At 62.4% G+C, this 46,943-nt stretch carries 47 protein-coding genes, 2 tRNA genes and 1 pseudogene (1 of these 50 only partly in view); 21 read left to right on the forward strand and 29 right to left on the reverse strand.

What is annotated here, in order from left to right:
• Positions 1-115: the final stretch of an argininosuccinate synthase gene (locus tag ACP691_RS09905; protein WP_426149309.1), read on the forward strand. It extends 1,103 nt beyond the left edge of the window; 115 of the gene's 1,218 nt are visible here — the last part of the coding sequence; its start codon lies beyond the left edge, outside the window; its stop codon occupies positions 113-115.
• Positions 116-253: 138 nt separating this feature from the next.
• Here the strand turns inward: ACP691_RS09905 and ACP691_RS09910 are convergent, their stop codons facing one another.
• Positions 254-763, reverse strand: coding sequence for a hypothetical protein (locus tag ACP691_RS09910; protein WP_426149310.1), 510 nt, complete (start codon positions 761-763; stop codon positions 254-256).
• A 382-nt stretch (positions 764-1,145) separates the two neighbouring features.
• Between ACP691_RS09910 and ACP691_RS09915 the strand changes: the two genes are divergently transcribed.
• Complete coding sequence (locus ACP691_RS09915; protein WP_426149311.1) at positions 1,146-1,775, forward strand: response regulator; 630 nt, start codon at positions 1,146-1,148, stop codon at positions 1,773-1,775.
• 75 nt (positions 1,776-1,850) lie between these two features.
• Here the strand turns inward: ACP691_RS09915 and ACP691_RS09920 are convergent, their stop codons facing one another.
• From ACP691_RS09920 to metG, 3 genes are all read right to left on the reverse strand, one after another.
• Positions 1,851-2,030: a PA3496 family putative envelope integrity protein gene (locus ACP691_RS09920; protein ID WP_040261025.1), complete on the reverse strand. Its 180-nt coding sequence runs from the start codon at positions 2,028-2,030 to the stop codon at positions 1,851-1,853.
• A 117-nt stretch (positions 2,031-2,147) separates the two neighbouring features.
• Positions 2,148-2,786 carry an endonuclease III gene (gene nth, locus ACP691_RS09925; RefSeq protein ID WP_426149312.1) on the reverse strand — a complete coding sequence of 213 codons (639 nt, stop codon included), beginning with the start codon at positions 2,784-2,786 and terminating at the stop codon, positions 2,148-2,150.
• Positions 2,787-2,911: 125 nt separating this feature from the next.
• Positions 2,912-4,951 carry a methionine--tRNA ligase gene (gene metG / locus ACP691_RS09930; RefSeq protein WP_426149313.1) on the reverse strand — a complete coding sequence of 680 codons (2,040 nt, stop codon included), beginning with the start codon at positions 4,949-4,951 and terminating at the stop codon, positions 2,912-2,914.
• 127 nt (positions 4,952-5,078) lie between these two features.
• On the opposite strand from metG, the gene apbC reads away from it, so the two are divergent.
• Positions 5,079-6,173 carry an iron-sulfur cluster carrier protein ApbC gene (gene apbC, locus ACP691_RS09935; protein WP_426149314.1) on the forward strand — a complete coding sequence of 365 codons (1,095 nt, stop codon included), beginning with the start codon at positions 5,079-5,081 and terminating at the stop codon, positions 6,171-6,173.
• A gap of 302 nt (positions 6,174-6,475) precedes the next feature.
• On the opposite strand, the gene ACP691_RS09940 is transcribed toward apbC, so the two are convergent.
• Positions 6,476-6,685 (reverse strand): cold-shock protein, encoded by a 210-nt coding sequence (locus ACP691_RS09940; protein ID WP_040261021.1) that lies wholly within the window; start codon positions 6,683-6,685, stop codon positions 6,476-6,478.
• Positions 6,686-6,986: 301 nt separating this feature from the next.
• On the opposite strand from ACP691_RS09940, the gene dcd reads away from it, so the two are divergent.
• From dcd to ACP691_RS09955, 3 genes are all read left to right on the forward strand, one after another.
• Positions 6,987-7,553, forward strand: a complete 567-nt coding sequence (gene dcd, locus ACP691_RS09945; protein WP_040261020.1) for a dCTP deaminase — start codon at positions 6,987-6,989, stop codon at positions 7,551-7,553.
• A gap of 108 nt (positions 7,554-7,661) precedes the next feature.
• A complete protein-coding gene (locus ACP691_RS09950) occupies positions 7,662-7,868 on the forward strand; it encodes a hypothetical protein (RefSeq protein WP_040261018.1) in 207 nt (68 codons plus the stop codon).
• A gap of 143 nt (positions 7,869-8,011) precedes the next feature.
• A complete protein-coding gene (locus ACP691_RS09955) occupies positions 8,012-8,824 on the forward strand; it encodes a transporter substrate-binding domain-containing protein (RefSeq protein WP_426149315.1) in 813 nt (270 codons plus the stop codon).
• A gap of 29 nt (positions 8,825-8,853) precedes the next feature.
• On the opposite strand, the gene pdeM is transcribed toward ACP691_RS09955, so the two are convergent.
• The 10 genes from pdeM to ACP691_RS10005 form a co-directional block, all read right to left on the reverse strand.
• Entirely contained in the window at positions 8,854-9,522 is a 669-nt protein-coding gene (gene pdeM / locus ACP691_RS09960) for a ligase-associated DNA damage response endonuclease PdeM (protein ID WP_426149700.1), read from the reverse strand.
• The gene (locus ACP691_RS09965) at positions 9,519-11,999 is read right to left on the reverse strand and encodes a ligase-associated DNA damage response DEXH box helicase (protein ID WP_426149316.1); all 2,481 of its coding nucleotides are present in this window, start codon (positions 11,997-11,999) and stop codon (positions 9,519-9,521) included. The genes pdeM and ACP691_RS09965 overlap by 4 nt, the downstream gene beginning before the upstream one ends.
• A gap of 64 nt (positions 12,000-12,063) precedes the next feature.
• Positions 12,064-12,828, reverse strand: coding sequence for an ABC transporter ATP-binding protein (locus ACP691_RS09970; protein ID WP_426149701.1), 765 nt, complete (start codon positions 12,826-12,828; stop codon positions 12,064-12,066).
• A 12-nt stretch (positions 12,829-12,840) separates the two neighbouring features.
• Positions 12,841-13,956 (reverse strand): succinylglutamate desuccinylase/aspartoacylase family protein, encoded by a 1,116-nt coding sequence (locus tag ACP691_RS09975; RefSeq protein WP_426149317.1) that lies wholly within the window; start codon positions 13,954-13,956, stop codon positions 12,841-12,843.
• A 9-nt stretch (positions 13,957-13,965) separates the two neighbouring features.
• Entirely contained in the window at positions 13,966-14,676 is a 711-nt protein-coding gene (locus tag ACP691_RS09980) for an ABC transporter permease (protein ID WP_040261438.1), read from the reverse strand.
• 29 nt (positions 14,677-14,705) lie between these two features.
• Positions 14,706-15,434: an ABC transporter permease gene (locus tag ACP691_RS09985; protein WP_426149318.1), complete on the reverse strand. Its 729-nt coding sequence runs from the start codon at positions 15,432-15,434 to the stop codon at positions 14,706-14,708.
• Between the two features lie 95 nt (positions 15,435-15,529).
• Entirely contained in the window at positions 15,530-16,306 is a 777-nt protein-coding gene (locus ACP691_RS09990) for a transporter substrate-binding domain-containing protein (protein WP_426149319.1), read from the reverse strand.
• Between the two features lie 305 nt (positions 16,307-16,611).
• Positions 16,612-18,270 carry an ATP-dependent DNA ligase gene (locus ACP691_RS09995; RefSeq protein WP_426149320.1) on the reverse strand — a complete coding sequence of 553 codons (1,659 nt, stop codon included), beginning with the start codon at positions 18,268-18,270 and terminating at the stop codon, positions 16,612-16,614.
• Positions 18,267-19,283, reverse strand: a complete 1,017-nt coding sequence (locus ACP691_RS10000; protein WP_426149321.1) for a ligase-associated DNA damage response exonuclease — start codon at positions 19,281-19,283, stop codon at positions 18,267-18,269. The genes ACP691_RS09995 and ACP691_RS10000 overlap by 4 nt, the downstream gene beginning before the upstream one ends.
• A 100-nt stretch (positions 19,284-19,383) precedes the next feature.
• A complete protein-coding gene (locus tag ACP691_RS10005; protein ID WP_426149322.1) occupies positions 19,384-21,915 on the reverse strand; it encodes a penicillin acylase family protein in 2,532 nt (843 codons plus the stop codon).
• Between the two features lie 208 nt (positions 21,916-22,123).
• Here ACP691_RS10005 and ACP691_RS10010 point away from each other — a divergent pair, with 208 nt between their 5' ends.
• The 3 genes from ACP691_RS10010 to ACP691_RS10020 all read left to right on the forward strand — a co-directional run bounded on the left by ACP691_RS10010 (position 22,124) and on the right by ACP691_RS10020 (position 24,232).
• Entirely contained in the window at positions 22,124-22,360 is a 237-nt protein-coding gene (locus tag ACP691_RS10010; RefSeq protein ID WP_040261007.1) for a hypothetical protein, read from the forward strand.
• 113 nt (positions 22,361-22,473) lie between these two features.
• The gene (locus ACP691_RS10015) at positions 22,474-22,815 is read left to right on the forward strand and encodes a ribonuclease E inhibitor RraB (RefSeq protein ID WP_040261006.1); all 342 of its coding nucleotides are present in this window, start codon (positions 22,474-22,476) and stop codon (positions 22,813-22,815) included.
• Between the two features lie 700 nt (positions 22,816-23,515).
• Positions 23,516-24,232, forward strand: coding sequence for an amidotransferase (locus tag ACP691_RS10020; protein WP_426149323.1), 717 nt, complete (start codon positions 23,516-23,518; stop codon positions 24,230-24,232).
• A gap of 127 nt (positions 24,233-24,359) precedes the next feature.
• Here the strand turns inward: ACP691_RS10020 and ACP691_RS10025 are convergent, their stop codons facing one another.
• The 3 genes from ACP691_RS10025 to ACP691_RS10035 all read right to left on the reverse strand — a co-directional run bounded on the left by ACP691_RS10025 (position 24,360) and on the right by ACP691_RS10035 (position 26,881).
• Positions 24,360-25,331 (reverse strand): magnesium and cobalt transport protein CorA, encoded by a 972-nt coding sequence (locus ACP691_RS10025; protein WP_426149324.1) that lies wholly within the window; start codon positions 25,329-25,331, stop codon positions 24,360-24,362.
• Positions 25,332-25,361: 30 nt separating this feature from the next.
• Positions 25,362-26,099: a lysophospholipid acyltransferase family protein gene (locus ACP691_RS10030; protein ID WP_426149325.1), complete on the reverse strand. Its 738-nt coding sequence runs from the start codon at positions 26,097-26,099 to the stop codon at positions 25,362-25,364.
• Between the two features lie 86 nt (positions 26,100-26,185).
• Complete coding sequence (locus tag ACP691_RS10035) at positions 26,186-26,881, reverse strand: crotonase/enoyl-CoA hydratase family protein (protein ID WP_426149326.1); 696 nt, start codon at positions 26,879-26,881, stop codon at positions 26,186-26,188.
• Positions 26,882-27,133: 252 nt separating this feature from the next.
• Between ACP691_RS10035 and ACP691_RS10040 the strand changes: the two genes are divergently transcribed.
• Positions 27,134-27,223: transfer RNA gene (locus tag ACP691_RS10040), tRNA-Ser, on the forward strand.
• Positions 27,224-27,326: 103 nt separating this feature from the next.
• Here the strand turns inward: ACP691_RS10040 and ACP691_RS10045 are convergent.
• The gene (locus ACP691_RS10045; protein ID WP_426149327.1) at positions 27,327-27,809 is read right to left on the reverse strand and encodes a transcription elongation factor GreAB; all 483 of its coding nucleotides are present in this window, start codon (positions 27,807-27,809) and stop codon (positions 27,327-27,329) included.
• Complete coding sequence (locus ACP691_RS10050) at positions 27,806-28,252, reverse strand: hypothetical protein (RefSeq protein WP_426149328.1); 447 nt, start codon at positions 28,250-28,252, stop codon at positions 27,806-27,808. The genes ACP691_RS10045 and ACP691_RS10050 overlap by 4 nt, the downstream gene beginning before the upstream one ends.
• Before the next feature lie 109 nt (positions 28,253-28,361).
• Here ACP691_RS10050 and earP point away from each other — a divergent pair, with 109 nt between their 5' ends.
• Together earP and efp are read left to right on the forward strand one after the other, a co-directional pair.
• Positions 28,362-29,492 (forward strand): elongation factor P maturation arginine rhamnosyltransferase EarP, encoded by a 1,131-nt coding sequence (gene earP, locus ACP691_RS10055; RefSeq protein ID WP_426149329.1) that lies wholly within the window; start codon positions 28,362-28,364, stop codon positions 29,490-29,492.
• Between the two features lie 42 nt (positions 29,493-29,534).
• The gene (gene efp, locus ACP691_RS10060; RefSeq protein WP_040260998.1) at positions 29,535-30,104 is read left to right on the forward strand and encodes an elongation factor P; all 570 of its coding nucleotides are present in this window, start codon (positions 29,535-29,537) and stop codon (positions 30,102-30,104) included.
• A gap of 57 nt (positions 30,105-30,161) precedes the next feature.
• Here the strand turns inward: efp and ACP691_RS10065 are convergent, their stop codons facing one another.
• Complete coding sequence (locus ACP691_RS10065) at positions 30,162-30,581, reverse strand: organic hydroperoxide resistance protein (RefSeq protein ID WP_426149330.1); 420 nt, start codon at positions 30,579-30,581, stop codon at positions 30,162-30,164.
• A 143-nt stretch (positions 30,582-30,724) separates the two neighbouring features.
• Positions 30,725-31,195, reverse strand: coding sequence for a MarR family winged helix-turn-helix transcriptional regulator (locus ACP691_RS10070; protein ID WP_040260996.1), 471 nt, complete (start codon positions 31,193-31,195; stop codon positions 30,725-30,727).
• Between the two features lie 179 nt (positions 31,196-31,374).
• On the opposite strand from ACP691_RS10070, the gene ACP691_RS10075 reads away from it, so the two are divergent.
• Positions 31,375-32,124, forward strand: coding sequence for a sulfite exporter TauE/SafE family protein (locus ACP691_RS10075; RefSeq protein WP_426149331.1), 750 nt, complete (start codon positions 31,375-31,377; stop codon positions 32,122-32,124).
• Here the strand turns inward: ACP691_RS10075 and ACP691_RS10080 are convergent, their stop codons facing one another.
• Positions 32,125-32,979 carry a LysR substrate-binding domain-containing protein gene (locus ACP691_RS10080; RefSeq protein ID WP_426149332.1) on the reverse strand — a complete coding sequence of 285 codons (855 nt, stop codon included), beginning with the start codon at positions 32,977-32,979 and terminating at the stop codon, positions 32,125-32,127.
• 96 nt (positions 32,980-33,075) lie between these two features.
• On the opposite strand from ACP691_RS10080, the gene ACP691_RS10085 reads away from it, so the two are divergent.
• Complete coding sequence (locus ACP691_RS10085) at positions 33,076-33,315, forward strand: DUF1127 domain-containing protein (RefSeq protein ID WP_426149333.1); 240 nt, start codon at positions 33,076-33,078, stop codon at positions 33,313-33,315.
• Positions 33,316-33,386: 71 nt separating this feature from the next.
• Here ACP691_RS10085 and ACP691_RS10090 read toward each other — a convergent pair whose 3' ends face one another.
• Positions 33,387-34,745, reverse strand: coding sequence for a class II 3-deoxy-7-phosphoheptulonate synthase (locus ACP691_RS10090; RefSeq protein WP_426149334.1), 1,359 nt, complete (start codon positions 34,743-34,745; stop codon positions 33,387-33,389).
• 33 nt (positions 34,746-34,778) lie between these two features.
• Here ACP691_RS10090 and ACP691_RS10095 point away from each other — a divergent pair, with 33 nt between their 5' ends.
• Positions 34,779-35,636 (forward strand): spermidine synthase, encoded by an 858-nt coding sequence (locus ACP691_RS10095; protein ID WP_426149335.1) that lies wholly within the window; start codon positions 34,779-34,781, stop codon positions 35,634-35,636.
• A 258-nt stretch (positions 35,637-35,894) separates the two neighbouring features.
• A pseudogene (locus ACP691_RS10100) lies at positions 35,895-37,578 on the forward strand (DEAD/DEAH box helicase).
• A gap of 73 nt (positions 37,579-37,651) precedes the next feature.
• Here the strand turns inward: ACP691_RS10100 and ACP691_RS10105 are convergent.
• From ACP691_RS10105 to ACP691_RS10115, 3 genes are all read right to left on the reverse strand, one after another.
• Entirely contained in the window at positions 37,652-38,419 is a 768-nt protein-coding gene (locus tag ACP691_RS10105) for a DODA-type extradiol aromatic ring-opening family dioxygenase (protein ID WP_426149336.1), read from the reverse strand.
• Positions 38,420-38,590: 171 nt separating this feature from the next.
• Positions 38,591-39,478 carry a protease HtpX gene (gene htpX / locus ACP691_RS10110; protein WP_426149337.1) on the reverse strand — a complete coding sequence of 296 codons (888 nt, stop codon included), beginning with the start codon at positions 39,476-39,478 and terminating at the stop codon, positions 38,591-38,593.
• A 205-nt stretch (positions 39,479-39,683) separates the two neighbouring features.
• Positions 39,684-40,895 (reverse strand): pyridoxal phosphate-dependent aminotransferase, encoded by a 1,212-nt coding sequence (locus tag ACP691_RS10115; RefSeq protein ID WP_426149338.1) that lies wholly within the window; start codon positions 40,893-40,895, stop codon positions 39,684-39,686.
• Between the two features lie 157 nt (positions 40,896-41,052).
• Here ACP691_RS10115 and msrB point away from each other — a divergent pair, with 157 nt between their 5' ends.
• Together msrB and ACP691_RS10125 are read left to right on the forward strand one after the other, a co-directional pair.
• Positions 41,053-41,460 (forward strand): peptide-methionine (R)-S-oxide reductase MsrB, encoded by a 408-nt coding sequence (gene msrB / locus ACP691_RS10120; protein WP_426149339.1) that lies wholly within the window; start codon positions 41,053-41,055, stop codon positions 41,458-41,460.
• Complete coding sequence (locus ACP691_RS10125) at positions 41,460-41,945, forward strand: glutathione peroxidase (RefSeq protein ID WP_426149340.1); 486 nt, start codon at positions 41,460-41,462, stop codon at positions 41,943-41,945. The genes msrB and ACP691_RS10125 overlap by 1 nt, the downstream gene beginning before the upstream one ends.
• A 13-nt stretch (positions 41,946-41,958) precedes the next feature.
• Here the strand turns inward: ACP691_RS10125 and ACP691_RS10130 are convergent, their stop codons facing one another.
• A complete protein-coding gene (locus ACP691_RS10130) occupies positions 41,959-44,292 on the reverse strand; it encodes a response regulator (RefSeq protein WP_426149341.1) in 2,334 nt (777 codons plus the stop codon).
• A gap of 124 nt (positions 44,293-44,416) precedes the next feature.
• Here ACP691_RS10130 and ACP691_RS10135 point away from each other — a divergent pair, with 124 nt between their 5' ends.
• Together ACP691_RS10135 and ACP691_RS10140 are read left to right on the forward strand one after the other, a co-directional pair.
• The gene (locus tag ACP691_RS10135; protein WP_426149342.1) at positions 44,417-45,307 is read left to right on the forward strand and encodes an ATP-binding protein; all 891 of its coding nucleotides are present in this window, start codon (positions 44,417-44,419) and stop codon (positions 45,305-45,307) included.
• On the forward strand, positions 45,304-45,786 hold the full coding sequence (locus tag ACP691_RS10140) for a GAF domain-containing protein (protein WP_426149343.1): 483 nt from the start codon (positions 45,304-45,306) through the stop codon (positions 45,784-45,786). The genes ACP691_RS10135 and ACP691_RS10140 overlap by 4 nt, the downstream gene beginning before the upstream one ends.
• Before the next feature lie 15 nt (positions 45,787-45,801).
• Here ACP691_RS10140 and ACP691_RS10145 read toward each other — a convergent pair whose 3' ends face one another.
• A complete protein-coding gene (locus ACP691_RS10145) occupies positions 45,802-46,569 on the reverse strand; it encodes a hypothetical protein (protein ID WP_426149344.1) in 768 nt (255 codons plus the stop codon).
• Between the two features lie 298 nt (positions 46,570-46,867).
• On the opposite strand from ACP691_RS10145, the gene ACP691_RS10150 reads away from it, so the two are divergent.
• Positions 46,868-46,943 (forward strand) — tRNA-Glu (locus ACP691_RS10150).

Below are 46,943 nucleotides of genomic sequence, written 5' to 3' on the forward strand. Positions count from 1 at the left end.
CGCCACCTTCGAGGAAGACGGCGGCGCCTATAACCAGGCCGATGCCGCGGGCTTCATCAAGCTCAATGCATTGCGGATGCGTATTGCCGCCAACAAGGGGCGGCAGCTGGGCTGATCCCATCCTGGTAAGGCGACAGTCCTGTCGAACTGAACCGCGGCGAACGCCGCGGTTTTTTTGCGTCCGAGAAGCCTGCGGAGATAGCAGGGCAGCATCGGCTGCGGCCTGCATCGCCTTTAGGCGCACTCCCCGGGCTCAAGTCTTGCGTCGTACCAGCAGCACATGGGTCGCGGGCCCGCCCTCGCTATGACATAGCGTCCGGGTGTGCTCGGCCCAGGCCTGGATCTGATCCTCGAAGCGGCCTGCTCCCTGGACCGGCGGATAATCCAGCACATGGTAGTGAGCGCCGAGTGCCGTTGCCCTTGATAACATGGCACATGGATCCGGCGAGGCGGCCAGTTGCTCTTCGGACTTCGGGGCAGGCGTTCCAGCGTCGACGCGCGTGGCTTGCGACAGCGTCTGGCGAGCCGGGCGGTGGCGCCGCTCTCGACCTTTCTGGACACAGAGGGCTTGCCGGTTGAAGTTCAAGGTAATGAAGAACAGTGCCGTCAGGAAAGGCGGGAAGCCCACCAAAAACCAGACAAACACTGATTGGTTTTTAGTGTCCAGCAGGGGCAGGCTGGCCAGGGCTGAAGCTTCCGTGGTCGCCGCCAGGACGGCGATCAGGGCCAGCGGATTATTGATTGAGCGGTGACTAATGCTCATGTTCACTCCTCGTCGCACGCACGACTTGAACGATGTCCGTCCAGAGCCTAGGAGGGTGGCCTCCGACCACGGCACTAGATAACGCTGGCGCGCGCCTGAACGAAGTTAAACACCTGTTTCCGAAGGAAGAATCTGTAACAGGTTGACGAGCCAAGGAGGGTTACTTGTATTTGATGTTAGAGTCTTAGGCGTGTAACGTTCGTTCGATCTGTTGCATTAAGGCAATGCTTGCTCAGCTGCCCGAGGAGGTTTGTAGGATATTTCACTCAGATATGTAAGGAGAATCTTAGTCTGCACTTACCTGGAACTCCGGTAACACCTGCCGCCGGAAACTGGGCTATGTTCCTCGCTCTACAATAAATAGCAACAATCGGATTAGCTCATGAACAAAGTGCTCATCGTGGATGATCATCCCGTGATACGCCTGGCGGTACGTATGCTGATGGAGCGCCATGGTTATGATGTGGTCGGCGAAACCGACAACGGCGCGGATGCGCTGCAGCTGGCCCGCGAATCCACGCCCGATATTGTCATCCTTGACATCGGCATCCCCAAGCTGGACGGTCTCGAGGTCATCACCCGGCTGACCGCGGGGTCCATTGCCCAGATGCGCGTGCTGGTCTTGACGTCCCAGGCGCCCGGCCACTTTTCCATGCGCTGCATGCAGGCAGGTGCGGCGGGATATGTATGCAAGCAGCAGGATCTGACGGAGTTGCTCAGTGCCATCAAGGCGGTACTTTCCGGCTACAGTTACTTTCCCAACCAGGCACTGCATCCTGTTCGCTCCCATATGGGCAATGTCAGCGAAAGGGAGCTGGTGGAACGGTTATCCAGCCGCGAGATGATGGTATTACAGCAGCTTGCGCTGGGTCGGACGAACAAGCAGATCGCCGAGGAGATGCTTCTCAGCAACAAGACGGTGAGTACGTACAAGACCCGCTTGTTGGCCAAGCTCAATGCCAAGTCGCTGGTAGACCTGGTCGAGGTTGCCCAGCGTAACGGCATCATCTGAGAGGGATACCCGGTATCCGCAAGTCAGGCGGCTGGCGCTTTGTGCTATGGCCGGCTTCTTTGGACCTACCGGGACCTACAAATCAAAGTCGTAGTCGGCCAACTGCTTTTGCAATCGACGCTCCTCCAAGAGATTGTCGATGGTGCGTCGCTTGCTCAGGTTGCTTTTGGTCACCTCGATCACGGGCTCGACCTCATCACCCTCGATCGGGGCAAAATCCTCGTCCACTTCCAGTTCTTCTTTCTCGGTCGTCATTCATCCACTCCGGCTACCAGGGCCTCCACGGGGTGCTCTTCGCGCACCTTATATCGGCAAATCCCGGAGTGGTAAAAGAGATTTTTTCAATCAAGCAAATAAAGCCGTTACGCTTCTTCAATCGTCCGAGGTCTTGGCCCCGTACTCGCAAAGGTCTTCGATACGGCAACTGCCACAGCGAGGTTTGCGAGCCTGGCATACGTAGCGACCATGAAGGATAAGCCAATGGTGAGCGTCGAGCAGATAGGGCTTGGGGACATGTCTGAGCAATCCCTTTTCAACTTCGACAACATTCTTGCCTGGAGCGATGCGGGTACGGTTGCTAACCCGGAAGATGTGGGTGTCCACAGCCATGGTGAGCTGTCGAAACGCGGTGTTGAGAACCACGTTGGCGGTTTTGCGTCCCACCCCTGGCAAGGCCTCGAGTGCTTCACGGGTTTGCGGGACCACCCCGCCGTGCTGCTCTACGAGACGACGACAGGTCTCAATGACGTTCTTGGCCTTGCTGTTGTAGAGTCCAATGGTCTTGATGTATTCCGATAGGCCTTCCACCCCGAGCGCAAGGATAGCTTGCGGAGTGTTCGCCACCGGAAAAAGCCGGGCCGTGGCCTTGTTGACACCTACATCCGTGGACTGTGCCGAAAGGATTACCGCGATGAGCAATTCGAAGGCATTGCTGTAGGCCAGCTCTGTCTTCGGCTCCGGATTGTCTTCATGGAAGCGGCGGAAGATCTCGAGACGTTTGGCGGCGTTCATGGTGGTGCTCCTGGTGAAAGGCCGACGAACCGTGCCGCATCGGGTCAGCGGCTCGCAGGCCACGCCTGGGCTTCTTTCGCCCGGGAAGCCTGGCCGCCTGACCGTATTGCGAGGTAGCAGCCGCCTTACTTGATACGCTGGCCCGGGCGGGCACCCGCGTCCGGGCTGAGGAGGAAGATCTCCGAGCCGCCAGGCCCCGCGGCCAGGACCATACCCTCGGATACGCCGAAACGCATCTTTCGTGGCTTGAGGTTGGCGATCATCATGGTCAGCCGACCTTCCAGCGCGGCGGGCTCGGGATAGGCGCTCTTGATGCCGGAGAAAACATTGCGTTGTTCGTCGCCCAGGTCCAGGGTCAGGCGCAGCAACTTGTCAGCGCCTTCCACGGCCTCGGCCCTGATGATTCGGGCCACCCGCAGGTCCACCGCGGCGAAGGCGTCAAAATCGATCTCCGCGGCCAGCGGATCGGCCACCAGCTCGCCATTGCCGGCAGGCGCGGCGGACGTGGCAGGAGCGAGACTCTCCCGTGAGGCTTGCACCATGGCCTCGACATGGGCCGGATCGATCCGGGTCATCAATGGCTTGAAGGGGTTGAGCGCATGGTCCGCCAGGAGGGCCTTGTGATGGTCCCATTCCAGTGGAGGGACATTCAGGAAGGCTTCGGCATCGGCGGCCAGGTTCGGTAGTACCGGCTTGAGGAAAATGACCAGCAGGCGGAACAGGTTGACGCCCATCGCGCATACCGCCTGTACTTCCTCCTGCTTGCCGTCCTGCTTGGCCAGGGACCAGGGCGCCTTGTCCGCGATCCAGGCGTTGGCGCGATCGGCCAGGGCCATGATCTCCCGCATCGCCTTGGCGAAATCGCGTTGTTCATACGCCTCGGCGATGCCTGGGGCGGCGGCCAGGAAGGCATCGGTCAGCTCCGGCGCGGCGTTGCCAGTCACCAGTCGACCGCCGTTGCCCTTGTGGATGAACCCGGCGCAGCGGCTGGCAATGTTGACGACCTTGCCGATCAAGTCCGAATTGACCTTTTGCACGAAGTCTTCGAGGTTCATGTCCAGATCATCGACGCCACGCCCGAGCTTGGATGCATAGTAGTAGCGCAGGTATTCCGGCGACAGGTGCTCCAGGTAAGTCCGTGCCTTGATGAAGGTGCCGCGCGATTTGGACATCTTCTGGCCGTTGACCGTGAGGTAGCCGTGGACGTTAATGGCGGTAGGCTTGCGCAGCCCGGCGCCTTCGAGCATGGCCGGCCAGAACAGCGCATGGAAGTTGACGATGTCCTTGCCGATGAAGTGGTACAGCTCGGTGGTGGAATCCTTGGCCCAGAACGCGTCGAAGTCCAACTCCGGCCGACGGGCGCACAGGTTCTTGAAGCTGGCCATGTAGCCGATGGGGGCGTCCAGCCAGACATAGAAGTACTTGCCTGGCTCGTCCGGGATCTCGAAGCCGAAATAGGGCGCGTCGCGGGAAATGTCCCACTCCTGCAAGCCCGAGTCCAGCCATTCGGCCAGCTTGTTGGCCACCGGCTCCTGCAGGGTGCCGCTGCGGGTCCAACCCTTCAGCATGGTCTGGAAGTCGGGTAGCTTGAAGAAGAAGTGCTTGGAGTCGCGCAGTACCGGAGTGGCCCCGGAAATCGCCGATTTCGGGTCCTTCAGGTCGGTAGGGTCATAGGTGGCGCCGCACTTTTCGCAGTTGTCGCCGTACTGATCCGGCGTGCCGCACTTGGGGCAGGTGCCCTTGATGAAGCGGTCAGCCAGGAACATCTGCTTTTCGGGGTCGAAGTACTGGGTCACCGAGCGCGTGGCGATATGGCCCGCCTCGCGCAGGCGCAGGTAGATCTCCCGGGACAGTTCGCGGTTCTCTTGCGAATGGGTGGAGTGGAAGTTGTCGAACGCCACGAGAAAATCGGCGAAGTCGGTGCTGTGCTCGGCCTTGACCGCGTCGATCAGCTGTTCGTTGGTGACCCCTTCCTTTTCTGCGCGCAACATGATCGCCGAGCCGTGGGCGTCGTCCGCGCACACATAGATGCATTGGTTGCCGCGCAGCTTCTGGAAACGCACCCAGATGTCGGTCTGGATGTACTCGACCATGTGGCCCAGGTGGATGGAACCGTTGGCATAGGGCAGGGCGCTGGTGACGAGAATCTTGCGGGGCTCGGACATGGGGCTCGGCTACTTGGTGTGGAACGAAGACCGACCACTATAAAGCGCCACGGTTTTTTTTTCATCAGCCTCGCCGAACGGGTAGCATAGCGGGCCAACCACCGAAGCCCTGGTCCCTGGAGTTCTCATGAGCCTTGTCACCCGCGCAGCCATTGAACACGTGCTGCGCCAGTACACCGACCCCTATCTCGAGCAGGATCCGGTCAGTGCCGGCTGCGTGGAAGCGATACATATCGACAGCGGGAAGGTCCAAGTGGACCTGCGCCTGGGGTATGCCGCCGACCTGTTCCGTGGTGGCTGGGCGCAGACCCTGCAGATGGGCCTGCAGGGCCTGGCCGGTGTCGAGACGGCCAGCGTCCGGGTGCGCTCCGAAGTGTGGCCATACAAGGCCCAGGCCCAGGTGCCAGCCATGGCCAACGTGAAGAACATCATCGCGGTGGCTTCGGGCAAGGGTGGCGTGGGCAAGTCCACCACGGCTGCCAACCTGGCCCTGGCGCTGGCTCGGGAAGGTGCCCGGGTAGGGATGCTCGACGCTGACATCTATGGTCCAAGCCAGGGGGTGATGTTCGGAATCGCCGAAGGCACCCGGCCCCAGGTACGCGAGCAGAAGTGGTTCGTGCCCTTGCAGGCCCACGGCGTCGAAGTCATGTCCATGGCTTTCCTGACCGACGACAATACCCCGGTTGTGTGGCGCGGGCCCATGGTGTCCGGAGCGCTGATGCAACTGATCAACCAGACCGCCTGGAATGACCTGGACTACCTGGTCATCGACATGCCGCCCGGCACGGGTGACATTCAGCTGACCCTGGCGCAGAAGGTGCCGGTGGCCGGTTCGGTGATCGTCACCACTCCGCAGGACCTGGCGTTGCTGGATGCGAAGAAAGGCGTGGAGATGTTCCGCAAGGTACAGATTCCGGTGCTCGGCGTGGTGGAGAACATGGCCGTGCACCTTTGTTCCAATTGCGGCCACGCCGAACATCTATTCGGAGAAGGCGGCGGCGCACGCCTGGCCGCGCAGTATGGCGTGGAATTGCTCGCCTCGCTGCCCTTGGCCATGGCAATCCGCGAGCAGGCCGACAGCGGTCGCCCAACCGCCATCGCCGAGCCGGATAGCCCGATCGCGCTGATGTACCAAGAGCTGGCGCGCCGGGTGGGTGCGCGTATTGCCCTGGAAGCCGCCAGGGCCCAGCCGCTTCCCAGCATCACGGTCTCTGACGACTGAAGCCGGGTCTCAGGGCCGGAAGTAGGCGGCAAAGCCGCCGAATGGCCCTGGATGGGTTAGGGATTCGCCAGCTTCGCTGGCTCCCACCGCAAATCCGGCAGCTGTTTACAGCTTGCGAACGGCCGATCCTTGGGGCTCGGGCTGGTGGGAGGCAGCGAAGCTGCCGAATAGCCCGGCGTGGGTTGTGAGGTGCACCGCCAATCCTGACAGCGCTTTACCGCGCTATAGACGAAAAAACCCCGCCGAGGCGGGGTTCTCTCCAAGCAGGCCTCACCGAGGCGAGGGCCGGCTCAAGGCGTCATTCAGGCGATCTGAACTTCTTCAGCCTGCATGCCTTTCTGGCCGCGGGTAGCGACGAAAGTCACAGCCTGGCCTTCTTTCAGCGACTTGAAGCCGTCAGCCTGGATGGCCTTGAAGTGTACGAACAGGTCGTCACCCGACTGAGGGGTGATGAAGCCGTAACCTTTCTCGTCGTTGAACCACTTGACGGTACCGCTTTGACGATTGGACATGGAATGTCTCCTTGGACAAAGTTAACTGCGGCGCGGGAACAGCCCCGGCCGGAACTGAGTGCAAAGAGCATGAAAATTCTTCTTGATGTTGGACATCGTGCAGTAATTCTCGGTGACAAAAGCAGCACAGTGGCGCCACCTTAAACCTTTTTCATCAAGCTGCCAATGGCCTTTTCATCGCCGCTGTCAGGCGAGGCCCCCGGTGACCCATCGCGGCGCAGACCGCCGCCCCGCTTTGAACCTAGGCCGCTGGCCCGGTAAGATGCGCGCCATCTGTATCTTTCACCTCCAGGACGTCCCCATGAGCATCAAATCAGACAAGTGGATCCGCCGCATGGCGCAGGACCACGGCATGATCGAACCTTTCGTAGAGCGCCAGGTGCGCGGCGAAGGCGCCGACCGGGTGATTTCCTTCGGGGTATCGAGCTACGGCTACGATGTGCGCTGCGCGGACGAATTCAAGGTATTCACCAATATCAACTCGGCCACGGTGGACCCTAAGAACTTCGATGCCAAGAGCTTTGTGGATATCAAGAGCGACGTCTGCATCATTCCACCGAATTCCTTCGCCCTGGCGCGCACGGTCGAGTATTTCCGCATCCCGCGCAACGTGCTGACCATCTGCCTGGGCAAGAGCACCTACGCCCGCTGCGGGATCATCGTCAACGTCACCCCGCTGGAGCCTGAGTGGGAAGGTCATGTGACCCTCGAGTTTTCCAATACCACCACGCTGCCCGCGAAGATCTACGCCAACGAAGGGGTGGCGCAGATGCTGTTCCTGGAATCCGATGAAGAGTGCGAAGTGTCCTACAAGGACCGTGGTGGCAAGTACCAGGGCCAGCGTGGCGTGACCTTGCCGCGTACATGAAACCTGCTTCGGGCCGACGAACCGAGGGAATTTGCCTCGGTTCTGCCACTCTACCGTGAGAACTCCCCGATTCTGTATTTCGAAACGGGCCAACGCTCAGGAGTGCCTATGAAGATCGACCCGACCATCAGCGCAAAGCTGGCCTCGCTGCGACCGAATCACATCGGTATGCTTGCCTGGTCACTGCTCGCCAACCCGGCCGCCTTTCAGGCCGGTGGCGTGCCGGGGCAGCCGGACCCTGACACACCCAATCAACCGACCGAGCCCGGTGAGCCGACGATCCCCGATCAGCCACCGCCCACGCCCATGGCCTAGCCAAGCGGCATAAGCCCGACGCACGCGGCCAGGCAGGCCGCCATTTGTGAAACAAAGGCTGCGCCAGTCAGTTAATCTGCAAGGGCTTCCCATCGTTCCTCCGGTGGGAAGCCCTTTCAACATTCTGACAATAAAGGCCTGCCATGCGTGCTCAGCTTTCGCCCAAGCGGTTACTCGCCACCTGTGTCTTCGCCCTTGCGCTTTCCCCTTCTGTCTACGCCGAAGCCCCGGTGCCCAACCATCTTCAGGCTGTGCTCGACCGCGGCGTGTTGCGGGTGGGCACCACGGGCGACTACAAGCCTTTCAGTTACAAGACCAGGGACGATGGCCAGTACATTGGCCTGGACCTGGAAATTGCCAAGGGCTTGGCCGATGCCCTGGGTGTGAAGCTGGAAGTGGTGCCCACCAGTTGGCCCAGCTTGATGGCTGACCTGGCTGCGGACAAGTACGATCTGGCGCTCTCCGGCGTTTCGGTGAACCTGGAACGGCAGAAGAAGGCGTTCTTCTCGGTGCCCTATCAGCGCGATGGCAAGACGCCTATCACCTTGTGCAAGAACCAGGAGCGCTTCCAGACGCTCGCGCAGATCGATCAGCCGCAGGTCAAGGCCATCGTCAACCCAGGCGGGACCAACGAGAAATTCGCCCGCGCCAACCTCAAACAGGCTCAGATCGTCATGCATCAGGATAACGTGACGATCTTCGATCAGATCGTACAAGGCAAGGCTGACCTGATGATGACCGATGCCGTGGAAACGCGCCTGCAGCAGAAGCTCCACCCCGAGCTGTGCGCGGTGCATCCGGACGCGCCTTTCGACTTCTCCGAGAAAGCCGCGCTACTGCCTCAGGATGTTGCTCTGAAGGCCTATGTGGACCAATGGCTGCACCTGGACATGGCCAGCGGTCGCTTCGAGCAACGGATGCAGCACTGGTTGGACTATCCGTGGCAGCCTCGCTAGGGCTTGCTCAGGCTCAACAGCAGCGTCACCTAGCCTTCACTGGCCCCTACAGGCCATACCTGGTTGTCACCGACGATGAACAGCCGTACTCCAGGTTTGCGTTTGACGGCGAAGCCGCCAGTGAAAGCGCCGAAAGCCGGTAGCACGGTAACTTGTCGACCCACGTGGAAACAGGGCAGGCGCAGCCGCTGGTGACCGCGGCCCTTGAGCAGGAATACTGGATGTAGATGGCCAGCCAGCACGTGCCGTTCGGGGTGCGGATGCGGCTCGTGCTGGAGCGAGAAGGGGCCAAGCAGCCAGGGTTCGGGCACGACCTCGAAGCCCAGGTCCGCCGGCGGGTCCCCGGCGCGGTGATCGTGGTTCCCTCGAATCAGCAGGATACGCAGGTGCGGACGCGTGCGCCGCCAGCTTCGCAGTTGATCCAGGGTTCCGCTGGCATGGGAGCCGGGACCATGAAGGAAGTCGCCTAGAAAGATCAACTGCTCGGCAGGATGGCGTTCCAATAGCTGCTCGAGGCCCTCCAGGTTGGCCTGGGTCGTGCCATGGGGCACTGGCTGTCCCAGGCTTCGATAGGCCGCAGCCTTGCCAAAGTGTGCATCGGCGATCAACAGGGCTGCCTGAGCGGGCCACCAGATGGCTTTCTCGGCCAGCAGCCAGAGGCGTTCGCCGGCCAGCTCCAGTTCATGCGCGCCCATCAGACCGTCGCCTCGGGCCCGGCGGCTTTTTCCAAGTCGTTGACCATGCGGGCGATGCGGTCGGCCAGTTTCTCCGAACTCATGCTTTCGCGCATACGCTCCACCAACAAGGGAAAGCTCAGTGGGGTGGGGCGCTTTACTTTGTGCATGTCCAGCTCACGCTCGCCTATCTGGATAAGCGTCTGTTCCAGGCGGGTAACGTCCAGCTCCTGGCGAAGCACTTCTTCCTGGGCCTGGGTCAACAGCAGGTTGCCGGCGTCATACTGTTTGAAAACTTCGAAAAACAGACCGCTGGAAGCCTGCACCTGGCGCGTGCTCTTTTGTGCCCCAGGATAACCGCCGAAGACCAGCCCCGAAATGCGGGCGATTTCCCGAAAGCGCCGCAAGGCCAGTTCGCCCGCGTTGAGGCTGGCCAGGATGTCTTCAAGCAGGCCGGTAGGAGACAGGGCGCCGTTGTTCAGGGCTTGAGGCCAATCGACTTCGGTCGGGCTCAGCAATTCCAGACCATAGTCGTTGACCGCGATGGAAAAGCTGGTAGGGCGCTGCTGGCCCAACCGCCATGCCAGCAGGCTGGCCAGCCCCAGATGCACCAGCCGTCCAGCGAAGGGGAAAAGAAACAGGTGCCAGCCTTCCCGGGACTTGAGGCACTCGGCAAGCACCGTATGCCGGGTCGGCAGGGCGGACCACTGCTCCTGTACCTCCAGCAACGGCTTCACTGCCCGCATGGGCGCACTGATGTAAAGGCCGCGGCTCGCTTCGTCCAGCTTGGCAACCAAGGCATCGGCCAGTTCGCTGGAAAGCGGCATGCGCCCGCCGTTCCAGCGAGGCACCGAGGGCTTCTTGCCGCTGCCTCGCTTGACATAGGCAGTCATGTTTTCCACGCGCACCAGTTCCAGCACCTTGCCAGCGAACAGGAAAGCTTCGCCAGGGCGCAGGCGGGCGATGAACCCTTCTTCCACGCTGCCCAGTGAGCGCCCCCCGCCGCCCTTGCTCCAGTATTTGAGGTGCAGGCTGGCGTCGCTGACAATCGTGCCGATGCTCATGCGGTGGCGTCGACCCAGGCGAGGGTCCGGCACCCGCCATACGCCCTCGACGTCGGGCTCGACCCGACGGTAATCCGGGTAGGCGGTAAGGCTGGCGCCGCCATGGCGGACGAATGCCAGGGCCCAGGCCCATTCATCTTCCGTCAGGCACCTATAGGCCCAGGCGCTGCGTACCTCATGTAGCAGCGCGTCCGGAACAAAGCCACCGCCCAGGGCGATGGTCACCAGATGCTGCACCAGCACATCCAGCGGTTTCTCGGGGGACTGACGAGGCTCGACTCGCCGCGCCGCCAGGGCTTCCTGGGCCGCGGCCGCCTCCACCAGCTCCAGGCTATGGGTAGGCACTAGCGTCACTCTGGAGGGCCGCCCTGGCGCATGGCCGGAGCGCCCCGCGCGCTGGATCAACCGGGCAATGCCCTTGGCCGAACCGATCTGCAGAACTCGCTCCACCGGCAGGAAATCCACGCCCAGGTCAAGACTGGACGTGCAGACCACAGCCTTGAGATGGCCTTCCTTCAGGGCCAGCTCAACCCACTCACGCACCTCCCTGGACAAGGAACCGTGGTGCAGGGCGATAAGCCCGGCCCATTCCGGTCGTGCGTCCAGTATCGCCTGATACCAGACCTCAGACTGCGCCCGGGTATTGGTAAACACCAGGCTGCTCTGGCTGCTGGCCAGTTGCGCGACTACCTGATCCAGCATGCGCAAGCCCATATGGCCGGCCCAGGGAAAGCGTTCGATGGCTTCAGGCAGCAGGGTGTCCACGGCGATCACCTTTTCACCGCCGCCTTCGATGCGCACACCGTCACCGTCAGGCAGCAGCACCCGCTGGGCATGCTCCAGGTTGCCCAGGGTGGCAGAGATGCCCCATACGCGCAGCCCAGGATGCCATTGGCGCAGCCTGGCCAGGGCCAGTTGCAGTTGCACGCCACGCTTGTTGCCCAACAGCTCGTGCCACTCGTCCACTACCACCATGCCCAGGTGACCAAGTTCTTCCCTGGACTGTTCCCGGGCCAGCATCAGGGTGAGGCTTTCCGGGGTGGTCACTAGCGCGCTAGGCAAGCGACGGCCCTGGCGCGCACGCTCCGCGCTGCTGGTATCACCGGTGCGCAAGCCGACCGTCCAATTGATATCCAAAGCCTCGACGGGGGCCAGCAAAGCTCGCTGCGTATCCGCCGCCAGAGCCCGCATGGGTGTGATCCACAGCACTGTCAGCGGCGCGGCGGCCTTGCGTCTGGCACCCTTGGGTGGAGCTTCGGCGGCAAAGGCCTGGAGGGCGGCGAACCAGACAGCATAGGTTTTGCCAGCCCCTGTGCTGGCGTGAAGCAGGCCGGATTCACCTCTCGCGCTGGCAGTCCACAAGGCTTTCTGAAAGGGAAAGGGCTTCCAGCCGCGAGCGGTGAACCAGGCTTTGGCGTAGTCGGGAGGATGTGGCATGGGCGACGGCGGGGTTCCTGTGGCTTTCTTCAGTGACCACGCCGATTGCCGATTCGTTTAACCCTTACTTGAGGTTGCCGCTCAAAAACTGCTTGAGCCGTTCGCTTTTGGGCGAGCCCAGCACCTCGGCCGGCGCTCCGGCTTCCTCCACCAAGCCCTGGTGAAGGAACATTACCTGGCTCGACACTTGGCGAGCGAAGGCCATTTCGTGGGTCACCATGATCATGGTGCGACCTTCCTCGGCCAAGCCCTGGATCACTTTCAATACCTCGCCCACCAGTTCCGGGTCCAGTGCCGAGGTAGGCTCGTCGAACAGCATGACCTCCGGTTCCATGGCCAGGGCACGGGCAATGGCCACGCGTTGTTGCTGGCCGCCGGAGAGGAACGCCGGGTATTGGTCCGCGACCCTGGCCGGCAGGCCGACCTTGTCGAGATAGACCCGGGCGCGTGTTTCGGCATCCTGCTTGCTGACACCCAGCACCCGGCGCGGCGCCAGGGTGATGTTTTCCAGCACGGTCATGTGACTCCACAGGTTGAAATGCTGGAATACCATGGCCAGCCGGGTGCGCAGGCGCTGCAGTTCGGCGGCGTCGGCTACTTGCAGACCCTGGCTGGTTTCATGCAGGCGCACGTCCTGGCCGTCCAGGGTCATGGTCCCGGCGTTCGGGGTTTCAAGGAAATTGATGCAGCGCAGGAAGGTGCTCTTGCCCGAGCCGCTGGCGCCGATCAGGCAAATCACATCGCCCGTCTTGGCCCTGAGCGAAACGCCTTTGAGCACTTCGTTGTCGCCGTAGCGCTTGTGCAGGCCGTCGATGGTCAGTTTGTACATGCGCATGGCGCCTCAAGGAGAAAGAAGATAGCCGCTGCGGTAGGCTTCGGCACCGGCGACCCTGGCGACCACCATGCCGGCGGTCGCCATGCGCCGCAGCGAGCGGGCATACACCAGGCCCGGCTTTTCGTTATGGATGGGGGTGACCTGGTCGGTCAGCGGATCGATCACTTCGGCCACCAGTTGCCCCGCCTCCAGGTACTCGCCCGGCATGCAGCAGAACACCAGGATACCGCCCACCGGCGTGCTCACCGGCTCTACCCCAGCCAATGGAGTGGCAGGATAAAGCAGCTCTGGCTGGTCAGGCGGCGTGCTGTCGATAGCGCCGTACTGTTCCAAGTAGCTGATGATCGCCTGGGCGTCGCGGCTGGCCAGGGCATGGTTGACGTCCCCCTGACCACGCAGCTCGATGGTTACCGAGAAGCTGCCCATGGGAATCGGATAGCGCTCAGCGAAGCGCAGGCCCAGCTTGTGCCAGACCAGGCTGAAGCACTCGTCGAAGGATTGGCCGCCCGAATCGGTGGCCAGCAGGTTGGCCTGGGAGCCCAGGTAGCGCGCCAGGGGTTCGACCTTCGGCCAGGCGTCGGGTGTGGTGTACAGGTGTTCCACTGCTTCGAAGTCGCAGTGCAGGTCCAGTACCATCTCGGCATCGGCGGCGAGGCGCTGCAGCGTCAGCCGCTGGGATTGTAGCTGGGTAGTCGGGACCTGGGCGGCCAGGGCACGGCTCAGCGCTTCGCGGATCAATGCTGTGTTGCGCTCAGGGTCCTGGCTTAACGCGGCTTCGATTTCATCGCCCACCTGCTGGCTCAGGTCCACGAACCGACGATTGAAGTTCTCGCCACTCTCCAGCTCGTAGCGCCCCAGTGGAGTATCCATCAGTACCTGCTCCAGCCCTACCGGGTTGGCGACTGGCACCAACACCACCTGCAAGCGCAGGCGCCCGGCCTGCTCCAGCTCGGCCAGGCGCTGCTTGAGGTACCAGGCCACCAGCATCCCGGGGATTTCATCGGCATGCAGCGAGGCCTGGATATAGACCTTGCCAGCGCCTTCGGGGCCGTAGTGGAAACTTTCGATGGCCCGCGCGGTGCCGGGTAGCGGCGCAAGCAGTTCATGGCGTTGTCGTTTCATCGAAGCTCCTTAGCGTGCCGGGCCGAGGAAGGCCAGCCAGCGGCGTTCGGCGAGGCGGAACAGGCCGACCAGGGTGAAGGTGATGATCAGGTAAAGCAGCGCGGCGATGCCGAAGGACTCGAACGTCATGTAGGTCGCCGAGTTCGCGTCCCGGGCCACTTTGAGAATGTCCGGCACGGTAGCGGTGAAGGCCACCGTGGTGGAATGCAGCATCAGGATCACTTCGTTGCTGTAGAAGGGTAGTGATCGGCGCAATACCGACGGCATGATCACATGGGCGTAAAGCTTGAAGCCGCTGAGGCCATAGGCCTTGGCCGCTTCGATCTCACCGTGGGCCATGCTGCGGATGGCACCGGCGAAAATCTCGGTGGTGTAGGCGCAGGTATTGAGCGCGAAGGCCAGGATGGTGCAGTTCATGGCGTCGCGGAAGAAGGCGTTGAGCAGAGGCTGCTCGCGCACGCCCTCCAGGCTGTAGATACCGGTGTAGCAGACCAGCAACTGGATATACAGCGGCGTGCCGCGGAAGACATAGGTATAGAACTGCACGGGCCAGCGCACCCAGCGATGTGGCGATACCCGGGCGATGGACAGCGGTATCGATACCACGAAGCCGATGGCGATGGACGCGCTCAGCAGCCACAGGGTCATGGCCAGCCCGGTGACATTGACGCCGTCGCTGTAGAGGAAGGGGCGCCAATATTCGCTCAGCAATTCGCCCAGGGGGCCAAGGGCTTCCAGCACATGCTCGATCATCGGATGGCCTCACGGGTGCCTGCGTTGAACCGCCGTTCCAGGCGACGCAACACGAAGTTCGATGCGCTGGTGATCAGCAGGTAGATGAACCCGGCCAACATCAGGAAATAGAACAGCTGGTAAGTGCTTTTGCCAGCATCCTGGGCTGCCTTGACCAGGTCCGCCAGCCCGATGATGGACACCAGCGCGGTGGCCTTGAGCATCACCATCCAGTTATTGCCGATGCCTGGCAAGGCGTAGCGCATCATCTGCGGAAACACGACGTAGCGGAAGCGCTGGCCGCGGCTCAAGCCATAGGCGGTGGCGGCTTCCTGCTGGCCCCGGGGAACCGCGAGTATGGCGCCGCGGAAGGTTTCGGTGAAATACGCGCCATAGATGAAGCCCAGGGTAATGACCCCGGCGGCGAAGGGATCGATCTCGATGTAGTCCCATTCCATGGCATCGGTGAGCAGGGTGAGCCAGATCTGCAGGCTATAGAAGATCAACAGCATCAACACCAGGTCCGGCACGCCGCGAATCAGTGTGGTGTACAGCTGGGCGCACCACCGAAAGGCGGTGATCCGGGAAAGTTTGGCGCTGGCCCCAAGCAGGCCAAGCAATACCGCCACCAGCAGCGACAGCAGTGAAAGCTTGGCTGTCATCCAGGTACCTTCGAGCAGCACGGGGCCAAAGCCCTTCAGGCTGAAGGCCGAGAGCCCCAGGCTCTGCAACAGATGTTCAAGCATGTATCAACCCTTACAGTCGATAAAGGCGCCCGCCGCGCACCGGCACCAGGCGTGTGGCCTGGGTGCCGGGCGCGGTCGGGCGCCGTTCGGGAGTGTTACTTGCCGCTGTACAGGTTCAGGTCGCCGAAGTGTTTCTTCTGGATTTCAGCGTAGGTGCCGTCTTTGTGCAGCGCTTCGATGCCCTTGTTCAGCAGGGCTTGCAGCTCCTTGTTGCCTTTTTTGATGCCGATGGCGGTCTTGGCGGGCAGGTATTCGCTATCGACCGGTTCGCTGATGGCGTAGCCAGCGCCCTGGGGCGACTTCAGGAAGCCCAGTTCGGCTTGCAGCATGTCCTGGATGGACGCATCCAGACGACCGGAGACCAGGTCCGCATAAACCTGGTCCTGGTTCTGGTAGGCCTGGGTCTTCACGCCGGCCTTGTCCAGCACCGCCTTGGCATAGGCCTCCTGGATGGTGCCTTGCTCATAGCCGACCGTCTTGCCCTTGAGCGCTTCGAGGGTCAGGGTGGTGCCCTTCTTGCCTACGTAGGCGGTGGGGCCGGAGAAGAGCTCGTTGGAGAAATCGATGGCCTTTTCCCGCGCCGGAGTAACCGTCATGGAAGAGATGACACCGTCGAACTTGTTGGCCTTCAAGCCTGGAATCATACCGTCGAAGTCACTTTCCACCCACTTGCAGGTGACCTTCAGTTCCTTGCAGATGGCGTTGCCCAGGTCGATGTCGAAGCCCACCAGGCTGCCGTCGGCGGCCTTGGATTCAAAGGGCGCGTAGGAAGGATCAACGCCGAAACGCAGCTCTTTGTAATCTTTGGCCAGGGCGCCGCCAGCCGAGAGGCAAAGCGCCAGGGCGGAAAGGGTCAGCCATGCTTTTTTCATTGTGCGGTCCTTAAAAGACGAAGGTTCTTGCCCGGTTGCGTGCGCAGGGTAGCCAAGGCGCCAGCCGTGGCGTCGCGGGCTGACCACGTCGCAGCGGCCGGGGCCGTACAGCGTTACCGGCGGGTGCCAGACATCATTCTGATAGCAAACTTCGCACCATAGTGCCGGCAAGGTACCCCAGCGAGGCGCATGGTGATCCCTTTGCGTCGCAGATCTGACCGAAGCGGCACCTTGGAGCTAGGGTCAGTCCTGCTCCAAAACGAGGCAGGGCATATCAATGGCGCTATTGTGGTGCGTGACGGGGTTCAACTCAACAGGTCCTGCAGGGTCGCGAGACTGTCCGCTTCCTCGACCGGCTTGTCATGACGCCAGCGCAACATGCGTGGAAACCGCACTGCGATGCCGCTCTTGTGGCGTTTTGACAGGGCAATCCCCTCGAAACCCAGCTCGAATACCAAGGTAGGGGTAACACTGCGCACAGGTCCGAATTTTTCCACGGTAGTGCGACGAATGATCGCATCCACCTGGCGCATTTCAGCATCGGTCAGCCCGGAATAGGCCTTGGCAAAGGGCACCAGCGTGCGCTCGCTACCGGGTGGGCCGTCCCAGACGGCGAAGGTGTAGTCAGTATACAGGCTGGCGCGCCGGCCATGGCCGGCCTGGGCATAGATCAGTACCGCGTCGACGCTGAACGGGTCTACCTTCCACTTCCACCACACGCCCATGTCCTTGGTGCGGCCCACGCCATAGAGCGCGTTGCGTGCCTTGAGCATCATGCCTTCCACGCCAAGGCGTCGGGACCGCTCGCGCTGCTGGGCCAGGTCCGCCCAGCTGTTACCGTGCAACACCGGTGACAACCGTAACACCGGGCTGTCCGCCTGGGCCGCTACCTGTTCCAGTTGCGCGCGGCGCTGGTCCTGCGGGCGATTGCGCCAATCCTGGCCTTGCCATTCCAGCAGGTCGTACCCAAGCAGCGCCACCGGGATATCCTCCAGCAGTTTGCGGCTCAGCGTCTTGCGGCCGATGCGCTGTTGCAGCAGGGCGAAGGGTTGTACGCCAGCGTCTTGGTCAGGATGTTCCTCGCTGGCTTTCCAGACCACAATCTCGCCATCGATCACGGTGCCGTCGGGCAGCGTGGCCAGGGCCTGCAACTCGGGAAAGCGATCGGTCACCAGCTCCTCTCCCCGGGACCAGACCCAGAGGTGACCGTCGCGCTTGACCACCTGAGCGCGGATGCCATCCCACTTCCACTCCACCTGCCATTGCTCGCAGGGCCCCAGCAACGTGTCGAACTGCTCCACCGACTGCTGCAGCGCGTGAGCCAGGAAGAACGGGTAGGGCTGGCCGCCGCGCTGGGCATGCTCATCATCACTTTCAGGAGCGATCAACTTCAGATAGCTGTCTGCCGCCGGCCGATGGGACAGATCGGTATAGCCTACCAGGCGCTGGGCAACGCGCTTGCTGTCGAGGCCGGCAAGCTGCGCCAGGGCGCGGGTGACCAGCAACTTGGAAACCCCCACGCGGAAGCTGCCGGTGATCAGTTTCAGGCATACCATCAGGCTCTGCCGGTCCAGCTGCAGCCACAACGGGGGCAGCCGTTGAGCCAGTACCTCCGGGGCAAGCCCGCGCAAGGGCAGCAGCTCGTGTTCCATCCACCAGGCCAGGCCGGCATCGCTGCTGTGCTCGGATTCAGGCAACACCAGGGCAACGGTTTCCGCCAGGTCGCCTACGGCCTGGTAACTCTCTTCGAACAGCCATTCAGGCAACCCTGACAAGGCGATGGTCAGGTCGCGCAATAGGCGGGTCGGAATCAGCTGGCGCGGCCTGCCGCCAGAAAGGAAGTACACCGCCCAGGCCGCGTCCTCTGGGGCGGCCTGACTGAAATAGCTTTGCAGCGCCGCCAGCTTGGCATTGCTCGAGGTGGTGGCGTCGAGTTCGCCGTAGAGATTGGCGAAGGCTTTCATTGCGACCTCTCCTGGGAGGCGGCTTCGTCCTCATCGCCGTATTCAGTGGTGAAACCCTGAGCGTCCAGGCCTTGCTCGCGCAGATAGCGTACCAGCACGTTGACCGAACCATGGGTGACCATCACCCGTTCGGCGCCCGTCTGGGCAATGGCCCAGAGCAGCCCGGGCCAGTCGGCATGGTCCGACAGCACGAAGCCGCGATCCACGCCGCGGCGGCGTCGGGTGCCGCGCAGGCGCATCCAGCCGCTGGCGAAGGCATCGCTGTACTCGCCGAAGCGGCGCATCCAGGTGCTACCACCGGCAGAAGGTGGGGCGATGATCAAGGCCGAGCGCAGGGCCGGGTCGGTTTTCTTGAAATCCCCGGCGTATTGGGTAGCGGGGATGCGCACGCCGGCTTCCCGATACACTCGGTTCAGCGGTTCCACCGAACCGTGGCTAAGAATCGGCCCGATACTGTCGTCGATTCCATGCAGCAGGCGCTGCGCCTTGCCGAAGGCGTAGCTGAACAGCACGCTGGCCTTGCCGGCGGCCACGTTCTCCCGCCACCACTGATTGACCTCGGCGAAAATCTCCGCCTGCGGTTGCCAGCGGTAGATGGGCAAGCCGAAGGTGGACTCAGTGATGAAGGTGTGGCAACGCACGGGCTCGAAAGGCGCGCAGGTACCGTCGGGTTCGACCTTGTAGTCGCCGGAGGCAACCCATACTTCGCCCTGGTACTCCAGGCGTACCTGGGCAGAGCCCAATACATGCCCGGCGGGATGGAAGCTCAAGGTTACCCCGTTGTGCACCAGGCGCTCTCCATAGCGCAACGTCTGTAGCTGGATATCCGCGCCCAGGCGTGCCCTGAGGATGCCTTCGCTCAGGTTCGTGGCCAGGTAGTGACCATTGCCGGTGCGGGCATGGTCGCCATGGCCATGGGTAATGACCGACCGGGGCACCGGACGCCAGGGGTCGATGTAGAAGTCCCCGGCGGTGCAGTAGAGGCCTTCGGGGCGGGCAATGACGAGGTCCATGGGCGGCTACGCTGACAAGGGCTTGCTTGTTCAGAGCCGCCGGCTTCGCTGGAAGTTCTGCGCGCGCCGGCCATGGAGCACCGGCGCCGATCATGGAGGTCTACTTCTGCGGTGTCAGGGTCAGGCGTTGGGTACCGTAGGCTTTGTCCAGGTTCTGCGGCTGCAGGGGGAAGGTCATGTATTGCCCCTTGAGCCAGTTCTGGATGCCATCGGCATAGTGGGGGCTGGCCGGGTTGCCAGACTGTCCCGTGCTGTTGAGGCCGATCATCGGCTCGGGCTGGCCGAAGTCCACCACGATACGCATGGCCGGAACCAGCCAGGCATCGAAGCTGTTGCCCCAATGCCAGGCTGCGGCGTTGAGCGTGCTGTGGTCGCCCCCGGCGGGGACCGGGCCGCGGTTGAGGTAACCGTCCAGGGCCGCCAGGCCGGCGCGCTGAGGGGTGTCCAGCCAAGGCGCCAGCTTGCTGCCTTCGGTCGTCCAGCGGTACTGGTGCAAGGCACCCCATTGCCACGTCTTGTGGTCCGCGCCGAGCAAGCGTTCGCCCGTGCTTACAGCCTCGGCCAGGCTGCGGGCCAGGATGGCGGGTTTGTCTTCCTGTTGCGGTGTGCGGACGTCGTCCCAGAAGGGGCTGTCGTCGCGGCCCAGCAAATGGTCCGCCTGAGCCGAATAGGACTGGTCCGCATTGGCGACCAGAGCCTTCCACGCTGGGCTGTCTTGCGGGCCAAGCTCATCGAGGAAGATCTGTCGCGTGCTCTGGTCAAGGAACAGCTCGTACAGCGCCGCGTCAGCGGAACCGGCGGACAGCTGGCCATTGAACGCCGTGAGCCTGGCCAGGGCTTCCCGCGCCCTGGCGCGGTCCGATTCTGGCAAGGCATCGATGGCCTTTTTCAACGGCTGCGCCATGCCGGGCGCTTCGAACATGGCCTTGAGCTTGGCCGCGAAGAGGGTGGTCTGGTCGTATTGCCAGGCGATCATCGAGCGCGTGTCCTGCTTGCCGGTGGCGGCCAGTTGAGCGAGGCGCTCACTGCGCTCAGGGTAGTACCAGGAGCTGGACAGCTGCATGCCATAGCCAGGCCGCGCGGTGCGCTGGTTGGCGGTGCCCAGCCAGCCGCTGGCGGGCGCCTGGTCGTAGGGATGCAGCATGGGATCGGCATAGCCGTCCCAGTCATAGCGACTTTCCCAGCCGGGGGAGGGAACCAGGCCTTTGCCATCCTTGCGGTTGGGATAGCGCCCGGTCACTTGCCAGCCGATGTCGCCCGCGTCGGCGAAGACCATGTTCAGCGCAATGGCGCGAATGTCGCGGGCATAGTCGAAGGCCCGTTCCACGCTTGGCGCCCGGGACAGGTTGAAGAAAGCGTCCAGGGATTGGTCATCCTTCAAGTCCGGTGTTTGCAACGCCAGACCGTAGCCGCTGGCGAAAGGGGCAGGCTGTATGCCGAGCTTGCGCTCGCCCAGTGCCGTGTTCAGCAGCGGCCCGTGACGGGTCTCATAGATGACCTCACGTACGGGACGCTGGCCCTTGACGAAGAAGGTCTCGTTTCGGGCAGTGGCGCGCACCCACTTGCCGTCGGCCTGGTAGAGAAGCACGCCATTTTCTTTCTTGACACGCTCCAGGAACACATCCTGGTTGTCACCCATGACCATGGTCATGCCCCAGGCCAGTTTACCGTTGAACCCAGCGACGATAGCGGGCACGCCAGCCAGGGAAACCCCGGCGGCCTGGAACCTTGGCGCGCGGATCTGCACGAAATTCCAGGCGCTGGGCAAGGCCAGCGGCAGGTGCGTATCGTTGGCGAACAGGCTCTTGCCGCTGCGGCTACGTTCAGGCGCCAGGGCCCAGTTGTTGGACGCGGCTACGCCCAGTTGCCCGAAGGCGCCGAGCTGTTCGTTGACCTTGGCCAGCCCTGGATATTGGCCAGCCAGAGCCAGGCCCTTGAGTTTGGCGGCCTCGTCGAAGGGCAGGGGCTCATCCGGGTAGATGGGCAACAGCCAGGCGAGTTTGTCTGCTCCCACTTTTTGCGCCAATACCAGGCTGTTGATTTCCTCCTGCAGGTTCATCTGCAGGCTGAAGTTCATCAGGCAGAACACCAGGGCCGAGTCTTCCCCTGTCCAGTATTCCGGCTTATAGCCTGATTGAGCCAGATCCATGGGCAGCTTGTTCTGGTACCGGAACAGCCAGGCGTTGACGCCCCGGGCGTAGATCTCGAAAAAGTTGCGCAGGCGCGGCGAGGCGGCCGTGTAGAGGTCGTGGGCCTTGCGCTTGAGATCCAGGGTACGCATCAGCCGGTCGCCGTCCAGTACCGCGGGCCCGACCATTTCCGCCAGTCGGCCCTGGGCCAGCAGGCGCATGCTGACCATCTGGCTGATACGGTCGCTGGCATGCACGTAGCCTAGCGCGAACAGCGCATCGTGGAAGTTGCTGCTTTCGATCAGCGGCATGCCCAGGGTATTGCGCCGCACCGATACGTTCTGCCCCAGGCCTTTGAGGGCCTGGACCCCCATGGTTGGCGGCAGGCTTTCGCTGTTGCGGTCGTCCACCCAGGTCTGGCAACCGGCTAGCCCAAGTGCGCCGGCGATGGCCGTGGCAAGGCTGAAACGAGGCAAACGGTGGCGGAATGCAGACAACGCCATGGACAGGCTCCTGGGCAAGCATCGGAAAGGCGCTAAAGGTAGTGAGGGTTCGCACGCTCCGCAAGACAGCCCATCGGCTTTATTCCCGGCTGCTTTTCCACGGTGGAGCGCTTGGCTCGAAAACAGTCGGAACAACCCCGCCCGTAGCTCGGTCCATTATGGGCAGGCAAGCTGCCTGACATTCATCCACGGCCTGAGGGAGATACCGATGAAAAACTGGGAAATCACCTTCGTCGACCAGAAGGGTGTCCCGACCCGTTTGTCCTTGGCCTGTGCCGACCGGCCCAGTGACGAGGAGGCCGCCCGCGCCATTCGCGCCCATCTGTTTCCGGTCATTGAAAAGGTAGACCTGAACGACTTCCAGGATCGCGCCGAGGCGCCAACGGCCAAATGGCTGGAGGAGCAGAACGGCGTGAAGATCACCGCCATCGACGAGGTGGCTTGAGCGCGGACCTGGCTCCGGCAGATTCTCAAGCAAGCGTTCAGCAGGCGTCATGCAAGGGGCCGGCATCGCCGGCACCACGGAAAGTCTATCCATCGCTATGAGGAGGACCCGCCATGAGCAATGCCCATCAGGAAGACATCAGCACCCTGCTACTGCGCAAGATGAAAGAAGGCGGTTTCGATTTCGCCAGCATTCACCCTATCGAGTTCTATGCCGTATTCCCAGACGAAGACCGCGCTCGGGCAGCCGCCGGGCACTTTCGCGGCGAATCACTCAATGCCCAGATAAAGGAACGGGAAGACGGTGCCTGGGACTTGGAATTGTCCAAACTGATGTATGCCACCCGGTTCGGTATCGGTGAATTCGAACAGAATTTCGAGTCTGTCGTAGAACCCTTGGGGGGGGAAATCGAAGGCTGGGGCGTCAAGCACCGGCTGCCTCGTCATCAGGCCTGAGCCGCTCCCCAAAAAAAAGGCCACCGAAACGGTGGCCGAATGGGAAGCAGAGCGTCGGCACCCCTGTGCCGTCATGGAAGTAGTTTGCCTGGGGCGGCAGGTATGAAGAAATCGAGATTCACTATTCCCTTGATAGCGGCGCCCTGACTGGCATGCACTGCAGCGGCATGCAGGTGTGACCGTCCACCGGGACGACGCAGAAAGCGCACCCTTGGAACGAAACGGGCCCTCAAGCGAAGGCAACTGCGATCGTCAGCCGAACAAGCGCCCCAGGTTCGGCAAGATCAACAACAGGGTAGTAGCCAGGACGATCAAGCTCGCCTGGCGAATCTTGGGATGTCTGAACATGCACAGTGCCTTTCTTCTTGTTGACCAGCGCCACCCCGCTGCCTGGGGCGGCTTCACTGCCTGTTGGCTGGTCGCGGTGCGCGGGCGAGCGGCCGGCGCGACCGGAACACTTGCTTAACTGTAGAAGCGAGGACAGCGGTGTCCAGCGCGAAATGTTTTAATACATCCGGATTTTTACGCCAAAAAGATCTGAAACTCTTTGCCGTATCGTTTCAGTGCGCTGACCTAGACAGCTTGCAGGGTTGCTATATGCCAAACGACCGTTCGTCTGTCGACGCTATTGCTTTGCAAGGCATTAGGATGCACGCTGCGAGCAAGCAATCCCGCTTGTTTCGACCCGAGACCGATACCCATGTCGTTGTGCATCTGCATCCTCGAAACCGACCACATTCGCCCCGAGCTGGTCGAGCAGTTCACCGGTTATGGCGCGATGTTCAAAGAGCTGTTCAAACGTCAGCCAGTGGCCGCGGAATTCGAGGTGTTCAATGTGGTGGAAGGTCACTATCCGCCTGAAGATGCAGCCTATGATGCTTACCTGGTGACGGGCAGCAAGGCGGATTCCTTCGGGGATGATCCATGGATTGAAACCTTGAAAGCCTTCCTGCTGGATCGCTACAAGCGGGGCGACAAGTTGCTGGGTGTCTGCTTCGGCCATCAACTGCTGGCATTGCTGCTGGGTGGCCGGGCTCAGCGTGCCGAGCAAGGCTGGGGGCTGGGCAACCACAGTTATCAACTGCATGCCAAGGCGCCCTGGATGACCCCGCACGAAGGCGACCTTACCCTGTTGATCAGCCATCAGGATCAGGTCACCGAACTGCCGGAAGGGGCCACCGTGGTCGCCTCCAGTGAGTTCTGTCCTTATGCGGCATACCAGATCAACGACCAGGTACTTTGCTTCCAGGGCCACCCCGAGTTCGTTCACGACTATTCGCGGGCGCTGCTGGACCTACGCCAGCAGCATCTGGGTGAAGATGTGCGGCAGGCGGCGCTGGCCAGCCTGGCCCGGGACCACGATGGCGCCACCGTCGCCGAGTGGATGATGCGTTTCGTAGCCGCGCCGCGTAGCTGATTCGGTCAAGGTTGGGAGCCGGGCGGAGCCGCGGGCGTACCGTCCGGTGGGAACCAGCGTCAGCTGGGGAGTAGGCAACTGGAAAACCTTGCGGTCGGGCCGCTTCGCTGCGTCCCGTCGGCCTGCGTCAGAGCCAGCCCGAGCGCTTGAAGCTGGCGAAAAGCCCGGCGCAGCCAACGCCAATGACCCCCAGCACGATGTAGTAGCCGTAATGCCAGGTCAGCTCGGGCATGTTTTCGAAATTCATGCCATAGATGCCGGCCACCGCCGTTGGAAAGGCCAGGATAGCGGCCCAGGCGGCGAACTTGCGCTGGGTGACGCTTTGCCGCGCCGATTCGAGGAGCATGCCGATCTCGATGGTCTGGCTGGCGATGTCGCGTATCCCGGTAAGGTCTTCCATCTGCCGGTTGACGTGAATCTGCACGTCTCTGAAATACGGCCGCATGTTCCGGTCGATGAAGGGGAAGTCCAGCCGCTGTAGTTCTTCGCTGATTTCCACCATGGGGGCGAGGTAGCGTCGCATCCTCAGTAGGTCACGGCGCAGTCCGTGCAGGCAGTGGATGTCGCCTTCGTTCAACGCCTGGCTGAGCACGTTATGCTCCAGAGCCTCGATTTCCTGATGAATGCTTTCGGTCACGGGCTGATAACACTCGGTGACGAAATCCAGGATGGCATAGAGCACGAAATCCTCGCCATGCTCCAGAAGAAGAGGGCGCGCCTCACAGCGTTGGCGCACCAGGGCGTAGGAAGCCGAATGCCCGTTACGGCAGGTGATGACATAGCCTTTGCCAGCGAAAATATGGGTTTCGATGAACTGCAGCTTGCCGTCCCGGCGAACCGGGGAGTAAGTGACGATGAAAAGCGCGTCGCCAAAGGTTTCCAGCTTGGGACGGCTGTGTCGCTCCAGCGCATCTTCCACGGCCAGTTCATGCAGCCCGAATTGCTCCTGGAGCAGCTTGAGCGTGCCGGCATCAGGTTCTTCCAGGCCGATCCAGACGAAATGCCCAGGCTGGCAGGCCCATTGGCGTCCTGCCTGCAACTCGATGTCGGTCACTTTCCTGCCTGCGCTGTAGACTGCCGCGGCTACCACTCGCCCCATGGTGTTTGGCTCTCTGCTGATCTCGCCTGTTCAGAGTGACGCTTGCGCTTGCAGTTCAGTGCTGGCGGACAGTTCATCGATGCATGTCTGCATGGCGCCGTGACAGCGTGCCATCAGGTCAGGGATGTCCTTCGCGGTGAGCCCTTCGGTTGGAATCGGGGCCAGCGAACGAACCCGCAGCTCGCCGCTATGGCGGCGATTGAAGTCCAACGACCCAAGGTAACGGTTGACGCATACAGGCACTATGGGCACACCCGCGTCTATGGCCATCATGAACGCGCCTTTCTTGAAGGGCAGCAGGCGTTCGCCTGGATTGCGGGTGCCTTCGGGAAAAATCCAGATGGAGGTTCGCTGGTCGCGCAGCACCCGGCTGGTCGTCTGCAGTGCGCGGCGCGCCTGGTAGGCATTGTCGCGGTTGAGCAGCACATTGCCTCCCAGCCAGAAGAGTTGGCCGAACAAAGGCACCCAGCCCAGGCTCTTCTTGCCGATGCAGGCCATGCGCCGTGGCACGATGGACGCAAGGAAGAACACATCGAAATTGGATTGGTGATTGGCGATGATCACGAAGCCCGGCGGTTGGTTCTGGAGGCTCTGGACCTCTGCCTCCACACGCAACCCCATGAGCGGCACGGCGGGCCAGCTGTACAGTCGCGCGAAAAGGCGGTTGTTATCCGGGTTGAACGGCCGCACCACGCCCACGCACAGGCCCACCACGGCACCCAGAAGGAAGTTCAGGCCCAGCAAGGCCATGCGGACGAAGTAGAGCATGCTGGCGACTCTCGTTGCGAAGGCCACGCAGTGTAAGGTCGCGGCCTTCCAGCGGCAAATGACATCGTGTCCGCGGCGAGCCGGCCTCAGGCGATCTTGAACTGGGCTCGATCTTCGGCGATGGCGGCATCCAGAGCCGACAGCAGGCCCTGGCGTACCTTAAGCTTGGTGTTGCGATGGGCCGACGGGTTCAGGGACTTCAAGCGCTGCGCCGCGCGCTCCACCGCCTCGGGGAAGCCTTGGGCAGGCACCACCTCGTCCAGGAAGCCCGCGCTCAGCGCACCTTGCGGGTCGAACATTTCGGCGCAGATCACTGCCCGGTGGAAGGCCGAACGACGCAGGCGGTCGCGCGCGAGCTCGATGCCGGCCTGGTGCATGGTCATGCCGATCATTACCTCGTTGAGACCGATATGGAACGGCCCTTCGACACCGATGCGGTAATCGGCGGCCAATAGCAGGAACGCGCCCTTGGCCACCGCATGCCCGCTGCAAGCGACGATCACAGGCTGCGGATGCGACAGCAAACGGCGCGTGAGCGTAGAGCCGGCGGTGACCAGCTCTACCGCTTCCAGCGGGCCGGCTGTCATCACTTTGAGGTCATACCCCCCTGACAGAATGCCGGGCTGGCCAGTGATCACCACTACGGCGCGATCCTGCTCGGCCTGATCCAGCGCCCGGTTGAGGGCCTCTATCATGGCCGGAGAGATAGCGTTGACCTTGCCATTGTTCAGGGTCAAGGTGGCTACGCCTTCTTCGAGACGGTAGTCGATCAGGTCGGACATGAGGGAGGCTCCTAAAGGTTTGAGCACGAACGTTACCTGGCACCATGGTTCCGGTAAAGCACGGCGGCTGACCTGTCGGTCACGTCTGGATAGGCTTTCAACCCGGGGCGGCTGCGGTCCATCTGAGTCAAAACGGGCCCGTGGCTAAGCACGTTTCGCTTAACCGCATGAAAAGCATAAAAAAACGTTGCCATGGAAAAGGCTTTCGACTACATTAGCGCGCCTCGACACACTGAGTGTGTGGCGAGCTTCGGTGAGGTGTCCGAGTGGTTGAAGGAGCACGCCTGGAAAGTGTGTATACAGGAAACTGTATCAAGGGTTCGAATCCCTTCCTCACCGCCACATTGAAAAGCCCTGCAGGCATCGCTTGCGGGGCTTTTTGCCATGGGTCTTGCGCGGGTGTCCAGCTCATGCTGCCGGTGTCGGTTCGGCTGAAAGCCATCGCCTAGCAGGCCCGCACAATCCAATAGCGCTGCAGCCGGCCGGCGACCTGTACGTCGATCTCTTCGCCTTCCGCCTGGCGCAATAGCGCCCGCCCCAGCGGGGCATTGGGTGTGATCACGGTTACGGACTTCTCCTGGTTCCGGACGCTCAGCCCCGCTGCGTCAGGGGCCAGGAACAGGCAGCGAAGGCTTCCCTCGGGGGTCTCCAGTTCCACATAGTCGCCGACCTGTATTCCCAGGTCTGACTGGTGATCCCGAACAGGCAAGTCCTTCAGGCGCGTCAGTGCCTGCCTGATTTCGGCCATGCGCCGGGCTTGGCCCGTGGCCAGATAGGAGGCTTCGAGCCCGAGAGTGTCGTATTTGTTCTCGGCAATGTTTTCCTCGTGGGTCGCCGCTTCGTAGGCTGTTTGCGCGGCCCGTTCCGCGATGGCCAGATCCCGTGCCAAGGCGGTGACTATGCAGGCCACCAGTTGCTCTTTGTTCATGGTGCGCAGAACCTTGCAATATTTTCCTGATTGTTGGGTGCCGGCGCGGTACGCGCTTGCTCGAGCCAGAATTGACATTTGGGGTTGTTAAGATTCGCCGGATTCGCCCGCGCGGCCTCTTCCAACTGGCGAAGGTCCGATGCTTCAAGATTGCGCTGGTACTGGTCGAACATTCCGCCGGGGCTCGGTGGCGCCGCGGGCATGGCACTGCTCGGTGCTGGAGGGGCGCTCGCGGGCCGCTGGCCGGCGGGCGCTGCCAGGTTGGCGGGTGGCGCAGCCGTAGCCACGACGGCCAGCGGGCCGACATCGGCCCAGCGGACTATCAGCCAGCCAGTGAGGCCGGCCATCAGCAAGCCCAGCCAAACGCCCAGGGCGATCGACAAGGTCAGGCGCAGGCCTGACGCAGGTGCTCGGGCTGGTGGACGCGAAAGCGGGGCAGGCATGGCCAGGCATCCTGTGATGACGAGACAACAGTGTGGCACAGGTAACAGGCTTTACGAGGATTGCAGCGACCGCCACAATCGGCTGCTTTGCCTAGCGAGCGGAAGCGTCATGGCCTATCGATGGGATATTTTCTGCAAGGTCGTGGACAACTTCGGCGACGCTGGAGTGACCTGGCGGCTGGCCCGCCAATTGGTTCAGGAGCACGGTATCGAGGTGCGTCTGTGGATCGACGACCTCGCCGCGCTCGCCAGGCTGTGTCCGGAACTCCGGCTCGACCCGCCTGAGCAGACCATCGCTGGGGTTCACGTTTGCCATTGGCTCGAACCTTGGCCCGATACGTCAGTCGCCGACGTCGTGATCGAAGCGTTCGGTTGCAAGCTGCCTACAGTCTATGAGCAGCGGCTCATGGAGCAGCGGCCGGCGCCGGTGTGGGTAAACCTGGATTACCTGAGCGCCGAATCATGGGTAGGCGGCTGTCATGGGCTGCCGTCGATGAAATCCGGCGGCGTGCGCAAGTTTTTCTTCTTTCCAGGGTTTCGGCAAGACACCGGGGGCCTGCTGCGTGAGGCGGGCCTGCTGCCCCGACGTCTGGCATTCCAGGAAACCGAGCCCGAGCGTCAGGCGTTCCTGGGCAGCCTGGGGATCAAGCCAGCCGAAGGCACAATGCTGCTTTCGCTCTTCGCCTACGAAAATCCGGGTATTGCCGGCTGGTTCGAACAGCTGGCGATGGGGCCTGGCCGCACCCGGGTGGTGGTTCCGGAGGGGCGCGCTCTGGCTGGCGTGCAGGCCTGGGCAGGCGAACCGTTGACGGTCGGCAGCCTGTTGCAGCGGGGCCATCTTAGCGTCCAGGTGCTGCCATTCATGTCTCAGCCCGACTATGACCGGCTACTCTGGGCCTGCGATTTCAACGCCGTGCGAGGCGAAGACTCTTTCGTGCGCGCCCAATGGGCCGGCCGGCCCATGCTGTGGCACATCTATCATCAGGATGACTACGCTCACTGGGAAAAGCTCGAAGCCTTCCTGAGCCTCTACACCGCGGCGATGCCTGAAGCGGCAGCCGACGCCCTGCGCAAAGTATGGAGAGCCTGGAACATGGAAGGGGACATGGCCGGCGGCTGGGCGGCGCTGGCCTCCCACTGGGACGCGTTGCGCCGTCACGCGCGACAGTGGTGCGACGAGCTGGCCGCCCGACCGGACCTTGCCACGGCGCTGGTGCAGTTTTGCCGAAATTCGCTATGATACGCGGCTACGACACGTCTCCACCTTATTCGGAATTGCGTAATGAAAACTGGTAAAGAACTCAAACCCGGTACCGTACTGCGGATCGACAACGATCCCTGGCTGGTGCAGAAGGCCGAATTCACCAAGTCCGGCCGTAACAGCGCGATCATGAAGACCAAGCTGAAGAACCTGCTCACCGGCTACAAGACCGAGACCGTGTACTTCGCCGATGACAAGCTGGATGACGTGATCCTCGACCGCAAGGAAGCCACGCTGTCCTACATCAGTGGCGACACCTATACCTTCATGGACACCACCGACTACACCATGTACGAGCTGAACGCCGAAGACATCGAGGCCGTTCTGCCCTACATCGAAGAAGGCATGGAAGACATCTGTGAAGCGGTGTTCTTCGAAGGCCGCCTGGTGTCCGTCGAGCTGCCGACCACCATCAGCCGTCAGGTGGACTACACCGAGAACGCTGCCCGTGGCGATACCTCCGGCAAGGTCATGAAAACTGCCAAGCTGAAGAACGGCACCGAAATCCAGGTCGCGGATTTCGTGAACATCGACGACTTCATCGATATCGATACCCGCGACGGTTCCTTCAAGGGCCGCAGCAAGAAGTAAGGGCTTGGCCCATAAAGAACCCGGCAATTTTGTGCCGGGTTTTTTATGGGCGGTTTCTTACACCGCGACGTGCAAGCGAACGTCCACATTGCCCCGCGTCGCGTTGGAGTAGGGGCAGACCTGATGGGCCTTGGCCACCAGCGCCTCGGCATCGCTCCGATCCAGGCCAGGCAGGCTGATGCGCAGGTCGATGTCCAGGCCGAAACCACCTTCTATCTGTCCAATGCCTACTTCAGCGGTGATCGAGGCATTGTCTGGAAGAGTGCGCTTCTGCTGGCCGGCTACGAACTTCAATGCGCCGATGAAGCACGCCGAGTAACCGGCGGCGAACAGTTGTTCCGGATTGGTGCCTGGGCCTCCTGCGCCGCCCAGGGCCTTGGGCGTGGCGAGGGAAACGTCGAGGGCCCCATCGCTGGAGACTGAGCGGCCGTCACGGCCCCCGGTGGAAGTGGCTGAAGCGGTGTAGAGAGTTTGCATGGAAAGCTCCTTGTATTGCGCGACGTTATTTTGCGTGCAAGATAATGTGGAGCGACAATAACTCGCTCGTGTCGGCTACGCAAGGACGAGTTGGATAATTCGAGCCGGTAGAGACGGGCGGTAGGACTACCGCCCGGCGGGGATCACACGTTGTCCTGCAGGCGACCACGCAATTCCAGCAAGCGCTCCTGAAGGGCGCGTAGCTCCGGCGGGCTCAGCGCGACCGCGCCAAAAACGCAGGCGGGAATCTGCAAGGCGTCATCGCGTAGCTGCCGTCCGGCTTGGGTGAGGTTGACGATCACGACGCGCTCGTCTTCCTTGCTTCGAGTTCTGCTCAGAAGGCCCAGGCTTTCCAGTCTCTTGAGCAGCGGGGTCAAGGAACCGGGGTCCGTCAACAGGCGAGTGCTGATCTCGCCCACCGTCATGCCGTCGCGCTCCCATAGCACCAGCATCGCCAGGTACTGAGGGTAGGTAAGGCCCAGCTTGCTGAGCAGCGGCTTGTAGACCTTGGTCATGAGCAAGGAGGTGGAATAAAGGGCAAAGCAAAGCTGGTTATCCAGCAGCAAGTGATCGCCGGAGTCGGCCGCCTGTTTGGAAGAGTGTTCGGCTTTCATGCTGATCCTTGATGTCGAATGACGATAAATTTGCGCTCGGTTATTTAGTGTGCCATTCAATCCCTGTCGGCTCTATCGCTACCGCGGCAAGCAATCTGAAAATTTCGAACCATGAAGCCAATCAGAAGTTCGTTAAATGTTCATTTGCCGTACGATGCGTTTTTTCGCGGAGGGCAGTCATGCTGGAGTGGGTAGGCTACGGGTTGTTCGGGGCGGTACTGGGTACGCTGGGTGGGCTGTTCGGCATTGGCGGCGGCTTGATCGCCATCCCCGCCCTGGGTCTGCTGTTCGGGCTGGACCAGCAACTGGCGCAGGGTACCGCGCTGGTGATGGTGGTGCCCAACGTTCTGTTGGCGCTATGGCGTTATCACCAGCGTAACCGCATCGATCCTCGAGATGCCTTGGCCCTTGGCTTGGCCGGGCTGGTATGTGCCTGGCTCGGGTCGCTGTGGGCGGTCGGCCTGGACGCCGGCCTCATGCGCAAAGGGTTCATCGGTTTCCTTCTTTTCCTGGCGCTGATGAACTTGACCCGGTTGTTCAAGCGGCAGGCTGCACCGGTGCAGCGTCTGAGGCATGGCTGGCCGGCCCTGGGCCTGCTGGGCGGCGTGGCGGGCTTCATGGGCGGCCTGTTCGGGGTGGGTGGGGCGGTGGTAGTCACTCCCGCGCTGACGGCTGTCTTCGGTGCCTCCCAGGTCGTGGCGCAGGGGCTATCACTGGCACTGGCGGCGCCCAGCACCGGCATCACCCTGGTGACCTACGCGCTTCATCACCATGTGAACTGGCCCATGGGCCTGGCCATGGCCGCGGGCGGGCTGCTGAGCATCAGTTGGGGCGTGCGTATCGCCTATGCGCTCCCGGAGCGCGCGTTGCGAGGGGCCTTCTGTGGCTTCCTGGTGGTCTGCGCGGTCATGCTGGGCATGAAGGCCTGATCACAGGCGAAAACCCTCGACAATGAAGTCGGCCAAGGATTCGGTCATGGGGGACTGGGCCTGGTTGGCACGCAAGAGCATTACATTGGCCAAGGGCAGCTCTGGGAAGCCTTCCGCCTCGCCAAGGATACGCATGTTTTCGGGAATCAGGCTGTGCAATTGGGCAGTGACGGCTAGCCCCGCGCTGACCACCGCCATGATGGCTGCGAGGCTCGGGCTGGTATAGGCGATCCGGTAGGCTTTGCCTAGCGTATCGAGCGAATTGCAGGCCCAGGCCCGACAGAAACAGTCAGTATTGAACATGGCCAGGGGGATGGGATCCTGCTCATGAGGCGAATAATCGCCCGCTTCGGCCCAGACGAAACGTTCCTGCCGAAGCAACTGGCCCAGCTCATGGCCGGGCTCACGCGTGACTATGGTCAAGTCCAGATCCTGCCGGGTGAGCAATTGCCGGGAAGGCTCGCAATGCACTTCCACCTGTATCAAGGGGTAGGCCTCGGCGAAGCGTGACAGGATGCCGGGCAGGAAACGCATGGCGTAGTCATCCGGCGTGCCTATCTTCACGGTGCCGACCATGTGCGGGGCACGCAGGGTGTTGAATACTTCGCTATGCAGCTTGAGGATCCGCCGCGCGTATCCCAGCAACACCTGGCCTTCGGCCGTCAGCCGTACCTGCCGACCGTCCCGTTCGAACAGCTGACGTTGCAGGATATCTTCCTCCAGACGTTTCATCTGCATGCTCACCGCCGACTGGGTGCGATTGACCTGCTCGCCTGCTCGAGTGAAGCCGCCTTGGTCAGCGATGGCTACGAAGGTACGCAGCACGTCCGAATCGATACTGGGATAGGCTGCCATTCATCAAACTCGCAGATGCCAAGGATAAGAAACATTCGTTGGATTGATCCTAGCGCCAGGTAGACACTTTGCCTATCCACAACGGAGGGCAATGTGATGAAAGGTCAGCGAGGATTCGTACAGCTGTTTCCCGAGGCGTCTCGTCCAGAGATCGAGGCCGGTTTGGCCAGGGGCTTCTTTGCCCGTCTGGCCCGGTGGCGAGAGCTGGCGTCCCAACGACGCCAGCTGGCCGCGCTCAGCGATAGCGCGTTGCATGACCTGGGCCTGAGCCGGGCCGACGTGGCCGCCGAGGCGGAGCGTCCTTTCTGGGACGACCCTCTCGGCAAAGGCCGGTGAAGCAGGCCAAGCGCGGCTGGTTGGAGGGCCCGGTGCCCGCTCGCGAGGGCTATGCAGGCAGGCGACATTTGTCAGCCGCGCTGACTGCTCCGCACGGCTTTCATGGTTTCGGCGATCATGAAGGCCAGCTCGAGCGATTGATCGGCGTTGAGGCGAGGATCGCAGTGAGTGTGGTAGCGGTCTGAAAGGCCGTCTTCGGTGATAGGGCGTGAGCCGCCGATGCATTCAGTGACGTTCTGCCCCGTCATTTCGATATGGATGCCACCGGCGTAGGTGCCTTCGGCCTGGTGCACGGCGAAGAAGTCCTTCACCTCGCCCAGGATCTGAGCGAAGTCGCGGGTCTTGTAGCCGCTGCTGGCCTTGATGGTGTTGCCATGCATGGGATCGCAGCTCCATAGCACTTGCCGGCCCTCGGCCTGTACCGCACGCAGCAGGCGCGGCAGATGCTCGCCCACCTTGCCAGCGCCCATGCGAACGATCAGGTTCAGTCGCCCGGGGTCGTTGTCCGGGTTAAGGATGTCGATCAGGCGCAGCAGGTCCTCGCTGTCCATGCTGGGCCCTACCTTGACGCCGATGGGGTTGTTCACGCCCCGCAGGAATTCCACATGGGCACCGTCGACCTGACGGGTGCGATCGCCAATCCAGAGCATGTGGGCCGAACAGTCGTACCAGTCGTTGGTCAGGCTGTCGCGCCGCACGAAGGCTTGCTCGTAATTGAGCAGCAAGGCCTCGTGGGCGGTGAAGAAGCTGGTTTCCCGCAGTTGCGGAAGGTTGTCCAGCCCGCAGGCGCGCATGAACCCCAGGGTCTCATCGATGCGGTCGGCCAGCCGGTGGTACTTGTCGGCCAAGGCAGAGTTGGCGATGAAATCCAGGTTCCAGCGATGTACCTGGTGCAGGTCGGCAAAGCCGCCCTGGGCGAAAGCACGTAGCAGGTTCAGGCTGGCGGTGGATTGATGGTAGGCCTGCAGCAGCCGCTCCGGGTCCGGCGTGCGGCTGTGCTCGTCGAAACCTATGCCATTGACGATGTCGCCCCGGTAGGCAGGCAGCGTAACCTGGCCCTGGGTCTCCGTGTCGCCGGAACGGGGTTTGGCGAACTGGCCGGCCATGCGGCCGATCTTGACCACCGGGCAACCGGCGGCGAAGGTCATTACCACTGCCATCTGCAACAGCACCTTGAAGGTGTCGCGGATCTTGGCGGCGGAAAATTCGGCGAAGCTTTCGGCGCAATCGCCGCCCTGGAGCAGAAACGCCCGGCCCTGGGTAACCTCGGCGAACTGGCGCCGCAGTTCCCGGGCCTCGCCGGCGAAGACCAGCGGCGGGAAGCTACCCAGGGTTGCTTCGACCTTGGCCAGGTGGGCGGCATCGGGATAGCCGGGTTGTTGGCGGATGGGCAGTGTGCGCCAGCTGTCGGGACTCCAGGGGGCAGGCATGGGTGACCTCAGGTGTGGAGAAGCGGGGCAGGGATGTTACCAGATCATCCAGGTGGGGTAGCGCTGGCGGATCCGGGCGGGGTAGGGGACAATGGCGCTTTCCAGCCTGATGAACGAACCGCCGTGGATACGCCCGCTCCGCCCGCGTCCGAAGAACGCCTGCTTGCCGAAGTCCACGACCCGCACGGCATCATCAAGGTCTGGGAAGTGGGGGAGTACCGCTTCCTGGAATTCGGCGAGGCCATCGAGCAAAGCTGCGTGTTCATGCCCGACCCTGCCTGGCTGGAGTACGACTATACCCGCGCCATGCTGATCGGGGCGCTTTGCCATGAGCGCCCTGAAACGGCCCTGTTCCTGGGCCTCGGTGGCGGGACCCTGACCCAGGCCTGCCTGGCCTTCCTGCCGCTCGAAGACGTGGAGTGCATCGAGCTTCGCGGGGCGGTGCCGCGCCTGGCCATGGACTACCTGGGGCTGGCCGATGACCCACGGCTGTACATTCGAGTGGGCGACGCCCTGGAGTTGCTGCCCAGCGCCGAGCAGGCTGACCTGGTGTTCGTCGATCTCTACACTGACCAGGGGCCGGGTGTCGCGCACCTGGCCTGGCGGTTCCTGGAGCAGTGCCAACAGCGGCTCAACCCGGGTGGCTGGCTGATCATCAACCAGTGGGCCACCGACGAAGGCAGGCCCTTGGGCGCGGCCCTGCTGCGCGGCTTGTACCATCGGCACTACTGGGAGCTGCCGGTCAAGGAAGGAAACGTCATCCTGATCGTGCCAGCGACGCTGGACCAGACCCTGGATGCCGCTTCCCTGCGCCTGCGCTGCGAGGCCCTGGCGCCACGCCTGGGTTATCGGCTCGACGGGCTGCTCGACGCGCTGCGGCCAGCCTCCTGAGCCAAGCCTTGAGCCGACAGCGGGGCAGCGCTGTCTCGCCGACGAAAAAACTCACCCCGTGGCCAGCTTTTCGGGTATGATGCGCGCCGGCCTTTCAACGGGGCCACGTTTAGGTAGTTTCTCCGAAGACAGCTTCGGCTGACGTCCGCGCTAGCGGGCTCTCCCTGACGATTCATTCATCAATCGTTTTCGCAAATCCCCGCCGCCAAAGTTGCCAGGGTGACTCTCGAAGTCTTACGGCATGTGCAACTTTGGAGCATGGGTCTTTGCGGATGCACTTAGAGGCAGACCCATGACCCAGGAAACCGGCGGCTTCGCCGCGCTCGAACTCCATCCAAGCATCGTTGCCGCAGTCATCGCCACGGGGTATGAAGAACCCTCCGCGATCCAGCAGCAGTCGATTCCGATCATCCTCGCCGGTCACGACATGATCGGCCAGGCGCAGACCGGCACCGGCAAGACCGCCGCGTTCGCTCTGCCGATCCTGCACCGTATCGACCCGAGCAAGCGCGAGCCGCAAGCCCTGATCCTGGCGCCAACCCGCGAGTTGGCGCTGCAAGTGGCTACCGCGTTCGAAACCTATGCCAAGCAGATGCCTGGCGTGAACGTCGTAGCCGTATACGGCGGTGCCCCGATGGGCCCGCAACTCAAGGCCATTCGCAACGGCGCGCAGATCGTCGTGGCGACCCCCGGTCGCCTCTGCGACCACCTGCGTCGCGATGAGAAGGTGCTGGCCACCGTCAACCACCTGGTGCTCGACGAAGCCGACGAAATGCTCAAGCTGGGCTTCATGGATGACCTCGAAGTGATCTTCGACGCCATGCCGGAAAGCCGCCAGACGGTACTGTTCTCGGCCACGCTGCCGGCGTCCATCCGTGCGATCGCCGAGCGTCACCTCAAAGAACCCAAGCACGTCAAGATCCAGAGCAAGACCCAGACCGTATCGGCCATCGACCAGGCCTACCTGCTGGTGCACGCCGACCAGAAGGTTCCGGCGGTGCTGCGCCTGCTGGAAGTCGAGGAATTCGACGCCCTGATCGCGTTCGTGCGCACCAAGCAGGCTACCCTGGACCTGGCCAGCGCCCTGGAAGCCAAGGGCTACAAGGCCGCTGCGCTGAACGGTGACATCGCGCAGAACCAGCGCGAGCGTGTCATCGACTCGCTCAAGGACGGCCGCCTGGACATCGTGGTAGCCACTGACGTTGCCGCCCGTGGCCTGGACGTACCGCGTATCACCCACGTGTTCAACGTGGATATGCCGTACGATCCGGAATCCTACGTGCACCGCATCGGCCGTACCGGGCGTGCCGGTCGCGATGGTCGTGCCCTGCTGCTGGTCACGCCACGTGAGCGCCGCATGCTCCAGGTGATCGAGCGCGTCACCGGCCAGAAAGTTGCCGAGGTACGCCTGCCTACGGCCCAGGCCGTGCTGGATGCGCGCATCAAGAAGCTGACCAACAGCCTGGCGCCGCTGGTGGCTGATGCCGAGGCCAGCCATGGCGAGCTGCTCGACCGCCTGACTGCGGATATCGGTTGCAGCCCGCGCGCCCTGGCGGCAGCCCTGCTGAGCAAGGCGACCAACGGGCAATCGCTGGACCTGGCCACTGTCGAGCGTGAGCAGCCGCTGGTGCCGACCGCCTCCGCCCAGCGCGAGCGTAGCGGTGAGCGCCACGAGCGCCGCGCTCCGATGCCACTGGCTGAAGGTCGCGTGCGTTGCCGCACCGCCCTGGGGGCCCGCGACGGTATCGCCGCCAAGAACCTGTTGGGTGCCATCCTCAACGAAGGCGGCCTGGTGCGTGAATCCATCGGGCGTATCCAGGTGCGTGACAGCTTCAGCCTGGTCGAGCTGCCGGAAGACGGCCTGGACCGTCTGCTGGCCAAGCTCAAGGACACACGAGTTGCCGGCAAGCAGCTGAAGCTGCGCCGTTACCGCGAAGACTAAGGCCGGACGCCTTCAAGAACCCCTGCTCTCGAGCAGGGGTTTTTGTTTTCGGGGGCAGCGCTTTTTTCCCATTTCAATCGAACCGGTACACGTCCATGCCCAAGGCGCCCAGGGTGAACCCTTGATGGGCGATGCTGAAGACGCCGCCCGCGCCCAGGGCAAAGTACAGGGGCAGCAGGTGCTCGTCGCTGGGGTGATTGCGCACTGCGTGGGGCGCAAGCTTTCGGTAATCCAGAAGGCTGTCCAGGTCACCGGCGGCCAACCGCGCCACCATCCAGTCCCTGAATGCCAGGGCCCAAGGCGTGGCTTGCTCGGCCTTAGCGGTTCGATCCAACTCTCTGAGATTATGGGTGATGCTACCGGAACCGATCAAAAGTATGCCGTCGTCGCGCAAGCCACCCAGCGCCCGGCCTACCGCGACCTGGAAAGCGGGCCCGTAGCTGCTGGGAAGCGAGACTTGCACAACCGGGATCCGGGCCTGCGGGTACATCAGCATCAAGGGCACCCAGGCGCCATGGTCCAGGGGGCGTTGAGGGTCCAGTCGCGCCGGCAACCCACGTTCAACCAGGCGGTTGGCGATGGCTTGCGCCAGGTCAGGGGCGCCGGGTGCCGGATAGTGTTGAGCGTAGAGCTCGGCGGGAAAGCCGCTGAAATCATGCCAGGTGGGCGGGGCGGGATGGGCGCCTACGGCCAGATCGCCACTTTCCCAATGGGCAGACACCAGCACGATGGCGCTTGGCTGGGGCAAGGACGTGGCCAGCGTGCGCAGGGCAGGCCCGCTGGCGCCCGGCTCGAGCGCCAGCATGGGTGAACCATGGGAAATGAACAGTGAAGGGAGCATGAGAGGCCTCGAAGCCGGACAGGCCTCCATCATCGATGAGCTGGCGCGCAACGGTCCAACCGGTTTTTTTGGGGGCAATCATCGAATCGACCAATGTCGACCCGAGACCCTTTTGCCTTCGCCAATGAAAACCCCCGCCAGAGCGGGGGCTTGCGGGCGATGCGGCAAGGCTCAACCGCGCTGGCGCAGGGCGTTGATACGCTCTTCCAGCGGCGGGTGGCTCATGAACAGGCCGGCCAGGCCATGCTTGAGGCCACTGTTGATGCCGAAGGCATGCAAGGTGTCCGGCATGGTCACCGGCACGCCCTGTTCGGCGCGCAGGCGCTGCAGGGCACTGATCATGGCGCCGGTGCCGGCCAGGCGCGCGCCGGCATCATCGGCCCGGAACTCACGGCGACGAGAGAACCACATCACGATGATGCTGGCCAGGATGCCCAGCACCAGCTCGGCGAAGATGGTCGCGATGTAGTAGGCCATGCCCTGGCCTTCCTCGTTCTTGAAAATCACCTTGTCGACGAAGTTGCCGATGATCCGGGCGAAGAACATCACGAAGGTGTTCACCACGCCCTGGACCAGAGCGAGGGTGACCATGTCGCCGTTGGCCACGTGCCCGATCTCATGGGCCAGTACCGCGCGCACTTCGTCCGGCGAAAAGCGCTCCAGCAGGCCCTGACTCACGGCGACCAGGGCGTCGTTGCGGTTCCAGCCGGTGGCAAAGGCGTTGGCCTCGTAGGCTGGGAAGATGCCCACCTCGGGCATCTTGATACCGGCTTCCCGAGACAACTGCTCGACGGTTTGCAACAGCCATTGCTCATGGCGGGTGCGCGGTTGGGTGATGATCTGGGTGCCAGTGCTCATCTTGGCCATCCATTTGGAAATGAACAGCGAGAACAGCGAGCCGGCGAAGCCGAAGACAGCGCAGAAGATCAGCAGCTGGTTGAGGTTGAGGTCCACCCCGTTTGCCGCCATGAAGCCGTTGAAGCCAAAGAGGCTCAGGGTAATGCTGGCTATCAGCACGACCGCAAGGTTGGTGGCCACGAACAGCAGAATGCGCATCATGGTGTCGAGTTACTCCTGACGAATAGATGTGAAGCGTTGTCGGGTATATAAGGCCCAGACCTCGGGGATTCAACAAGGCGACTATTTCAAACTATGTCGTCAGAAGTTTCCTACGTGCTGCGTCGAAGTCTTCGACACAGCACTTTAGCGCCACGGGCCTCGCTCCAGACACCTCGGGGCAGTGCTGGCTCGGCCTTCGGCCCGGTCACTGCCGGTAGCTGCGAAGGAAGCCGCCAATTCGGCCAATGGCCTGCTCAAGGTCGTCTACACGAGGCAAGGTCACCACACGGAAGTGGTCCGGCCATGGCCAGTTGAACGCCGTGCCCTGAACGACCAGCAGCTTTTCCGAGAGCAGCAGGTCGAGCACGAACTTCTCGTCGTTGTAGATCGGGCAGACCTTCGGGTCGATCCGAGGGAAGGCATAGAGCGCGCCCATGGGTTTGACACAGCTCACCCCGGGAATGTCATTGAGCAGTTCCCAGGTGCGGTTGCGCTGTTCGAGCAGGCGCCCCGGTGGCAGTACCAGGTCGTTGATGCTCTGGTAACCGCCCAGGGCGGTCTGGATGGCGTGCTGGCTCGGTACGTTGGCGCACAGGCGCATGTTGGCCAGGATGTCCAGGCCTTCGATATAGCTCTGCGCATGCTGCTTGGGGCCGGAAATGGCCAGCCAACCGGAACGGAAGCCAGCGACCCGATAGGACTTGGACAGCCCGTTGAAAGTCAGGCACAGCAGGTCGGGCGCCAGGGCTGCGCTGCTGATATGCACGGCTTCGTCATAGAGGATCTTGTCGTAGATCTCGTCGGAGAACACCACCAGATTATGTTGGCGAGCCAGCTCCAGCATGCCCAGCAGCACTTCCCGGGAGTACACCGCGCCGGTGGGGTTGTTCGGGTTGATGATCACCATGGCCTTGGTATTGGGCGTGATCTTGGCCTTCATGTCCTCGAGGTCGGGCCACCAGTTGGCCTGCTCGTCGCACAGGTAGTGCACCGCGTGGCCGCCGGCCAGGCTTACCGCGGCCGTCCACAATGGGTAGTCCGGCGCCGGGATCAGCACCTCGTCGCCATTGTTGAGCAGCGCCTGCATGGACATGACGATGAGCTCGGACACGCCGTTGCCCAGGTAGATGTCTTCGATGCCGACGCCTTCGACCTGCTTTTGCTGGTAGTACTGCATCACCGCCTTGCGCGCGCTGAAAAGGCCTTTCGAATCGCTGTAGCCCTGGGCAGTGGGCAGGTTGCGGATCACGTCCTGGAGGATTTCCTCCGGCGCTTCGAAACCGAACGGCGCCGGGTTGCCGATGTTCAGCTTGAGGATACGGTGACCTTCCTCTTCCAGGCGCTTGGCGTGTTTGAGTACCGGACCGCGAATGTCATAGCAGACATTGGCGAGCTTGTTCGATTTGCTGAACTGCATGGTGAGGTCCCGAAGGGCGGCCGACAGACGCCGAAATTGGATTTGAACGAGCGATGCGCGGGTGACAGACTGGCAACGATTGATGGCGCAATCATACGTGCCACTCCCATGACGGAAAAGCCACTAGCCGGCGATTTTCCGTAGCCGAGGTGAAGCCATGCAGAAAATCGAGAAAACCCTTGAACAATGGCGCGAGATGCTCGACCCAGAGCAGTACCAGGTGTGCCGCCTGGCCGGTACCGAGCGGCCGTTCACGGGCAAATACAACACGGTCAAGGCCGCTGGCATCTACCACTGCATCTGCTGCGACGCCCCGCTGTTCGATGCCAAGACCAAGTTCGATTCCGGCTGCGGCTGGCCCAGCTTCTACGAACCCATCGGCGAGCAGGCCATGGTCAAGCTGCGCGACACTACCCATGGCATGATTCGCACCGAGGTGCGCTGCGCCCAGTGCGACGCCCACCTGGGGCATGTATTTCCCGATGGCCCGCCGCCTACCGGCTTGCGGTATTGCATCAATTCGGTCTGCCTGCAGCTGGTGACGCCCGAAGGGGAGCGCATCTGATGGCCGCCTCGCTGCTGGAGATCCGCTGCAGGCGGATCGACGGTAACGAAACGAGCCTGGCACAGATGCCGGCCCGGGCCTGGCTGGTGGTCAATACCGCCAGCAAGTGCGGGTTCACGCCCCAGTACCAGGGCCTGGAAGCCCTCTGGCGGCGGTACCGCGATCAAGGATTGGTGGTGTTGGGTTTTCCCTGCAATCAGTTCGGCGGCCAGGAGCCGGGGGAAGAACAGGACATCGCCCGGTTCTGCGAGCGGGATTTCGGGGTGAGTTTCCCCTTGTTCGCCAAGGTCAGGGTCAACGGGCCAGAGGCTCATCCCTTGTTCGCTGCTCTCAAGCAACGAGCGCCCGGCCTGCTGGGAAGTCAGGGCATCAAGTGGAATTTCACCAAGTTTCTGGTGGATGCTTCTGGCCAACACGTAGAGCGTTTCGCGCCGACGACCCGTCCCCAGCAGCTGGAAGAGCGCATCGAGGCACTGCTGCGCTGACTGAAGTCGTCATTCAGGTGAGTGGGGCCGTCGGCGGATCACCCGCGGTCCATTGGTCGATCAGGCCAATCAGCTCTTCCCGGCGGAACGGCTTGGCGAGGTAGTCGCTCATGCCGGCGGCCTTGCAGCGCTCCCGCTCTTCGGGCATGGCATTGGCCGTAAGCGCGATGATAGGCAAGTGCGGCCAACGCCCGCTCTCGCGGATGCGGCGGCTGGCCTCGTAGCCATCCATCACTGGCATGTTGCAGTCCATCAGAACCAGGTCAAAAGCCTCGCGCTCGAGCGCGGCGATACCTTCGGCACCATTGGTGGCCACCTCGACCTGGCAGCCGAGCTTGCCCAGCATGCCCTTGGCTACCAACTGGTTGACCGGGTTGTCTTCTACCAGAAGGATGCGGACGTGGCGGGCCGGAGGTGCCTCCGCCGGCGCTGGCTGCGGGATTGCGGGCGCCTGTTCATTGAGATGGTCGCGCAGGATGCCCGCCAACGCCGAGCGAGACAGCGGGCGCGCCACCTGCCGGACAGGCGCGAGGGCCCTGGCCTGCTCCGGAGACAGGAAGTTGCCGTACGCGGTGACCAGCACCAGTGGTGCCGTGGTCAGGCCCCGAAGTGCTTCCAGGCAGGAGGGGCAGTCTGTGATCAGCAGCTCGGCAACCGGTAGGCCCTCGGCAGGAATGGCCTCCAGGTGCTGATAGGTCAGGCCCCAGCGAGACAGGTACTGATCCAGCAGCTCCGCCAGCCCGCTTTGCGCCGCGCTGACTGCCAGAACCTTGCCTTGCAGGTGCGGCGATGGAAGCGCCGCGCTGTGGACTGGCAAGGGCAGGTCGGCGTAGAAACGGCTGCCTTGGCCGGAGCGTGAACTGATGCTCAGACGGCCCTGCATTGCCGTGCACAGGTTGCTGGTCAGTGCCAGCCCCAGTCCGGTGCCGCCGAATTGCCGGCTGATGTTGGCGCCGGCCTGGGTGAACGGCCTGAATATCTTGCTCTGGGCATCGGCGGGGATGCCGATGCCGGTATCGCTCACTTCGATGCGCACCCGCTCGCCGACCCTGAGCAGGCGCAAGTCAACCCGTCCCTGGCGGGTGAACTTGAGCGCATTGGACAGCAGGTTGCTGACGATCTGGCGCACACGCATGGGATCGCCTATCACCTCGGCAGGGAAGCCGGGCTCGACCAGGCAGGTCAGCTCAACGTCCGGCGCGGCATTCTGGGAAAACAGGCTCGCCGTTTCCTCGGCCAGCGCCGCCAGGTCAAAGGGCACCTGCTCCAGCTCGAGCTGACCAGCATCGAACTTGGACAGGTCCAGGATGTCGTTCAGCAGTTCAACCAGCACTTTGCCTGAATCATGGGCAATGGTCAGTTGCTGGCGCTGCTCATTGCTCAGGGGAGTATCCAGGGTCAGGCCGATCATGCCGAGCAGGCCGTTGAGGGGCGTGCGGATCTCATGGCTCATGTTGGCCAGGAACGCCGAGCGCGCCTGAGCCATGTCCAGGGCAGTGCGCCTGGCCTTGTCCAGCTCACGGTTGGATTGGCTCAGCCGCTGGTTGCTGGCCTCCAGCTCTTCGGTGCGGGCCGAGACGACGCCTTCGAGTTCGTCCAGATAGGCGGTAAGGCGATCCTCGGCCGCCTGGCGCTTGCGGATCTCCGCGGCGGTTCGCTCAAGCTGCTCATTGGCAACGTGTACCAGGACGCCGATCTCATCTTTCTCATGCCCCTTGGGGCAGGGCAGGTGGCGAGGGTCGGCCACGTCCAGGCTAACCCTGCTCAGATGGCCCACCACGGTTACCAGGGGTTTGGTAAGCATGAAATAGAACATTACCAGCAGTATGGCGGTGAACACAGTAGTGCGCAGGAAGCCGCTGACCAGGGTAACCTCGCCCCGCTCGATGAAGCGCCCGCCAACCGCCGCGGTGTCTACGGAGACGCTCAAGGTACCCAGCTTTTCCTCGGGGAGATGAGCGAGAAACAGCGTTATATCGACTTCAAGGCTGCGCCCGAACAGGAAGTTGCTCAGGAATCGGTGAGGGGTTTCATTGCGTGGCCGCTCCACTTCGGCCAGAACCGTGCCCTCATTGTCGATCAGGCGGGCCCCGATGATGGATTCGGAGCGAAGCAATCCGCGGGTCAGCTCAAGGGCCAGCTCGCGGTCAATGTTGTAGGCGATGCGCGAGGCGGGGTTCTGGCTGATTTCCAGTAGCGAGGCGATCTGGCTTTTGAGCAAGTCACGGCTGCTGGCATAATCCAGGGAAATTTGCATCAGGCTCAGCAAGGTACCCAGGATCAGGCCCAACACTACGGTCAGTCGTGCCTGTTTATACGACAACCGCTGGTTGAACTTGATGCCCATGGCCCTGGCGCTGTTTCGCTCGATGATGCACCTCCAGCTTAGACAGTGAGCCGCGCGGCGGCCTGACGCGCCCGAGGGCTCATCCTGCATCCTGTATAGCCCTTGCGCGGCCAGAGGTGAAGTTTTGGACACTCAATTGCAGCGATTTCTCGAACGGGCCGAAGCCGTGCTGGCGCGTATCGAACCCATGTTGCCCGCACCAGTGCCGGACATAGACTGGAATGACAGCCTGGCGGCCCGCTGGCAGCGGGGGCAGCACGGCGCTTACCTGCTGCCCCTGGATGTGCGGCTGGACATTCACCTGCAAGACCTGCGCGGCATCGACAACCAGCGCCAACAGCTGGAGCGCAATACCCGGCAATTCCTCGACGGCCTGCCTGCCAACCATGCCTTGCTCTGGGGCGCGCGCGGTACTGGCAAGTCCTCTCTGGTCCGGGCCCTGTTGGCTGGCTTCCATCGCCAGGGCCTGCGCCTGATCGAGATCGAGCGAGACCACCTGGCGGATCTGCCCCGGGTAGTGGAGCAATTGCGCCTGCTACCGCAGCGGTTCGTGCTGTTCTGCGATGACCTGTCCTTCGAGGCGGGGGAGGGGGACTACCGGGTGCTCAAGAGCGTGCTGGATGGCTCTCTGGAGCAGGCGCCTGAGAATGTCCTGCTATATGCCACCTCCAACCGGCGTCACCTGGTACCGGAGAAACAGAGCGATAACGACAACTGGACCCGCGTGGAAGGCGAACTGCATCCCAGCGAAGCGGTGGAAGACAAGATCGCCTTGTCCGACCGGTTTGGCCTGTGGCTATCGTTCTACCCCTTCAGCCAGGCCCATTATCTGGATGTGGTGGAACACTGGGTCGGGCAGCTGGCACGCAAGGCCGGGCTGGACTGGCAGCGCAATACTGAACTCGAGGTCATGGCGGTGCGCTTCGCAACCTCGCGAGGCAACCGCAACGGGCGCTGTGCCTATCAATTCGCCCGCCAATGGGTGGGACTCAAAATGCTGGAGATTTCACAATGATCGATCTGCAAGCCACGGGCGATGGCCTGGAGGGCTACGCTCTATTGGCCGCTCAACTGCAAGCCCTGCTGGCCGGCGAACGGGATTTCATCGCCAATGCCGCCCAGCTGTCGGCATTTCTCTACAGCGAAGTGCCTGACCTGAACTGGGCCGGGTTCTACCTCAACCGCAACGAGGAGCTGGTGCTGGGCCCGTTCCAGGGCAAGGTAGCCTGCGTGCGTATCCCGTTCGGCAAGGGCGTGTGTGGCGCCGCGGCGCGCAGCCGGTCGACCCAGCGTGTAGAGGACGTGCACGCCTTTGCGGGCCATATCGCTTGTGACAGCGCCTCGAACAGTGAGCTGGTGGTGCCTCTGGTCAAGGATGGGCGCCTGGTGGGGGTGCTGGATCTGGACAGTCCTCTGACAGGCCGCTTCACTGCCGAGGATCAGGTCGGCATTGAACACCTGGTGGCAATATTCCTCGCCGCCACCGACGTTTGAACAAGCCGGGCCATCTCAGTCGTAGATGGCCTTTTTCTTCCACTCGGTTTCTTCTTCGGTTTCCTTCAGGCCGGCGGTCAGCTCGTTCTCGTCATCGTCGTGGGCCTGGATCTTGTTCAACACCAGCGCGTCCGCTCGCGCGACCATTTTCTGCGCGTAGGCCAGTTCCTCGGAATAGAGGCTGGGGTCCGGCTGTTTTTTCAGGTACTGGACCGCGCGCTCATAAGCCAGGCGCGCATGGCCCGGGTCGCCATCCTGGAAGGCCTGCTGCCCCAGGTTGTTGAAAAACTCCAGATGCAACTTTACCAGCAAGCCACGGATGACGTTGTTCCAGTGACGAGATTCGCCTGGCTTGAACAGGTTTTCCTGAGCGGCGCGCTGGATCTGGTGGTGCAGGCCCTCGATCAGGAAGCTTGCTTCCTTGGCCTGGGCTTCGGTGGTGATAGGCGTGGAAGGGTTCTTGACTTCCACCTCTTCCTTGGCCATGTCCAGTTCCAGCTCGGCCAGGCGTTCCTTGAGTTCAGGGCTGGCCTTGTTGAGCGCCAATGCGCGCTTGACCACATTGTGTTCGAGTCGATGCATGAGCATCTTCACTTCCGGCGTCGTCAACTGCCCTGGGAAGCGCTCGTTGAGTTCGGCGCAGCGGCGCAGACGATCCTTGAGTTCATGACCCAGGCGGATCTTCTCTGCCTTGTTGGCTTCCACGGCGTTATTCAGAAAGCCAATGGCGATCAGTATGGCTACACCCGCTATCACTATCGCGGCAATCATCATATGTGTCACGGGGCTAACCTCGTCCGTACCAATAGCTTGAGTGTAGTGGCTGACTTGCCAGGGGCATAGCACAGCCCATCGAGCCGCGTAATGTGGCGGCGGCCGATTATGCCCCTGGCCCGATGGCCGGCATAGCCCCCAGGTGGGGCCTGCAAGGCGGCGGCACGCTCGCTTCAAGATCCAAAGCCATTGATTTCAATAATTTTTTGGCAGGGGGTTGACGGCCCTGGAAACCGCCCCTAGAATGCGCGCCACTTGCAGCGTAAAGCACTTCGCAAAGCGCCGCAGGGAGTGAATGTTGTAGTGTGTCCCCTTCGTCTAGTGGCCTAGGACACCGCCCTTTCACGGCGGTAACAGGGGTTCGAGTCCCCTAGGGGACGCCA

It is taken from the genome of Pseudomonas sp. DC3200b2, assembly GCF_049895785.1.
In the GTDB taxonomy this organism is placed as follows: Bacteria; Pseudomonadota; Gammaproteobacteria; order Pseudomonadales; family Pseudomonadaceae; genus Aquipseudomonas; species Aquipseudomonas massiliensis.

Coding starts and splice junctions, on each gene's coding strand:
- ACP691_RS09910 (WP_426149310.1), bottom strand. CDS start 763: ATGAGCATTAGTCACCGCTCAATCAATAATCCGCTGGCCCTGATCGCC.
- ACP691_RS09915 (WP_426149311.1), top strand. CDS start 1,146: ATGAACAAAGTGCTCATCGTGGATGATCATCCCGTGATACGCCTGGCG.
- ACP691_RS09920 (WP_040261025.1), bottom strand. CDS start 2,030: ATGACGACCGAGAAAGAAGAACTGGAAGTGGACGAGGATTTTGCCCCG.
- nth (WP_426149312.1), bottom strand. CDS start 2,786: ATGAACGCCGCCAAACGTCTCGAGATCTTCCGCCGCTTCCATGAAGAC.
- metG (WP_426149313.1), bottom strand. CDS start 4,951: ATGTCCGAGCCCCGCAAGATTCTCGTCACCAGCGCCCTGCCCTATGCC.
- apbC (WP_426149314.1), top strand. CDS start 5,079: ATGAGCCTTGTCACCCGCGCAGCCATTGAACACGTGCTGCGCCAGTAC.
- ACP691_RS09940 (WP_040261021.1), bottom strand. CDS start 6,685: ATGTCCAATCGTCAAAGCGGTACCGTCAAGTGGTTCAACGACGAGAAA.
- dcd (WP_040261020.1), top strand. CDS start 6,987: ATGAGCATCAAATCAGACAAGTGGATCCGCCGCATGGCGCAGGACCAC.
- ACP691_RS09950 (WP_040261018.1), top strand. CDS start 7,662: ATGAAGATCGACCCGACCATCAGCGCAAAGCTGGCCTCGCTGCGACCG.
- ACP691_RS09955 (WP_426149315.1), top strand. CDS start 8,012: ATGCGTGCTCAGCTTTCGCCCAAGCGGTTACTCGCCACCTGTGTCTTC.
- ACP691_RS09965 (WP_426149316.1), bottom strand. CDS start 11,999: ATGCCACATCCTCCCGACTACGCCAAAGCCTGGTTCACCGCTCGCGGC.
- ACP691_RS09970 (WP_426149701.1), bottom strand. CDS start 12,828: ATGTACAAACTGACCATCGACGGCCTGCACAAGCGCTACGGCGACAAC.
- ACP691_RS09975 (WP_426149317.1), bottom strand. CDS start 13,956: ATGAAACGACAACGCCATGAACTGCTTGCGCCGCTACCCGGCACCGCG.
- ACP691_RS09985 (WP_426149318.1), bottom strand. CDS start 15,434: ATGCTTGAACATCTGTTGCAGAGCCTGGGGCTCTCGGCCTTCAGCCTG.
- ACP691_RS09990 (WP_426149319.1), bottom strand. CDS start 16,306: ATGAAAAAAGCATGGCTGACCCTTTCCGCCCTGGCGCTTTGCCTCTCG.
- ACP691_RS09995 (WP_426149320.1), bottom strand. CDS start 18,270: ATGAAAGCCTTCGCCAATCTCTACGGCGAACTCGACGCCACCACCTCG.
- ACP691_RS10000 (WP_426149321.1), bottom strand. CDS start 19,283: ATGGACCTCGTCATTGCCCGCCCCGAAGGCCTCTACTGCACCGCCGGG.
- ACP691_RS10005 (WP_426149322.1), bottom strand. CDS start 21,915: ATGGCGTTGTCTGCATTCCGCCACCGTTTGCCTCGTTTCAGCCTTGCC.
- ACP691_RS10010 (WP_040261007.1), top strand. CDS start 22,124: ATGAAAAACTGGGAAATCACCTTCGTCGACCAGAAGGGTGTCCCGACC.
- ACP691_RS10015 (WP_040261006.1), top strand. CDS start 22,474: ATGAGCAATGCCCATCAGGAAGACATCAGCACCCTGCTACTGCGCAAG.
- ACP691_RS10020 (WP_426149323.1), top strand. CDS start 23,516: ATGTCGTTGTGCATCTGCATCCTCGAAACCGACCACATTCGCCCCGAG.
- ACP691_RS10025 (WP_426149324.1), bottom strand. CDS start 25,331: ATGGGGCGAGTGGTAGCCGCGGCAGTCTACAGCGCAGGCAGGAAAGTG.
- ACP691_RS10030 (WP_426149325.1), bottom strand. CDS start 26,099: ATGCTCTACTTCGTCCGCATGGCCTTGCTGGGCCTGAACTTCCTTCTG.
- ACP691_RS10035 (WP_426149326.1), bottom strand. CDS start 26,881: ATGTCCGACCTGATCGACTACCGTCTCGAAGAAGGCGTAGCCACCTTG.
- ACP691_RS10045 (WP_426149327.1), bottom strand. CDS start 27,809: ATGAACAAAGAGCAACTGGTGGCCTGCATAGTCACCGCCTTGGCACGG.
- ACP691_RS10050 (WP_426149328.1), bottom strand. CDS start 28,252: ATGCCTGCCCCGCTTTCGCGTCCACCAGCCCGAGCACCTGCGTCAGGC.
- earP (WP_426149329.1), top strand. CDS start 28,362: ATGGCCTATCGATGGGATATTTTCTGCAAGGTCGTGGACAACTTCGGC.
- efp (WP_040260998.1), top strand. CDS start 29,535: ATGAAAACTGGTAAAGAACTCAAACCCGGTACCGTACTGCGGATCGAC.
- ACP691_RS10065 (WP_426149330.1), bottom strand. CDS start 30,581: ATGCAAACTCTCTACACCGCTTCAGCCACTTCCACCGGGGGCCGTGAC.
- ACP691_RS10070 (WP_040260996.1), bottom strand. CDS start 31,195: ATGAAAGCCGAACACTCTTCCAAACAGGCGGCCGACTCCGGCGATCAC.
- ACP691_RS10075 (WP_426149331.1), top strand. CDS start 31,375: ATGCTGGAGTGGGTAGGCTACGGGTTGTTCGGGGCGGTACTGGGTACG.
- ACP691_RS10080 (WP_426149332.1), bottom strand. CDS start 32,979: ATGGCAGCCTATCCCAGTATCGATTCGGACGTGCTGCGTACCTTCGTA.
- ACP691_RS10085 (WP_426149333.1), top strand. CDS start 33,076: ATGAAAGGTCAGCGAGGATTCGTACAGCTGTTTCCCGAGGCGTCTCGT.
- ACP691_RS10090 (WP_426149334.1), bottom strand. CDS start 34,745: ATGCCTGCCCCCTGGAGTCCCGACAGCTGGCGCACACTGCCCATCCGC.
- ACP691_RS10095 (WP_426149335.1), top strand. CDS start 34,779: ATGTTACCAGATCATCCAGGTGGGGTAGCGCTGGCGGATCCGGGCGGG.
- ACP691_RS10105 (WP_426149336.1), bottom strand. CDS start 38,419: ATGCTCCCTTCACTGTTCATTTCCCATGGTTCACCCATGCTGGCGCTC.
- htpX (WP_426149337.1), bottom strand. CDS start 39,478: ATGATGCGCATTCTGCTGTTCGTGGCCACCAACCTTGCGGTCGTGCTG.
- ACP691_RS10115 (WP_426149338.1), bottom strand. CDS start 40,895: ATGCAGTTCAGCAAATCGAACAAGCTCGCCAATGTCTGCTATGACATT.
- msrB (WP_426149339.1), top strand. CDS start 41,053: ATGCAGAAAATCGAGAAAACCCTTGAACAATGGCGCGAGATGCTCGAC.
- ACP691_RS10125 (WP_426149340.1), top strand. CDS start 41,460: ATGGCCGCCTCGCTGCTGGAGATCCGCTGCAGGCGGATCGACGGTAAC.
- ACP691_RS10130 (WP_426149341.1), bottom strand. CDS start 44,292: ATGGGCATCAAGTTCAACCAGCGGTTGTCGTATAAACAGGCACGACTG.
- ACP691_RS10140 (WP_426149343.1), top strand. CDS start 45,304: ATGATCGATCTGCAAGCCACGGGCGATGGCCTGGAGGGCTACGCTCTA.